44 protein-coding genes and 2 pseudogenes (1 of these 46 cut by a window edge) are annotated in these 57,671 nt (G+C 60.4%); 8 read left to right on the top strand and 38 right to left on the bottom strand.

Annotation, left to right across the window (positions count from 1 at the left end; all coding sequences use genetic code 11):
- Window positions 1-661, top strand: partial view of a maltose alpha-D-glucosyltransferase gene (gene treS, locus KW849_RS06000; protein ID WP_218428554.1) — the 3' portion only. The gene continues 2,681 nt to the left of window position 1, outside the view; only the last 661 of its 3,342 coding nucleotides appear in the window; its start codon lies beyond the left edge, outside the window; its stop codon occupies window positions 659-661.
- Between the two features lie 2 nt (window positions 662-663).
- Complete coding sequence (glgB, locus tag KW849_RS05995) at window positions 664-2,895, top strand: 1,4-alpha-glucan branching protein GlgB (RefSeq protein ID WP_218428553.1); 2,232 nt, start codon at window positions 664-666, stop codon at window positions 2,893-2,895.
- Between the two features lie 72 nt (window positions 2,896-2,967).
- Here glgB and KW849_RS05990 read toward each other — a convergent pair whose 3' ends face one another.
- The 10 genes and pseudogenes from KW849_RS05990 to glgA all read right to left on the bottom strand — a co-directional run bounded on the left by KW849_RS05990 (window position 2,968) and on the right by glgA (window position 18,982).
- Complete coding sequence (locus KW849_RS05990; protein WP_256357086.1) at window positions 2,968-5,841, bottom strand: RHS repeat domain-containing protein; 2,874 nt, start codon at window positions 5,839-5,841, stop codon at window positions 2,968-2,970.
- 88 nt (window positions 5,842-5,929) lie between these two features.
- Window positions 5,930-6,076: pseudogene (locus tag KW849_RS05985) on the bottom strand (autotransporter outer membrane beta-barrel domain-containing protein); the annotation flags it as partial.
- A gap of 96 nt (window positions 6,077-6,172) precedes the next feature.
- Complete coding sequence (locus tag KW849_RS05980) at window positions 6,173-6,973, bottom strand: endonuclease/exonuclease/phosphatase family protein (RefSeq protein WP_218428552.1); 801 nt, start codon at window positions 6,971-6,973, stop codon at window positions 6,173-6,175.
- 78 nt (window positions 6,974-7,051) lie between these two features.
- A complete protein-coding gene (locus KW849_RS05975) occupies window positions 7,052-7,810 on the bottom strand; it encodes a PIG-L deacetylase family protein (RefSeq protein ID WP_218428551.1) in 759 nt (252 codons plus the stop codon).
- 215 nt (window positions 7,811-8,025) lie between these two features.
- The gene (gene glgX, locus KW849_RS05970; RefSeq protein ID WP_218428550.1) at window positions 8,026-10,188 is read right to left on the bottom strand and encodes a glycogen debranching protein GlgX; all 2,163 of its coding nucleotides are present in this window, start codon (window positions 10,186-10,188) and stop codon (window positions 8,026-8,028) included.
- Between the two features lie 193 nt (window positions 10,189-10,381).
- Window positions 10,382-10,702: a DUF2934 domain-containing protein gene (locus KW849_RS05965; RefSeq protein WP_218428549.1), complete on the bottom strand. Its 321-nt coding sequence runs from the start codon at window positions 10,700-10,702 to the stop codon at window positions 10,382-10,384.
- A gap of 21 nt (window positions 10,703-10,723) precedes the next feature.
- Entirely contained in the window at window positions 10,724-13,519 is a 2,796-nt protein-coding gene (locus tag KW849_RS05960) for a malto-oligosyltrehalose synthase (RefSeq protein WP_218428548.1), read from the bottom strand.
- Entirely contained in the window at window positions 13,516-15,594 is a 2,079-nt protein-coding gene (gene malQ / locus KW849_RS05955; RefSeq protein WP_218428547.1) for a 4-alpha-glucanotransferase, read from the bottom strand. The genes KW849_RS05960 and malQ overlap by 4 nt, the downstream gene beginning before the upstream one ends.
- Window positions 15,587-17,386, bottom strand: coding sequence for a malto-oligosyltrehalose trehalohydrolase (treZ, locus tag KW849_RS05950; RefSeq protein ID WP_218428546.1), 1,800 nt, complete (start codon window positions 17,384-17,386; stop codon window positions 15,587-15,589). Before treZ ends, malQ begins: the two co-directional genes overlap by 8 nt.
- Window positions 17,387-17,398: 12 nt before the next feature.
- Entirely contained in the window at window positions 17,399-18,982 is a 1,584-nt protein-coding gene (gene glgA / locus KW849_RS05945; RefSeq protein WP_218428545.1) for a glycogen synthase GlgA, read from the bottom strand.
- Between the two features lie 559 nt (window positions 18,983-19,541).
- Between glgA and KW849_RS05940 the strand changes: the two genes are divergently transcribed.
- Together KW849_RS05940 and nudC are read left to right on the top strand one after the other, a co-directional pair.
- A complete protein-coding gene (locus KW849_RS05940; RefSeq protein WP_218428544.1) occupies window positions 19,542-20,354 on the top strand; it encodes a crotonase/enoyl-CoA hydratase family protein in 813 nt (270 codons plus the stop codon).
- Between the two features lie 6 nt (window positions 20,355-20,360).
- Window positions 20,361-21,191 carry an NAD(+) diphosphatase gene (gene nudC, locus KW849_RS05935; RefSeq protein WP_218428543.1) on the top strand — a complete coding sequence of 277 codons (831 nt, stop codon included), beginning with the start codon at window positions 20,361-20,363 and terminating at the stop codon, window positions 21,189-21,191.
- On the opposite strand, the gene KW849_RS05930 is transcribed toward nudC, so the two are convergent.
- The 3 genes from KW849_RS05930 to KW849_RS05920 form a co-directional block, all read right to left on the bottom strand.
- Window positions 21,159-21,938, bottom strand: coding sequence for a TSUP family transporter (locus KW849_RS05930; protein ID WP_218428542.1), 780 nt, complete (start codon window positions 21,936-21,938; stop codon window positions 21,159-21,161). The genes nudC and KW849_RS05930 overlap by 33 nt on opposite strands.
- Before the next feature lie 183 nt (window positions 21,939-22,121).
- Complete coding sequence (locus KW849_RS05925) at window positions 22,122-22,598, bottom strand: nuclear transport factor 2 family protein (RefSeq protein ID WP_218428541.1); 477 nt, start codon at window positions 22,596-22,598, stop codon at window positions 22,122-22,124.
- 56 nt (window positions 22,599-22,654) lie between these two features.
- Window positions 22,655-23,218, bottom strand: coding sequence for a TetR/AcrR family transcriptional regulator (locus tag KW849_RS05920; protein WP_218428540.1), 564 nt, complete (start codon window positions 23,216-23,218; stop codon window positions 22,655-22,657).
- Window positions 23,219-23,435: 217 nt separating this feature from the next.
- Here KW849_RS05920 and pssA point away from each other — a divergent pair, with 217 nt between their 5' ends.
- Window positions 23,436-24,779, top strand: a complete 1,344-nt coding sequence (gene pssA / locus KW849_RS05915) for a CDP-diacylglycerol--serine O-phosphatidyltransferase (protein WP_218428539.1) — start codon at window positions 23,436-23,438, stop codon at window positions 24,777-24,779.
- A gap of 641 nt (window positions 24,780-25,420) precedes the next feature.
- On the top strand, window positions 25,421-26,437 hold the full coding sequence (locus tag KW849_RS05910) for an AraC family transcriptional regulator (protein ID WP_218428741.1): 1,017 nt from the start codon (window positions 25,421-25,423) through the stop codon (window positions 26,435-26,437).
- 32 nt (window positions 26,438-26,469) lie between these two features.
- Here the strand turns inward: KW849_RS05910 and KW849_RS05905 are convergent, their stop codons facing one another.
- From KW849_RS05905 to arnB, 13 genes and pseudogenes are all read right to left on the bottom strand, one after another.
- Window positions 26,470-26,940 (bottom strand): LEA type 2 family protein, encoded by a 471-nt coding sequence (locus KW849_RS05905; protein ID WP_218428538.1) that lies wholly within the window; start codon window positions 26,938-26,940, stop codon window positions 26,470-26,472.
- A gap of 25 nt (window positions 26,941-26,965) precedes the next feature.
- Window positions 26,966-27,310 (bottom strand): annotated as a pseudogene (locus KW849_RS05900) (xanthine permease XanP); the annotation flags it as partial.
- A 14-nt stretch (window positions 27,311-27,324) separates the two neighbouring features.
- The gene (locus KW849_RS05895) at window positions 27,325-28,032 is read right to left on the bottom strand and encodes an HPP family protein (RefSeq protein WP_218428537.1); all 708 of its coding nucleotides are present in this window, start codon (window positions 28,030-28,032) and stop codon (window positions 27,325-27,327) included.
- A gap of 160 nt (window positions 28,033-28,192) precedes the next feature.
- Window positions 28,193-29,371, bottom strand: a complete 1,179-nt coding sequence (locus KW849_RS05890) for an MFS transporter (protein ID WP_218428536.1) — start codon at window positions 29,369-29,371, stop codon at window positions 28,193-28,195.
- 89 nt (window positions 29,372-29,460) lie between these two features.
- Window positions 29,461-31,044, bottom strand: coding sequence for a glycosyltransferase family 39 protein (locus KW849_RS05885; protein ID WP_256357084.1), 1,584 nt, complete (start codon window positions 31,042-31,044; stop codon window positions 29,461-29,463).
- Window positions 31,041-32,429 (bottom strand): UDP-glucose/GDP-mannose dehydrogenase family protein, encoded by a 1,389-nt coding sequence (locus tag KW849_RS05880; protein WP_218428534.1) that lies wholly within the window; start codon window positions 32,427-32,429, stop codon window positions 31,041-31,043. The genes KW849_RS05885 and KW849_RS05880 overlap by 4 nt, the downstream gene beginning before the upstream one ends.
- Window positions 32,426-32,827 carry a 4-amino-4-deoxy-L-arabinose-phosphoundecaprenol flippase subunit ArnF gene (arnF, locus tag KW849_RS05875; protein WP_218428533.1) on the bottom strand — a complete coding sequence of 134 codons (402 nt, stop codon included), beginning with the start codon at window positions 32,825-32,827 and terminating at the stop codon, window positions 32,426-32,428. The genes KW849_RS05880 and arnF overlap by 4 nt, the downstream gene beginning before the upstream one ends.
- The gene (gene arnE / locus KW849_RS05870; RefSeq protein WP_007983907.1) at window positions 32,824-33,168 is read right to left on the bottom strand and encodes a 4-amino-4-deoxy-L-arabinose-phosphoundecaprenol flippase subunit ArnE; all 345 of its coding nucleotides are present in this window, start codon (window positions 33,166-33,168) and stop codon (window positions 32,824-32,826) included. The genes arnF and arnE overlap by 4 nt, the downstream gene beginning before the upstream one ends.
- The gene (arnT, locus tag KW849_RS05865) at window positions 33,165-34,814 is read right to left on the bottom strand and encodes a lipid IV(A) 4-amino-4-deoxy-L-arabinosyltransferase (protein ID WP_218428532.1); all 1,650 of its coding nucleotides are present in this window, start codon (window positions 34,812-34,814) and stop codon (window positions 33,165-33,167) included. The genes arnE and arnT (KW849_RS05865) overlap by 4 nt, the downstream gene beginning before the upstream one ends.
- Entirely contained in the window at window positions 34,811-35,695 is an 885-nt protein-coding gene (gene arnD / locus KW849_RS05860; RefSeq protein ID WP_218428531.1) for a 4-deoxy-4-formamido-L-arabinose-phosphoundecaprenol deformylase, read from the bottom strand. The genes arnT (KW849_RS05865) and arnD overlap by 4 nt, the downstream gene beginning before the upstream one ends.
- A complete protein-coding gene (arnA, locus tag KW849_RS05855) occupies window positions 35,695-37,686 on the bottom strand; it encodes a bifunctional UDP-4-amino-4-deoxy-L-arabinose formyltransferase/UDP-glucuronic acid oxidase ArnA (protein ID WP_218428530.1) in 1,992 nt (663 codons plus the stop codon). Before arnA ends, arnD begins: the two co-directional genes overlap by 1 nt.
- Window positions 37,683-38,702: an undecaprenyl-phosphate 4-deoxy-4-formamido-L-arabinose transferase gene (gene arnC / locus KW849_RS05850; protein WP_218428529.1), complete on the bottom strand. Its 1,020-nt coding sequence runs from the start codon at window positions 38,700-38,702 to the stop codon at window positions 37,683-37,685. Before arnC ends, arnA begins: the two co-directional genes overlap by 4 nt.
- Window positions 38,699-39,847, bottom strand: a complete 1,149-nt coding sequence (gene arnB, locus KW849_RS05845) for a UDP-4-amino-4-deoxy-L-arabinose aminotransferase (RefSeq protein WP_218428528.1) — start codon at window positions 39,845-39,847, stop codon at window positions 38,699-38,701. Before arnB ends, arnC begins: the two co-directional genes overlap by 4 nt.
- A gap of 391 nt (window positions 39,848-40,238) precedes the next feature.
- Here arnB and xerC point away from each other — a divergent pair, with 391 nt between their 5' ends.
- A complete protein-coding gene (xerC, locus tag KW849_RS05840; protein WP_218428527.1) occupies window positions 40,239-41,177 on the top strand; it encodes a tyrosine recombinase XerC in 939 nt (312 codons plus the stop codon).
- 4 nt (window positions 41,178-41,181) lie between these two features.
- On the opposite strand, the gene KW849_RS05835 is transcribed toward xerC, so the two are convergent.
- The 9 genes from KW849_RS05835 to KW849_RS05795 form a co-directional block, all read right to left on the bottom strand.
- Window positions 41,182-42,252: an ABC transporter ATP-binding protein gene (locus tag KW849_RS05835; protein ID WP_218428526.1), complete on the bottom strand. Its 1,071-nt coding sequence runs from the start codon at window positions 42,250-42,252 to the stop codon at window positions 41,182-41,184.
- On the bottom strand, window positions 42,249-43,799 hold the full coding sequence (locus KW849_RS05830) for an iron ABC transporter permease (protein ID WP_256357083.1): 1,551 nt from the start codon (window positions 43,797-43,799) through the stop codon (window positions 42,249-42,251). Before KW849_RS05830 ends, KW849_RS05835 begins: the two co-directional genes overlap by 4 nt.
- Window positions 43,800-43,850: 51 nt before the next feature.
- A complete protein-coding gene (locus tag KW849_RS05825; RefSeq protein ID WP_218428525.1) occupies window positions 43,851-44,864 on the bottom strand; it encodes an iron ABC transporter substrate-binding protein in 1,014 nt (337 codons plus the stop codon).
- Between the two features lie 324 nt (window positions 44,865-45,188).
- Window positions 45,189-46,919 (bottom strand): lipid IV(A) 4-amino-4-deoxy-L-arabinosyltransferase, encoded by a 1,731-nt coding sequence (gene arnT, locus KW849_RS05820; protein ID WP_218428524.1) that lies wholly within the window; start codon window positions 46,917-46,919, stop codon window positions 45,189-45,191.
- Window positions 46,920-47,083: 164 nt separating this feature from the next.
- Window positions 47,084-47,740: a histidine phosphatase family protein gene (locus KW849_RS05815; RefSeq protein WP_218428523.1), complete on the bottom strand. Its 657-nt coding sequence runs from the start codon at window positions 47,738-47,740 to the stop codon at window positions 47,084-47,086.
- A 300-nt stretch (window positions 47,741-48,040) separates the two neighbouring features.
- The gene (locus KW849_RS05810) at window positions 48,041-48,598 is read right to left on the bottom strand and encodes a membrane integrity-associated transporter subunit PqiC (protein WP_218428522.1); all 558 of its coding nucleotides are present in this window, start codon (window positions 48,596-48,598) and stop codon (window positions 48,041-48,043) included.
- Between the two features lie 17 nt (window positions 48,599-48,615).
- Window positions 48,616-50,292 (bottom strand): intermembrane transport protein PqiB, encoded by a 1,677-nt coding sequence (locus KW849_RS05805; RefSeq protein ID WP_218428521.1) that lies wholly within the window; start codon window positions 50,290-50,292, stop codon window positions 48,616-48,618.
- The gene (locus KW849_RS05800; protein WP_218428520.1) at window positions 50,273-50,929 is read right to left on the bottom strand and encodes a paraquat-inducible protein A; all 657 of its coding nucleotides are present in this window, start codon (window positions 50,927-50,929) and stop codon (window positions 50,273-50,275) included. The genes KW849_RS05805 and KW849_RS05800 overlap by 20 nt, the downstream gene beginning before the upstream one ends.
- Entirely contained in the window at window positions 50,926-51,522 is a 597-nt protein-coding gene (locus tag KW849_RS05795) for a paraquat-inducible protein A (protein ID WP_218428519.1), read from the bottom strand. The genes KW849_RS05800 and KW849_RS05795 overlap by 4 nt, the downstream gene beginning before the upstream one ends.
- A 376-nt stretch (window positions 51,523-51,898) precedes the next feature.
- On the opposite strand from KW849_RS05795, the gene KW849_RS05790 reads away from it, so the two are divergent.
- A complete protein-coding gene (locus tag KW849_RS05790) occupies window positions 51,899-53,551 on the top strand; it encodes an arylsulfatase (protein WP_218428518.1) in 1,653 nt (550 codons plus the stop codon).
- Window positions 53,552-53,644: 93 nt separating this feature from the next.
- Here the strand turns inward: KW849_RS05790 and KW849_RS05785 are convergent, their stop codons facing one another.
- The 3 genes from KW849_RS05785 to KW849_RS05775 form a co-directional block, all read right to left on the bottom strand.
- Complete coding sequence (locus KW849_RS05785; protein WP_218428517.1) at window positions 53,645-54,946, bottom strand: FAD-binding oxidoreductase; 1,302 nt, start codon at window positions 54,944-54,946, stop codon at window positions 53,645-53,647.
- Entirely contained in the window at window positions 54,943-56,031 is a 1,089-nt protein-coding gene (locus tag KW849_RS05780; protein WP_218428516.1) for a polyamine ABC transporter substrate-binding protein, read from the bottom strand. Before KW849_RS05780 ends, KW849_RS05785 begins: the two co-directional genes overlap by 4 nt.
- A gap of 166 nt (window positions 56,032-56,197) precedes the next feature.
- On the bottom strand, window positions 56,198-57,556 hold the full coding sequence (locus KW849_RS05775; protein WP_218428515.1) for a glutamine synthetase family protein: 1,359 nt from the start codon (window positions 57,554-57,556) through the stop codon (window positions 56,198-56,200).
- Window positions 57,557-57,671: the final 115 nt, after the last annotated feature.

Here is a 57,671-nt window from a genome sequence, read left to right as displayed (position 1 = left end):
GGCTTCGGCCAGGGATGTCGCGGCGCAAATCGATCACGCGTTGAACTTGCTCAAGCAGCATAAAAATCAACTGAACCCGGCGGACCAGACCCTGGTCAGCCATTTGCTGGACAACAAAAAAGTCATCCTCGGCCATGTGCAAGCGTTAGGCAAAAAGACTGCGGGTGGCCTGCGCATTCGTGTGCACGGCGATCTGCATCTGGGGCAGGTACTGGTGATCAAGGGCGATGCCTACCTGATCGACTTCGAAGGTGAACCGGCGCGGCCATTGCATGAACGACGGGGCAAACACAGTCCGTACAAGGATGTCAGCGGTGTGCTGCGTTCCTTCGACTATGCGGCGGCGATGGCGATCAATGTGCAGAGCCTCGATAACACCGCGACAGCTGCTGCCGCGCGCTTGCGGGTCACCGATCGCTACTCGAGCGAAGCGCGGCAAGCATTTGTCGACGCTTATCGGCTGGCGGCAGCTAGTCTTGCCCATGCATGGCAAGATCCAGAAGGTGAGGATGCCGCGCTGGCGCTGTTCGGTCTGGAGAAGGCGGCGTATGAAGTGGCCTATGAGGCGGAAAATCGCCCCACCTGGTTGCCCGTGCCGTTGCACGGTTTATATGGATTATTGAGTGGGATCAAACCCTTTTCCGATCTTGGTGGAGAGTAGTCATGAGTGTCTCGAACAAGGAACAGGGTCATCACAAAGAAGCGCTGCTGCCCAGCGCACGGGATATCGATGCATTGGTGCGCGCCGAGCATATCGACCCTTTTGCGATTCTCGGCCCGCACGCCGATGGCATGGGCGGGCAGTTCATTCGCGCGTATCTGCCGGGCGCCCTGAGTGTAGAAGTGCTGGCCAGGGACTCGGGCGAAGCGCTTGGGAATCTTGAAGCCACAGCGACACCGGGGTTGTTCGTCGGGCATTTCCAGCGTGTGCAAGCATATCTGCTGCGCACCCATTGGGCCGGCGGCGAGCAAACGGCCGAAGACCCTTACAGCTTCGGCCCGTTGCTGGGCGAAATGGACTTGTACCTGTTCGCCGAAGGCAATCACCGCGACCTCAGTGCGTGCCTGGGCGCGCAACTCAAGACCGTGGACGACGTCGACGGCGTGCGTTTCGCCGTGTGGGCGCCGAATGCCCGGCGGGTGTCGGTGGTCGGTGATTTCAACGTCTGGGACGGGCGCCGGCATCCGATGCGCCTGCGTCATCCCACCGGTGTCTGGGAGTTGTTCATCCCGCGGCTGCAAGCCGGGGACACCTACAAATACGAGATTCTCGGCGCCCACGGCATTCTGCCGTTGAAGGCTGATCCCGTGGCACTGGCCACCAGCCTGCCACCGGACACCGCTTCGAAAGTCGCTTCACCCTTGAACGTCGACTGGCAGGATCAGGACTGGATGCTGACCCGGGGCGACCGCCACCGGGTGACTGCGCCCTTGTCGATCTACGAATTGCACGCCGGCTCATGGCAATGTGAGCTGGATGACCTGGGCGAAGTGGCCCGCCAGTACACCTGGCCCGAACTGAGCGAGCGACTGATTCCCTATGTAAAAGACCTGGGTTTTACCCACATCGAACTGATGCCGATCATGGAGCACCCGTTCGGCGGTTCGTGGGGCTATCAGTTGTTGTCGCAATTCGCGCCGAGTGCGCGGTATGGCACGCCGGACGAGTTCGCCGCCTTCGTCAACGCCTGCCATGTGGCCGGGCTCGGGGTGATCCTCGATTGGGTGCCGGCGCATTTCCCCACCGATATCCACGGCCTGGCCCAGTTCGATGGCACCGCGTTGTACGAGTACGGCAACCCGCAGGAAGGTTTCCATCAGGACTGGGACACGCTGATCTACAACCTGGGGCGCACCGAAGTGCACGGCTACATGCTGGCGTCGGCGCTGCACTGGCTCAAGCATTTCCACGTTGACGGCCTGCGGGTCGATGCGGTGGCCTCGATGCTGTACCGCGACTACTCGCGCAAGGCTGGCGAATGGGTGCCGAACCGCCATGGCGGGCGGGAGAACCTGGAAGCCATCGACTTCCTGCGCCACCTCAATGACGTGGTGGCCCTGGAAGCGCCCGGTGCGCTGGTCATCGCCGAAGAATCCACCGCCTGGCCGGGCGTCAGCCTGGGCACGCAACAGGGCGGCCTGGGCTTCGCCTACAAATGGAACATGGGCTGGATGCACGATTCGCTGCATTACATCCAGCAAGACCCGGTGTATCGCGCCCATCACCATAACGAGCTGAGTTTTGGCCTGGTGTATGCCTGGTCCGAACGCTTCATCCTGCCGATTTCCCATGATGAAGTGGTGCACGGCAAACACTCATTGATCGACAAGATGCCCGGCGACCGCTGGCAGAAATTCGCCAACCTGCGGGCCTACCTGAGCTTCATGTGGGCGCATCCGGGCAAGAAACTGCTGTTCATGGGCTGCGAATTCGGCCAGTGGCGAGAATGGAACCATGACCAGCAGCTGGACTGGTACCTGTTGCAATACCCCGAGCACAAGGGCGTGCAGAAACTGGTGTCTGACCTCAATCGCTTGTACCGCGAAGAGCCGGCGCTGCACGAGCAGGACGATGTGCCGCAGGGTTTCCAGTGGCTGATTGGCGATGACGCGATCAACAGCGTTTATGCGTGGCTGCGCTGGAGCAAGGACGGCCGGCCTGTGCTGGTAGTGGCCAACTTTACGCCGGTACCGAGAGAGGCTTATCGCGTCGGGGTGCCGTTTGCCGGGCAGTGGAGTGAGGTGCTCAACAGCGATTCGTCTATTTATGCCGGTTCCAACTACGGCAATAGTGGCGGGACGCTGGCCGAGGAGACGCCGAGCCATGGGCAGGCGTTGTCGTTGGTGCTGAATTTGCCGCCGTTGGCGGTGTTGATGTTGCGGCCGGAGGGGTAATTCAGACCTGAAGTAGACGCTCTGGAGTGAGCCTGCAACCCAGTGCCACACTCCAGCGCTACATTCAAAGTTTTAATATGGCATTGCGGTGCGAGTGCCAGTGTGTCCTCGTATTTCTTTAAGGTTAACAACGTATTGGTTCTGGTTGCTCTCGCGTTTTCCGATACTGGTAACTACAAAATCTGCATGCGGTGTAAATACTAAGTCTTTTTCACTTTGCACCGAGTATCGTGAAATTACATTTGAGGCGCTAAATCCATTTATCGTTATTAGGAGTGGCTTGGTTCCGTGCATGAATCCTTCAGCAACGCTCTTTTCCTTGGATACCGAAAGAAAACTCGTTGAATGAAAAACGGTTCCCTCTTCCTTTGCTGAGATAAGTTCATTTAGTCCTGTAGCTGATATGTCTTGGCCGCGATAGTAGGTGGTTAGTGTTGCGTTGGTTTGATAGTAAAGTTGGTGGCTGATTTGTTCTGTGTTGTGCAGGTTAAAACCGTTAGCGATAATTTCGATGAGCCTTGCTATTTCTTTACCTTCCTTTCCAGAAAATTCCTGGTCTCCAACTCGCTCTGTTAATTCACGTAGCACTTTTTTACCGTTAATGGAAATCTGGGTTCCCGTTCTCATGGCGCTATTGATTGCAGTTGAACCACGATTTGTGGAATAGATGGCTTTGAATTCTTTCATGTAGGCATATTCTTGCGAGGGTTTTCGAAGTTTTTTTTGGGGGGCGGTGATGGCGAGATTGCTCATTTGCTCGGCAATTCGCTCATCGAGTGCACTCATTTCTCTTCGAACTCTTTCTATTGCTTTCGAAACGATTTTCGGGTCATGTCCATTTTCGATATATGTTTCTAACATCGCTTTGAGCGCGAACTCAGAATTTTTGGCGTAAAACTTCTCAAAGCTTTTCGATGCCATTAATTCTCGTGCCATATCTCCATGTGGTGACAACCCGTCCGGGTCATGCAGCGCAACAGGATTATTCCTAACCATCCTGTAAAAGTTCAATCCATCAACCGCCCACGCCGGATCGGGATTGATCCACCGCTGCAACCATGGCGCGTAATACCGGAACCCATAGTAATAAAGCCCCGTCGCATCTCGTTCCTTGTCTGAATAACGCACGGTCTTGTACTTGGCTTCAGTGGCCGAGCGGGCCGCAAAACACGCCGTGCCGCCAAACGGGTAATACCATTCCTGGCTGATCAGGTCGGCGTTTTGGTCCAGTTCCAGTGCGCTGGATTGCAGGTGGTCGTTGAGGCTGTAGCGCACCTGGTCGTTGGCGATGTCATCCGGCTTTTGGGCTACCCAGTGCAGCATCTGCACGCTATTGCTGCCAGCGCTGGCGGTGATCACATGAAGGATTTCACCGGTGCCGCCGTGGCTGCGAATTTCCACGCCGGGCAGGTAACGCACTTCACTGATCAGCGTTAGGGCGTTGGTCTGGCTTGCACGCACCTTGCGCACCCGTTGGCCGCCGCCGTCGTAGATATAACGTTCGTAGTCGTCATGGCCGTCTTCGCGGACGACCGGGCGCACCGTGGACAGTTGATTGCGCAGGTCCCAGGCGAGCGATTGGCCCGCTTGCAACTCACGCAGGTTGCCATTGGCATCGAAACCGGCGGCCAGTTCGGCTTCGGTCGGAGGACGGTCGTTGCGTTCGGGCAGGCAACGGTTGCTGTATTGGGCGCGGGTCAAGGTGCGGCCATGGGCCTGAGCGCCGACATGCGTCAGGTCCAGCAGATTACCGCCCGCATCGTAGTGATAGGTCTGGGTGAACTGTGCAACTTGGTTGGGGTCGAGGGGCAAGGGTTGCAGGTCGGGCAGGGCAGGTCCGCCATGGCCGGTTTTGGCCTCCCATCCGGTGGCTTCGATCAATTGATCGAGGGTGTCGTAACAGTAGGTCTTGAGCGGTTCGATGCGCTGGTTGTTGAAGTAGCGGATCGGTTGGGCGGCATCTTCGAGGCTCAGCACATTGCCGGCGGCGTCGTAGCTGTATTTCAAGTCCTGCAGCGGCGTGCCGTTGGCTTTGTGGGCGCTCAGGCCGATGAGGCGGCCATCCGCCGGATCGTAGCGGTGGCGGGTGATGACGCCGTTGCCGGCGGTTTCCGACTCGATCTGGCCGGAGGCGTTGTAGCGAAGATCGCTGACCAGCGTCCGTTCTGTCTGGCCTGCACCGGCCAAGGTCAGTCGCGTGTCGTTCAGCTCGGCGGCGACGGTGTAGGTAAAGCGCTGACGGTTCCCGAGGGCATCGATTTGCCGGAGCAGTTCACCGCTGGCGGCATAGTGCAGCGCGGTGCTGGCGCCGTCAGCGGGTTCAAGCAATGCATCGCGGGCGGGCACGCTGTCGGGCCAGTTCACCGTATCGGTATCCAGCAGGAAATGCCGTGTTTGTTGCAGCACCGCGCCGCCGATGCCGAGATCATTCAAGTGCAGCGTCCCCGCTGGGTCGTCGTGGCGAATCAACTGACCGCACAGGTTGTGCAATGCCGCGCCGGCATCGACTCCCGCATAAGTAAAACGCTCAAGGACATGCTCGGCGACATCTTCACCACGTTCATGCACGGCCACCGGCCGCAGCAGTTCATCGAACTCAGTCAGGGAATGGCTGCCGCGCCCGTCCCAAGCCTCGACGCGCTGTCCGGCCCCGCCATGCAACGCCAGCCGCCAACCCGCGTCCACGCTGTCACTCGACAACGGTACGCTGGACAAACTGAACACCTGGCTAAGGTTGGCCGGCACCGACGCATCGTTCTGCGCCAAGGCAAACAAATACGGATCGCGACTGGCCACCGACCGCCCAGCGGCATCGAAGCGTTGATGCGTGACCCGCGCTTCAAGCGGATCGGCCGCCAGCCGCCGATGGTATTGAATGGTCCTGATCCCCAGGCCACGGGGATCTGAAACCGCTAGAACCGGTGTGCCGTGATGCGCATGGTCCATAAACATCCGTGACGGCCTCGATCAGGGTGACGTGCCCATCACAATGCATCACCGGCAGGGTCGCGGATACTGTAAGAAATACCAGTTTTTACCAGCGCATCCGCACACCCAGGCTGCCAATCAATCCGTTCAAATCATTGTCATCCACGTCGCTGCTGTAGTCGACGCTGATGTACAGGCTCACGGTCGGTATCACCCTGGCGACCAGGCCCAGCCCCAGTTCGACGGTCGAGGAACTTGTTTGTTCGAAGTATCGTTAAAAAACTTCGAATCAGAGCGGTTTCAACCCGCACGCCCCCAAAGGGTCCCCGTTGTCGGGTTTCGACCTGATTCAAAGATGCACTTCCACCGCCAACGGCAAATGGTCTGAAAGGTGCGTCCACGGCTTGTTCCCGAGTATTTGCGGCTCGTGGCTGCTGGCATTGCGCAGGTAGACGCGGTCCAGGCGCAACAAGGGAAACCGCGCGGGGTAGGTTTTGGCCGGGCGGCCATGGTGGCGTTCGAAGGCTTCGTGCAGATAATCGCGACGGGCCAGGGCGGCATTGCCCTGCATCAGCCAGTCATTGAAGTCGCCGGCAATGATTACCGGTGCCTGGTCAGGCAGGGATTCGAGGAGTTGGCAGAGCAACTGCAACTGCAGCTGACGATGACTTTCCAGCAGGCTGAGGTGCACGCAGATGGCATGCACTTCGTTATGCCCCGGCACATCCAGTACGCAGTGCAGCAAGCCGCGACGTTCCGGGCCGGTAATGGAAACATCGAGGTTTCGGTACTCGCGGATCGGGTATTTCGACAGCAGGGCATTGCCATGATGACCGTCGGGATAGACGGCGTTGCGCCCATAGGCGAAGTCGCCCCACATGCTGTCGGCGAGAAACTCATATTGTGAGGTTTGTGGCCAATCGTTGTAGCGGGAAGAGTGGCGGTCGTGCTCGCCGACGACTTCTTGCAGAAACACCAGGTCTGCCGACGTACTGCGCACCGCTTCACGCAACTCTGGGAGGATGAAGCGCCGGTTGAGTGCGGTAAACCCCTTATGGGTGTTGACCGTCAGCACGCGAAGCCGATGAATCGCCGGGGGTGTGTTCAATGGCGTTGATTGGGCTACCTGCCGTTTTGAATGACTGGCCACATCCACTCCTCTGATTCAGGGCTGCTTATGTATGCGACTGATACGTCGGCAGGCAGTTCAGTCTGATGGGTTGCGCTTTCAAATCAACACGATTTCATAAGGCAAGCGGATACGCTCGAGCAACGCCCGCGGCAGCAATGGCGCGAGGCCGATGGCCGGCTCGCCGTCGAGTTGGCTGGCGTAGGCGTGGATGGCGTGGCTCTTGCGGGCGACGGTCCAGGTATCGAGGCGCACCTTGCGCGCACGATGCCAGGGAATCAGCTCCCGGTCCCGAGCCGGCCAGTGCCAGGCCCAGAGCGGTACGTCGTTGTAGGATGCCCCTGCGTAGGCCGCGGCCCTGGCGCTTGCCCGGCCGACGGTGTCGTGGTCGACGTTGCCGTCCTCGCACCAGGTGCTGAACACCACATCACCGGGACGCAGGTAGCGCGCGATGAATTGGGCGATCTGTTCTTCGTGTTCCACCAGGGCATTGTCGGTAAACCCGCCGCGAATCCACTTCAGGCTATGCATCGGCAACCCGAGTCGGCGGATGGCTTCGACGCTTTCCTGGGGGCGAAATACACTGAGGCGCTTTTCCGACCACTGTCGAGAGCCCGGATGGCTGGCGCTGCCGTCGGTGATCGAGATCAATTGCAGCGGGTGGCCCAGGTTGCTGAGCAATTGCAGCAGGCCGCCGCAGGTCACGACTTCATCGCCGGGGTGCGGGGCAATGAGCACCGCGCGTGCGCCGATAGGCACCAGGGATTGGGTGCTGATGACCGGGATGCTGTCCAGTTGCGGGGCGCTGTTCCAGATGTGTGATGGCAGGCTGGCTTCGCTGACGGAAACTGATTTCATGGGGATTACGTCCTTGTTCTGCTGCGCCTTCAGTCGTGCGCGAGTCAAGCCCGGCCGACCCGTGAGGGCTGGTGGATAGCGTGGTGCGACAATCCCGACCCTGGATGGCCGCGAATCGAGTATTGCTCATGTAACGCTATTCGTCGCGTCGCGAGCTTATCCAGAATGATTTTTCCGCTCTGCGGCAGTGGCGCCGTGATTTTTCAACCTCCTCGTTACTCTTCTTCCTCATGCTGCAACTCGAACAGCAGCAACGAGCGGCCGGTAACCGAGTACTCGTGGCCAAACTCGAAGCGCTCCTGGCCGTGGACCGACGGCTGGTTGGTGTCGATCATGCAGGTCCAGAAACCGCCGTCAGGCACTTCCGGTAGCCGGAAATTGACGATGTCGTGATGCGCGTTGACCACCAGCATCAACGTTGCGTCGGCGCCTTTGCGGCGAATGCCGGTTTCCTGGGCGCGTCCATCGAGCAGCATGCCCAGGCAGCGATTGTGCGCATCGTGCCAATGCCGGGTGGTCATTTGCGTGCCGTCCGGCGCCAGCCAGGTCACGTCCTTGACGCCGATGTCCTCGTTGTAATTACCCACCAGGAAACGCCCGCGCCGCAGGATCGGGTAGGTCAGGCGCAACTTGATCAGGCGTTTGACGAACTTGAGCAGGGCCTTGCCGTCTTCGCTGAGGTCCCAGTTGACCCAGCCGATCTCGCTGTCCTGGCAGTACGCATTGTTGTTGCCGTCCTGGGTGCGGGCGAATTCGTCGCCGGCCACCAGCATCGGCGTGCCCTGGGCCAGCAGCAGGGTGGCGAAGAAATTGCGCATCTGCCGATGGCGCAATGCGTTGATGTCGGGATCGTCGGTGGGGCCTTCGACGCCGTGGTTCCACGACAGGTTGTTGTTGCTGCCGTCCTGATTGTCTTCGTCGTTGGCCTCGTTGTGCTTGTCGTTGTACGACACCAGATCGTTGAGGGTGAAGCCGTCATGGGCGGTGACGAAGTTTACCGATGAATAGGGGCGGCGGCCGCGCTGATTGAACATTTCGCCCGAAGCGGTCAGGCGGCTGGCGAAATCCGCCAGTTGCCCATCGTCGCCTTTCCAGAAGGCGCGCACGGTGTCGCGGAATTTGTCGTTCCACTCGACCCAGCCCGGCGGGAAATTGCCGACCTGATAACCGCCGGGGCCGCAGTCCCAGGGTTCGGCGATCAGTTTGACCTGGCGCAGCACCGGGTCCTGGCGGCAGGCCACGAGGAAACTGTGGCGTTCGTCGAAGCCGTCGTGGTAACGCCCAAGAATGGTCGCCAGGTCGAAGCGGAAACCGTCCACGTGCATTTCCGAGGCCCAGTAGCGCAAGGAGTCGGTGACCATTTGCAGTACGCATGGGTGGCTCAGGTCCAGGGTGTTGCCGGTGCCGGAATCGTTGATATAGAAGCGCTTGTCATCGGGCTTGAGGCGGTAGTAGGACGCGTTGTCGATGCCGCGCATGGACAGGGTCGGGCCTTGCTCGTTGCCCTCGGCGGTGTGGTTGTAGACCACGTCGAGGATCACCTCCAGATTGGCTTCGTGCAGGTGCGCGACCATTTCCTTGAATTCGGCAATCTTGCCACTGGCCAGGTAACGCGGATCGGGGGCGAAGAACGCAATGCTGTTGTAGCCCCAGTAATTGGTCATGCCCTTGTGCAGCAAATGCTGGTCGTTGACGAACGCATGGATCGGCAGCAGTTCCACGGACGACACGCCGAGCTTGCGGATGTGCTCCACCACGTCATCGACCATCAACCCGGCAAAGGTGCCGCGCAGGTTTTCGGGGACGGCAGGGTGACGCATGCTGAAGCCGCGCACGTGGGTTTCATAAATGATTGTCTTGTCCCACGGCACGCTGACGCGGTGGTCGTGGCCCCAGGTGTGCGCCGGGTCGATGACCTTGCATTTGGGCACGAAGGGCGCGCTGTCCCGTTTATCGAAGCTGAGGTCGGCGTCGGGGTGGCCGATGGTGTAGCCGAACAGCGCTTCGGACCATTTCAGCTTGCCTACCAGTTGTTTGGCGTAGGGGTCGATCAGAAGTTTATTGGGGTTGAAGCGATGGCCGTTGGCCGGGTCGTAGGGGCCGTAGACGCGGTAGCCGTAGATCAGCCCCGGATGGGCGTCGGGCAAGTAGCCGTGGTAGATCTCGTCGGTGTATTCGGGCAGTTCGATGCGTTCGAGTTCCACCTCGCCGGTGTCGTCGAACAGGCACAGTTCAACTTTGGTGGCATGGGCGGAAAACAGGGCGAAGTTGACGCCCAGTCCATCCCAGGTGGCGCCCAGCGGGAAGGGCAGGCCTTCGCGGATTCGCGTGGCTTCGGCACGCGGGGGAGGCGCTGCGGATTTCTTTGGGCTGGTCATAAGTGCTCCTGCAAACTCAAAACCTATGGCGACTGGTACGCCGCCATCGCGAGCAGGCTCGCTCCCACATTTATCAGGAACGGGCCGCAAACATTTGAACGACACCGATCCCATGTGGGAGCGAGCCTGCTCGCGATGAGGCCATAAGGCTCAATATTCATGGTGACTCTTCACAAGCCCTGTCAGGACAGCCTCAAACCGCTGGCGGTTTTCGCGCCGCCCGGGGCTTTTTCTCGGCGGTCTTTTCTCCCGGCGGGATTACTTTCGAGGCCGCTACAGGCTTGGCTTTGGTTTTGGGCGCAGCGACTTTGCTCTCACCAGCCTTGCCATTGGCCGTTTTGCTGACCGGGGTTTTGCTCGCCGCTGCCTTGGCTGGTTTTTTGGGTGCCAGGGCTTCGGCTTCTGCCAGTTTGCGCGCCATCTCCCAGTGGCGGGCTTCCTGGCCTTCGGGTTTTCCTTCGGATTCCCAGATCTGATAGGCGAATTCGCGGATGCGTTTATCGTCGGTACTCATCGCAATGCTCCTGAACTGAACTCAAGTGTGGGTAGTTTGAATAATGAGATTGACCGGGAAATCCCCCAGCGCGGCGCTGACCAGCAGCTCCCTGTGTTGTGTGACTGCGACGCCGGAAAAAAGTCCCTTCAGATTTTCGTCAGGGACGGTGAACGGCAATTTGACCCGGGTATCGCCCCACAGCGGCGCGTTGACCTGTGGCTCGGCACCGTTTTCCAGCAGCTCGGCACAACGTATCGGCACAATCACGATGGCGCGTTTTCCCTCCCGTTCACGGACAAAGCCCAGCACTCGATGGGCCTCGCTGCCCACCACTTCCAGGGCCTGGTAAGTGCCACGCCGAAACAGCTCGGCATGCTCGGCACGCAAACCCAGGGTGCGCGCAATCAAGGCCTGCTTGATGCGCCCGTCACGCCAGTTCAGCAACAAGTCCGGCAGGTCCAGCGTTTGCTGCAGTGCCTGCTGGCGGCTGGCGTAATCCACCGGGCGACGGTTGTCCGGATCGACCAGGCTGAAGTCCCAGAAGTCGTTGCCCTGATACAGATCCGGCACGCCGGGTACGGTCATGCGCAGCAAGGTTTGCGCCAAACCGTTGAGTGCACCGGGCACGGCAATCGAACGAGCAGCCTTGGCCAAGGCCGTACGCAACAGCTCACCTTCGGGGCTGAGCAACAGGCGCTGGATGAAGTCCTCGCTCGCCTGCTCACAAGTGTCATTGGGCGCGCTCCAGCTGCTTTGCAGTTTGGCTTCGCGCAGCGCCTTGCGTTGCCATTGCTTCAGGCGTTTTGCGTAGTCTTCGAGCGCCAGCGGATTATCGAAACGCAATTGCAGAGGCCAACTGCCGAGGATCGTCTGGTACAGAATCAACTCATCGCCCGCCGACGGCACTTGATCGTCACTGCGCAGTGGTCGGGCGAGGGTGCGCCACAGACCGATCTGGTCGGCGTACCAGTCGCTGCGCTCGCTCAATACCGCCAGCCGCGCCCGTGAGTCTTCCCCGCGCTTGTGGTCGTGGGTGGCGCTGGCCAGCAGATTGTCCGGGAAGGTGTCGAGGCGCTCGATGCAGGCTTGATGAAAGTCGGCAACCGGCGCACTGAACCGCTGGGTGTTGAACCCCACATCGTTGCGCGAGAGCAGGACTGCCGAGCGATAGAACGCGGTGTCCTCGACCGCTTTCGCCGCTGCCGGCGAAGTCAGTTGCTGGAAACGTACGCAGGCGTGCTTGAGGCGTTTGCGCTGGCGACCGGCCGGGCGCCGCCGCCAGGGTTCACCGCCGAGCCAGCCGGCCAGGCAGTCGAGCACCGGCCAGTCTGCCTCGCCCAGGGTTTGCCGGGCACCGGCCATGGCCTGCTGGAAAAACACCTCGTCCTGGGCTGACCGGCCAAGGGGGCTGATGTAGGTGCGGTACACCGGGAAATGCACGATCAATGCCTGCAAGGCCCGGCGAATGGCCCCGAGGGTCAGGTCACGGGTCATGAGATTGTCCCGGGCCACTTGCAGCAACGCCTGGGCGACGCTTTCGCAATCCCCGGCGAGGGAGCCATTGAGGATTTGCTGACGGGCCAGTTGTGCTTCCTGGGAGAAGTCGGCGGACCGCCCGCTGTGACGCTTCCAGCGCTCGGCCAGCGCCTGCGCACCCCTGGGGTCGGTTTGCAGCAGTGACAACTGGTTCATGAATTCGTAGCCAGTGGTGCCATCCACCGACCAGTCACGAGGCAGGCTTTCGCCTTCGCCGAGGATCTTCTCGACGTAGATGGGCAGGTGGCGTCCCGCGGACAGGCTGTCGAGCCGACGGCGCAGTTTTCGGCAGTAGCCCCGCGGGTCGGCAAGGCCGTCGATATGGTCGATGCGCAACCCGTCGATCAGCCCTTCAGCCACCAGTTGGAAGATCTTCGCGTGGGTGGCTTCGAACACGGCGGGACGCTCGACGCGTAGCCCACCGAGGTCATTGATATCAAAGAAGCGCCGCCAGTTGATGTCATCGGCGGCGGTGCGCCAACTGGCCAGGCGGTAGCTCTGGCGCTCCAGCAGGTTGTGCAGGCGCTGGAAGCCTTCGCCGGTCACTGAGTCGTAGTTTTTCAGGTGCTGGTCAATGGCCTGGGCAATGGCCGGATCGCCGACCAGGTCGCGTAGTTCTGCTTTCAGCGGTCGCGCCAGGCGGTGGGCATCGGTCTGGTAGCTCAGGGTGCTGAAGCGATCGGCCAGGGATTTGAGTTGTTCGGCCTGTTGCGTATCGAGCGGCGCATCGACCTTGAGCAGCTCGCCGTAATCCCAGGGGCAAATGGGAAAGCGGTGTTCGTAGTACTCGACATGAAAGCTTCCGTGCCAGGCATCGAAGCGCAGGGGCAGGGTGCCGTCCTGCAACGCGACGCCATAGTCGCTGCCCAGAAACGGCAGGAGCAACTGGCCCTCCATCAACGGGTCGGGCGAGTGCCACTGGATGTCGAAAAACTCGCCGTAGGGGCTCAGGCGCCCCCACTCCAGCAAATCCAGCCACCAGGGGTTATCACTGCCGCCGACCGCCATGTGGTTGGAGACGATATCGAGGATCAACCCCATGTCGTGCCCGTGCAGGGCATCGACCAGACTGCGCAGCGCCGCCTCACCGCCCAGCTCCGGATTGACCCTTGTCGGGTCCACCACGTCATAGCCGTGCATTGACCCGGCGCGCGCGCGTAACAGCGGGGAAGCGTAGATATGGCTGATGCCGAGACGGGCGAAATACGGCACCAGTGGCACCGCATCTTCCAGCGTAAAGCCTTTATGAAATTGCAGGCGCAACGTGGCGCGCAGTGGTCGGCTTGGCACTTGAGTCATCGATCACGCTCGGTCGCCTGAAGTCGCGCACAGGCGAGCAGTTCCAGACGCCGCGCGGCATCCGCTCCATCGAGCAGGGCCTCACTGTATCCGGGCAAGCGCCGCGACCAGTTCGGGTGAGTATCGATGGTGCCCGGCAGGTTGGCCTGTTGTTCCACGCCAAGGGCATCTTCCAGTGGCAGCAACACCAACGGCGACCGGGTATGGCCAAGGAAGCGCACGCTGGCATCGAGCACCTGGTCGGTTTCGTGGGACTCTTCGCGGAAGTTCTGCGGGTCCTGGCTCAACGCCCGACGCAGGCCCTCACGCTCGCGCTCGCGGTGCTGGCGCCATTCGATTTCAGTGCTGGCATCGATCATGCCGAGCCTGGCGTTCCAGTCGATATCGCGGCCATGCCACCAGCCGTTGAGGGTGGGCAGGTCATGGGTGCTGGTGGTCGCCAGGGCGTTGTCCGGCCAGTCGAGGATCGGCTTGAAGTGCGTGTTGTCCTGTTCGAACAGCAACACCCGCATGCCGAGTATCGAACGGGCGATGAGTTTTTCCCGCAGGCCATCCTGCACGGTGCCGAGGTCTTCACCGAGGACGATGGCCTGGTGACGATGGGATTCCAGGGTCAGCAAACGCAACAGGTCGTCCACCGGGTAATACAGGTAGGCGCCGTCGGCCGGCGGCGAGCCGTTGGGGATCACCCACAAACGCTGCAGCCCCATGACGTGATCAATGCGCAAGCCACCGCAATGGGCGAAATTGGCCCGCAGCATTTCGATGAAGGCACGGAAACCATTGCGTACCAGGCCTTCGGGGGAGAACGCGGAAATCCCCCAGCCCTGGCCGCTGCGGTTGAGAATGTCCGGCGGCGCCCCGACGGTGAGGGCGGCGAGCAGTTCGTCCTGACGGCTCCAGGCCTGGCTGCCGCCGCCATCGGCACCGACGGCCAGATCGGCAATCAGGCCGATGCTCATGCCGCTGGCGCGGGCGGCGGTTTGCGCGCGCTCCAGGCAGCGCGTGATCAGCCACTGGCAGAAGGCGAAGAAGCCGATGCGCCCGGCATTCTCTTCGGCGAATGCCGCCAGTTCGGCGCTACGCGGGTTGCGCCAGGGTTCGGGCCACAGCCGCCAGTCGAGGTGTTCACCGCGGGCGGCGCGCGCCTCCTGGATGGCTTCGAAGCGACAGTGGTTTTCCAGCGCTTCGCCCGCCGCGTGACGAAAACTGCTGAAGTCTTCGTGCAACGGGTGTTCCCCCTGGACGAAGCCTTCGTACAGCGACTGCAGCAGCCGATACTTGGCTTCGGCGGCGGCTGGCCAGTCTATCAGCGGGCGTTCTTCCAGCGCCTTGAGTTCAATGGCCAGGCCGGTTGCATCGATGGCGGTACGCAGGGCGCGTTCGCCGAGAATGGTGCCGGGGGCGCAGTAAAGGCTATTGAGAAACAAACGGCTGGACGGTGAATACGGGCTATAGCGTTGGGTGTCACTGGAAAACATCGCATGCAACGGGCTGATCGCCAGCGCCTCGGCGCCACGCTCGCCGGCCACCCGGGCGAGGTCTTCCAGCGCCTGGGTGTCACCAAACCCGCCATCGCCGGGGCGGCGCAATCCGTACAACTGCACGCTCAGGCCCCAGGCACGAGGAATGGGGTTATCCACGGCGTCGGCCACGCTGTAACAACGGGACGGGGCCACCGCCAGAGTGAAAGTTTGTCCATCGATACTGACCTGTTGATAGCCGACCGGTACCAGCCCCGGCAGCACCGCGCTGGCGTCCAGTTTCAGGTTGAGCCGCGAACCGTCTTCGAGGTGGATTTCGCAAGGGGTCTGGGGCTCGAAATAACGCGCCAGGTCCAGGCCCACCCCCACGTCGGCGGTGATCAATGGCGGCAAGTGATGGGTCTGTTGCGCCGTTTGCAATTCCAGCAGGCTGGCGTCGATTTCCTGGGCACTGCCGGCCGGGTGGCCAAGGCCGCTCAGCACGTTGCGCAACACTGAAGGCGCGACTTTTTGCGGGCGACCGTTGGCGTCGATCCAGTCGACCGCGAGGCCGGCACGGCTGGCCAGAATTTCCAGTTGCGCATCACTCATGGACGCTCTCCATAGGGGGTAGCAAAGGGGCTGCGGCGGCGAGGCTGACGAGCGCGCAATACGGGGCAAGGGTGCCTTGGTCCAGAAGGCCGGCGCTCTCTGGCGGGTATTCGAACAACCACGCGGCACCGGTCTGTGAGGTGTGGCCTACGGGCCTGTCGCTGAGGTTCAGGTCAATGCGCAGTTGGCTGCCATCGCCCAATCGCCAGGCTGCACTGACCGCGCCGTCGCCCAGCACGTCGGCGCCCAGTGCCTGGGTGCCCGGCAAGTGCGGGACGATGAGCCGGTGCCGGATCTGCAACAGTCGGCAGTACAGGTCGTGCATCTCGCTGTGGCCGATCGAGGGCAGGACAGGGCGGGACGCTGCAAATGTCTGCGGATCGTTCGGGTCCGGAATGTGTTCGCGTTGACGCGGGTCCGCAAACGCGCTGAACGCCGCGAACTCGTTGCGCCGGCCATCGCGTACCCGTTTTGCCAATTCACCGTGATGGCTGGTGAAAAACAGGAAGGGTTGTTCGACGGCAAACTCGTCACCCATGAACAGCAATGGAATCATCGGCGACAGCAGCAGCAACACCGTGGCGGCGCGCAGCGCTTGTGGGTGGGCGAGTTGATGCAGGCGCTCGCCGAACGCCCGATTGCCGATCTGGTCATGGTTCTGCAAAAACAGGATGAAGGCGTTGGGCGGCAAATGCCCGCTGGGCTCACCGCGCGCCACACCATGGCGGTTGAGATGGCCCTGGAACACGAAACCCTGGCTCAGGCAGCGCGCCAGTTGTTCGGTGGGGTTTTGCGCGTAGTCGGCGTAATAGGCGTCGGTTTCGCCGGTCAGCAATACGTGCAGGGCGTTGTGGCCGTCATCATTCCATTGCGCGTCGTAACCCTGTTCGAGCAGGCTGGCCTGGTTGTGTTCGTTCTCGACCATCAGCCAGACATGCCGCGCCGGTCCCGTCTGCTGGCGCACCCGTTGTGCCAGTTCCTGAAGAAAATCCGGGTCTTCGATGGCGTGCACCGCGTCCAGGCGCAATCCGTCGAAACGGTATTCCAGCAGCCACATCAAGGCGTTTTCGATGAAGAAGTCCCGTACTTCGCGACGGCGCAAGTCGATGGCCGCGCCCCAGGGCGTGTGTCGGTCTTCGCGAAAGAAAGCACTGGCATAACGATGCAGGTAATTGCCGTCCGGGCCGAAGTGGTTGTAGACCACGTCGAGAATCACCGCCAGACCGTGGCCGTGGGCGGTGTCGATCAAGTGCTTGAGCTGCTCGGGTGAGCCGTATGAAGCCTGGGGCGCGTAGGGCAGGACGCCGTCATAGCCCCAATTGCGCTCACCGGGAAACTGCGCGATGGGCATCAGTTCGATCGCGCTGACACCCAGTTCGACCAGGCGTCCCAGATGCTGCTCGACGGCAGTGAAGCCGCCGAGCGCACCGACGTGCAACTCATAAATCACCGCTTCGTTCCACGGTCGTCCCAGCCAGGTACTGTGTTGCCACGCATAGGCCAACGGATCGACCACCACGCTGGGCTGGTCAATGTCGCCGGCCTGAGCGCGGGAGGCAGGGTCGGGCACTTGCAGTTCGCCGTCGATGCTGTAGCGGTAACGCGTGCCTGCCGGGCATCGGGTGTTGCTCACGAACCAGCCGTCGGCCTGGGGCAGCAACGGCAAGGACTGTCCATTTTCCAGTTCGACACTGACGTAGAACGCATCTGGCGCCCACAACGCAAATTGCGTGTGCTCTGCGTCCAGCATGATTGCGCCGTGAGGCCAGGTCTCAAGGGTCCGTAACGGCATCTTGAAAGCCTCTTACTGTTTGTTCGATTTCCCCAACGCTTTCGCCACAAGCCGTTCATAGAGTTCGGCGTAGGGTTCGACCGCCTTGCACCAGTTGAACGGCGCGGCCATGGCCCGGCAGCGCATGGCGTGCAGCAGGTCGGGAAAGGCGAATACCTTGAATGCGCGACTCAGGGCTTCCTGATAGCTCTGCACCGTGGATTCATCGAACAGGAAACCGGTCACGCCGTTCTCGATGGTGTCGGCCAGGCCACCGGTATTGCGTGCCACCGGCAACGAGCCGAAACGCTGGGCGTACATCTGGCTCAGGCCGCACGGCTCGTAACGCGACGGCATCAGCAGGAAGTCGCTGCCGGCGAACATGCGCCGGGCGTCGGTTTCGTTGAAGCCAATGCGCACGCCGATCTGCCCGGGGAAACGCAGGGCCAGTTCACGCATGGCCTGTTCTTCTTCCGGCTCGCCGCGACCGATGATCGCGATCTGTCCGCCGTTTTTGACGATGTATTCGGAGACCGCCTCGGTGAGGTCCAGGCCTTTCTGATAAACCAGCCGCGAGACCACTGCAAACAGTGGGCCTTCGGAATGTTCCAGGCCGAACAGCTCGCGGACATGGGCGGCGTTCACGGCCTTGCCCTCCCAGTCGCCAATGCTGAACGGGCAGAACAGGTGCGGATCGGTCGCCGCATCCCAGCTTTCATCGATGCCGTTGGGAATCCCGCTGAGCAGGCCTTGCTGGGTCTTGGCGGCGAGAAAACCGTCGAGACCGCAGCCGAAATCCGGGGTGGTGATTTCCTGGGCATAGGTCGCGCTGACCGTGGTGATGTGGCTCGAATAGGCCATGCCGGCCTTGAGGAACGACATCTTGCCGTAGAACTCCATGCCTTCCTGCTGCAGCGCGTGATGGGGGATGCCCAATTCGGGGCACGAACCCAGGCTGGTCACGCCCTGGTACGCCAGGTTGTGGATGGTGAACAGGGTGGGCGTGCGCTGTCCACGCCAGTGCATATAAGCAGGGGCCAGACCGGCCGGCCAGTCATGGGCGTGCACCAGGTCCGGGCACCAGTGGATTTGCGCGAGGTTGGCGGCGATATCGGCCGCTGCCAGGCCCAGGCGGGCGAAACGGATATGGTTGTCCGGCCAGTCGCGGCCGTTGTTGGCGCCGTAGGGCGAACCTTCGCGCTCGTAGAGTTCGGGGCAGATCAGTACGTAAATGACCAAACCGTCGGGCATGTCCATGCGCCCGATCTTGCACGGTGGCAACGCAGCATGACCGCCAAGCTCACCGATGATATGGATGGGGTTCTCGCTGTGCAGCACCTGCGGGTAACCCGGGATCAACACCCGCACATCGTGCAGATGGGCCATGGCCCGCGGCAGCGCCGCGGAAACGTCGCCCAGGCCACCGGTTTTCACCAGGTCGGCGATTTCCGAGGTGACGAACAAGACTTTTTTACGGTTCGGATTCCGGTTGGCTACCGGGGTCAGCGTCCTGCTGCCAGGAACGCTGACGGGTTGGGTGTTTGCGGCAGTTACGGTGCTCGACTCACCGACCTGATGAGCACGCTCTCCCTGTATTTCCAATGCCGTACTGGTCATATGAATCTCCCGTGTTGTTGATCTAATTCTTAGGTCTGGCAAACGGTGTTCCATGGCCAATTTCCGTGGCCGGGCGCAAACGCGCTACGCATCAGTGAGCAAGCGCTGCCCAATGCGCTGAAGCAGAATGGGTGAATGAGCCACTGCAAGGATTGCACCAGTCGCAACGCACCGTCTTTTCAGAGGACCGATCGGTATTGGAAAAAGTTTCGACTATTTTTCCACTTTGTGACCAGCCGGTTTCGTCTCGAGAAAATGAGTCTAGGCCAGAACTTAGAGCGGTGAAGGCCGGATGGCAAAATTGTTCGACAATCGGTTTGTAGCGGTACGGACGTGCCTGATCGAGGTGCAAATGCCCCGACGAAGTGCATGTTTTTTTGCGTTTTTGCCGCAAAAAGTCACGGGGCAGTCACATAAATGTGCGCCACGTTTTGGTGGTGGTGCACTGTTAAGGTGCAGTCTGGCCAGTCCTGCATTTGGCCGAACCACTGCCTTACTGCCCACCTTGGTGCCTTGTTATAGTTCGGGCCTCATTTTTGCCCGCAAAAGGATCACTGGCATGTCTCGGTACAGCGCGTTCAACGTCGAACTGGTCGATAAAATCGCCCATGTGCAGATCAACCGCCCGGATAAGATCAACTCGATGAACGCTGCGTTCTGGAGCGAAATCGTCGAGATCTTCCAGTGGATCGACGACACCGATGAGGTGCGCGTGGTGGTTCTCAGCGGCGCAGGCAAGCATTTCTCCTCGGGTATCGACCTGATGATGCTGGCGGGCGTGGCCAATGAACTGGGCAAGGACGTCGGACGCAACGCACGCCTGCTGCGGCGCAAGATCCTCACCCTGCAAGCGTCGTTCAATGCCGTCGATAACTGCCGCAAACCGGTGCTTGCGGCGATTCAGGGTTACTGCCTGGGTGGCGCCATCGACCTGATTGCCGCGTGCGACATGCGTTATGCCGCCGAGGACGCACAGTTTTCGATCAAGGAAATCGACATCGGCATGGCCGCCGACGTCGGCACGTTGCAACGCTTGCCGCGGATCATCGGTGACGGCATGCTGCGCGAACTGGCTTACACTGGTCGCACGTTTGGCGCCGACGAGGCGCAGGGCATGGGCTTGGTCAATCGCGTCTACAGCGACAACGCCAGCCTGCTCGACGGCGTCATGGGCATTGCCCGCGAAATCGCCGGCAAGTCGCCGATCGCCGTCACCGGCACCAAAGAGATGATCAGCTACATGCGCGACCATCGCATCGATGACGGCCTCGAATACATCGCTACCTGGAACGCCGCCATGCTGCAATCCACCGATCTGCGCGTGGCCATGGCCGCCCATATGAGCAAACAGAAACCCGAATTTCTGGATTGATTAACCATGATTCCTCGCTGGACCACCGCAGTACTGGACACCGATCAACCCGGCGGCTGGGCTATCGCGCGCAGCCCCGAAGGCTTTCTGTTCGATGACAATGGCGCGCTGTTTGCGCGCGAATGGCTCAAGCGCCAGGATTTGCCGATTCTCGCCGAGCATGGCATCGGTCATCTCGATGGCGAGCCGGTCTATCTGCTGGAGCTGCGCAGTCAAAGCGAAGTGCCGGGCTGCAACTGGAAAGGCCTGCGGGCGTTCATGCTGGAGGGTGATCACACGCTCTACAAGGTGCTTGGTTACGCCGCGCAGATCGGCACCTGGGCCCGTGAACATCGCTTTTGCGGTAACTGCGGCCAGGCCATGATTCAGGTGCCGCGCGAACGGGCAATGTATTGCCAGCCGTGCGATCTGCGCAGCTATCCACGGATTTCACCGAGCATGATCGTGCTGGTGACCCGCGGCGACGAGATTCTGCTGGGGCGTTCGCCGCGCTTTGTGCCGGGTGTCTACAGCACCCTGGCCGGGTTTGCCGAGCCGGGCGAATCGGCCGAGGATTGCCTGATTCGCGAGGTTCGCGAAGAGGTGAGCATCGAGGTCAGGAACATCCAGTACATGGGCAGCCAGTGCTGGCCGTTCCCGCACTCGATGATGCTCGGCTTTCATGCCGAATACGCCGGCGGCGAGATCGTCTGTCAGGAAGACGAGATCGAGGACGCCCAGTGGTTCAACGTGCACGAGCTGCCGCCGTTGCCGGCGTCACGCTCGATTGCCCGTTACCTGATCGATCTCTATGTGGCGCGGCGTTTAGGCCACGCTGAACCAGTGCTGCCAGGCTAGGCGCACGGTCAGGCCCAGCACCACGGTGATGAACACCGGACGAATGAATTTCGCACCGCCGCTGATGGCGGTGCGGGCACCGAAGAACGCGCCGACCATCAACGACGAGCCCATGCACAGGCCAATGATCCAGTCCACCTGACCGGAAAAGATGAAGATCGACAGCGCTGCCGCGTTGCTGACGAAGTTCATGCTGCGCGCCACACCGCTGGCTTTCACCAGGTCGATGGGGTAGAGCAGCAGGCTGCTCACGGTCCAGAACGCACCCGTGCCGGGGCCGGCCACGCCGTCATAGAAGCCGAGGCTGAAGCCCTGGGTTGACTGCCACTTTTTCTTGACCGGTGCATCGCTGTCCGTTGGCGCTTTCGGCGTGCCGCCAAACAAAAGATAAACGCCACAGGCGAAGACGATCACCGGCAGCATTTTGTTCAGCCACTCCGCCGGCAGGTAATGCGCGACCACGGCACCGGTCAGCGCGCCGACCAGGGTACCGATGATGGCGTGCATCCATTGCGCGGGGTGGAACAGCTTGCGGCGGTAAAAGGTAAAACTGGCAACCGCCGAACCGAAGGTCGAGCTGAGCTTGTTGGTGCCCAGTACCAGGTGCGGCGGCAGGCCGGCAGTGAGCAAGGCCGGGGTGGTCAACAGGCCACCGCCACCGGCGATGGCGTCGATGAAACCGGCAACAAAAGCGACAAGGGCCAGGATGGCCAGGGTGGAGAGGTCAACGCTGAGTTCGAAAGGCATGGGTTCGGCTTATTCGGCGGGTGCAGGAAGGACTGCGGGGAAGGGCAGCATCTTAACCACCTGCACAACACAAAACCAATGTAGGAGCTGGCTTGCCAGCGAAGGCGGAGTGTCAGCCATCATTGATGCCAGTCCTGACGACACCTTCGCTGGCAAGCCAGCTCCTACAGGGATTGGTACGGTTTACAGGCCAAGATCTGACAGCCCCGGGTGATCGTCAGGACGACGTCCCAGCGGCCAGTGGAACTTGCGCTCGCTTTCCTTGATCGGCATGTCATTGATGCAGGCGAAGCGGCGGGCCATCAGGCCGTCCTCGTTGAACTCCCAGTTTTCGTTGCCGTAGGAGCGGAACCAGTTGCCCGAGTCGTCATGCCATTCATAGGCATAACGCACGGCGATGCGGTTGTCGGTAAAGGCCCAGAGTTCCTTGATCAGCCGATAATCCAGTTCCCTGGCCCATTTGCGGGTCAGGAAAGCTTTGGCCTCTTCGCGGTTGTGGGCGAACTCGGCACGATTGCGCCATTGAGTGTCCAGGGTGTAGGCCAGGGACACGCGCTCGGGGTCGCGGGAGTTCCAGCCGTCTTCAGCCAGGCGAATTTTTTCGATGGCCGATTCACGGGTGAAAGGGGGTAATGGCGGACGAACTTCGGCATTAGACATTTCAAGTCTCCGTATCAAGTTAAAGTTCAAACATTGGGTCGAGCTTGGTCAAGTTGCTACAGGTCCAACAACTTTCGCGCCATGCATTGCGCATTATCGGCGGCACTGTGATCACCCATTACAAGCGCCACTGCAATGGCACCATCGATCAGGATCAGCAGTTGTCTGGCCAGCAGCTGCGGATCCTCGGCGCCGTATTCGGTACACAGCTCGCACACGTAGTCGAGCAGCTTCTGTTTATGCTCTTTGGCGACCAGGCGCACCGGGTCTTGCGGATCGCCGGTTTCGCCACTGGTGTTGATGAAGGCGCAGCCGCGGAAGCCATCGGAAGCGAACCACGATTTGAGTACGGTAAACAGGTTGAGCAGCCGCTCGGCCGGGGTTTGTGCCTGGCCGACTTCGCCTCTGTACCAGCGCATCCAGCGCTGGTCGCGGCGTTGCAGGGCGGCCACAACCAGATCGTCCTTGTTGGCGAAGTAGTGGTAAATGCTCTTTCTGGAGACGCCGGCGGTTTTCACCAGAAGATCCATGCCAGTGGCGGCAATGCCACTTTTGTAGATCAGCTTTTCGGTGACATCCAGAATGATGTTGCGTGTGTCATTGCTCGTGATTTCGTTCATGTCGCTGACAGTAGAACGATCGTTCTCCTTGGTCAATAATTATTTTGCGCGACCTTGAAATTGCCATCGCTGGCAAGCCAGCTCCTACAGGGGGAACGCGGTTAATCTGTAGGAGCTGGCTTGCCAGCGATGGCGTCTTTACAGACAGTAACAAGACCCGAACCTTTGCATGGTGTAAGCTCTGGGGCTCTTCGGATTCGACCCAATTGCGAGCCCTATGCCGTTGCTTTTCAAACGTTCCCTGCTGCCCAAACTGCGCAGTTTTCCGCTGACGGCCGACGCCGTCGGCATCCTCTCTGGTGCTGCCGAATTCCGTCGTTGCCTGCTGGAGAAAATCGCCGGCGCGACCCGGCGCATCTACATCGTTGCGCTGTACCTGCAACAGGATGAAGCCGGCCAGGAAATTCTCGATGCCTTGCACGCGGCCAAGCTGGCGCGTCCGGAACTGGACGTAGTGGTGGTCGTCGACTGGCTGCGAGCACAGCGCGGCCTGATCGGTGCCGGCAAGCAACCGGGCAACTGCGCCTGGTATCAGGAAATGACCCGCACCCATGCCAGCGAAGTGCCGATCTACGGTGTCCCGGTGCAGACCCGCGAACTGTTCGGCGTGTTGCACCTCAAAGGCTTCGTGATCGATGACTGCGTGATCTACAGCGGCGCGAGCCTGAACAACGTCTATCTGCACAAGTTCGACAAGTACCGCTACGACCGCTATCACCTGCTGCACAATCGTGATCTGGCCGATTCGATGCAGCACCTGGTGCAGCACGGCCTGGTGGCTTCCAAGGCGGTGCACCGCCTTGACCTGCCGAACCTGCCGACCACCCGCAGCCTGCGCCATGACATCGGCGACCTGCGCAGCCGCCTCAAGCACGCGGCGTACGACACTTCGCGGGGCACCACCGACAGGAGCGGTTTGTCTGTCAGCCCGTTGCTTGGCGTCGGCAAGAACAATTCGCTGAACCGGGTGATCTGCGAACTGATTGCCAGCGCCCAGCAGCAACTGATCATTTGCACACCGTACTTCAACCTGCCGCTGGCGATCATCCGCGAGATCAACCGTGCGCTGGCCCGTGGGGTGAAGATCGACATTGTGGTCGGCGACAAGACGGCCAACGACTTCTACATTCCGCCGAGCGAACCGTTCCGGGTCATTTCGACGCTGCCGTACCTGTACGAAATCAGCTTGCGCCGATTTGCCAAGCGCCATCAGCGCAACATCGACAGCGGCCAGTTGAACCTGCACCTGTGGCGTGATGGCGACAACACCTATCACCTCAAGGGCATGTGGATCGACCGGCGCTATACCTTGCTGACCGGCAACAACCTCAACCCGCGGGCGTTTCGACTCGATCTGGAAAACGCCTTGTTGATCGATGATCCCCATGGCGAACTGCTGGAGCCGCGTCGCCATGAGCTGACAGAGATCTTCCGGCACACCTCGCGTATCGAGCATTTCCAGAACCTGGAAACCCTCGCCGAGTACCCGGCGGGCGTAGCCAGGTTCCTCAAGCGCGTGAGTCGTGTGCGCATCGAGCGATTGCTCTATCGCATCCTCTGAAAAAGATCGCAGCCTCGTTGCACTCGACAGCTCCTACGGGGAAGTGCGCACGCCTGAAGAACCAGGCCTGCCAGCAGACCGGATTTTGCGGATGTATCACTGTGTAGGAGCTGCCGAAGGCTGCGATCTTTTGATCTTGTATGTCAGTAATAAAGCCAAAAGATCGCAGCCTCGTTGCATTCGACAGCTCCTACGGGGAACTGCGTACGCATGAAGCCAGGCCGGCCGGTAGGCCGCCTCGCTTTGGCTTTTGCGGTTCACGCCCCCTCGTGAGGCTGAGCGCAGGTTCTGCGCAGTGGGCAACCCGGCATGGATGCCGGGTTAGCCGCGTACGGCCATGGATGGCCGATCGCGGCGGGCCCACGGAGCAGGACCGGAGCGAGGGCATGCCGAGCCACAGCGAGGCACCGAATGTCAGGGGCAAGAGCCCTTGGTTACTTGGGGCTTTTCCAAGTGACCCGCCGTCAGGGCGGAACCCTAAGTGGCCATTACCGCAGCAACGGATATGTACACCCACAAAATACTCATCGCCTGACACAAAGCCATCGCGAACAGGCTCGCTCCCACAGGGATCAGCGCCAGGCGGGTGGTTTCGGCTAATATGCCCCCCACTCGAACAAGAACAGGGCTTGCCGCGATCCATGTCGGAAAAAGACACCATCTCCATCCAACTGGTGCGTGAAGCACTGTTGCAAAGCTGCGCGCCGGGAATTGCCACGGACGAGGTGTTGATCAAGGTTGGCATCGACCCGCTGCTATTGGGCAACACCGGCGCCCGCGTTCCGGCCACGGCTTATGCGCGCCTGTGGCGGCTGCTGGCACGGCGCGGGGACGATGAGTTTTTTGGCATGGACCCTCGCAAACTGAAATCCGGCAGCTTTGCGTTTCTGTGTCGCAGCGCCATGCTCCAGCCCAACGTGGCGGCGGGACTGTCCAGCGGCCTGGCGTTTCTGTCGTTGATCCTCGAGCACCTGCCGGCGCAGTTGGTGCGCCAACAAAGCCTGGCGGAAATCGTCCTGCTGGAGGACGACAAGGAACCGCGCCGGGCCTTCACCTATTTCACCTATTGGATGATCGTGCACGGCGTTGCCTGCTGGCTGGCAGGGCGGCGGATTCCAATCCTGGCCATCGAACTGCGCTGTTCGAAACCGGATTTCTGCGATGACTACCAGGTGATGTTTTCCGAGAACCTGCGTTTCGACCGTCCGCGCACGCGGATGATTTTCTCCGCCGATTGCCTGGACTTGCCGATCAAGCGCAGCCCTGAAGAACTCAAGCGATTCCTGGCCCATGCGCCGGCGAACATTCTGGTCAAGTACCGCGATCCGCAGAGCCTGGCCAGTCGCATCAAACACGATCTACGCCATCTGCCGGCCGAACACTGGCCGGAAACCGAAGTCCTGGCGCAACGCCTGTGCATGTCGGCATCAACCCTGCGCCGCCGACTGGCCGAAGAAGGGCAAACCTATCAAGGCCTCAAGGACGGCGTGCGCAAGGAACTGGCGATTGTCTGGCTGGCCGAGCCCGCGATCAGCTTCAGCGAGATCGCCACGCGGCTGGGGTTCGCGGATGTCAGTTCGTTCTACAAAGCGTTTCGCAAGTGGTCGGGGTCCAATCCTGGGCATTACCGTAGCCTGATTCTGAATGACGCCGAATGAATTCAGCGGCGCAACGGTCATTTCTTCGCAGGCTAACGGCTGCCAGTGGTCGATCCCGGCAGTTTGAGTGTGCCACTGTCCACGAAACGCATTGTGTTGAACACCCCACCCGAGAGCTTGCCGTGCAGGATGTAGGGCATGTTGTTAAGCGTTTTCATCCGGCTGATGCCATAGGTCTGGCGGATCACCGAAAGTGCCGAAACGCTGACCGGCACGCTCACGACGGTGTCGGAAAAACGCCCGATCGAGCCACTCTCATCGGTGACGCCAGAGGCGAAGGGTTGGCCGTTGATGTCCAGGTCCAGCGCAACGCCGCTGTAGACGAGGGTGGTGTCATTGGGGTTCTGCACGCGGATTTTCACGGTAAAGCGCACTTCCATGCCCTCGCCTTGCAGGGGCTCGATGCCCACGACGTTGACTTTCAACGGGTCTCGATTGGGCAGTGAGGAACAGGCGCTCAGGCAGAGCAGGAGGGAAATCAGGACCGCGTGAACGCTGCGCATGGTCGTGCTCTCATCTGAAAAAGGGCTAGCGGGTTGACTGTGCGACCACCGTAGCCTTTGCGGGTTCATCCCTGGCGGTCACATCGGGGTTCTGCATCACTTGAAGCACTGAGGCCTGCGGATCGAATTCGTCCTCTTCCAGTTCGATGAATTCCTCGGGCAGGAAGATATTAAGAACGATAGCGCACAGCGCGCCGACGGTGATGGGCGATTGGAAAATGTTGTGCAGGGCCTTGGGCAGTTCACGCAAGACTTCCGGCACCGCCGCCACCCCCAGGCCCATGGCGAGGGAAATCGCCACGATCAGCATGTTGCGCCGATGCAGGCCGGCCTCGGCGAGAATCCTGATTCCGGCCACGGCAAAAGAGCCGCCAAGTCAGTGGCTTACAGTCGTGGAGCGAACACCTCGCCCACGCTGCGGCGTTTGGCGTGCAGCTGGCTGGCCTGGATCAGTTGTTCGAGGTCTTCGGGCGTGACGTCATAGAACGCCTCCATGTCAGCCAGCGCCAGTTTCAGGTCTTCGGCGGTGATGGCCTGACTGTCGACTGGCGGGTGATCGGCAGGGATCCTGGCCACCGGTTCGCTGGCACTCTTGGGGTAACGAACGCGGGTCAGGTTGTTGTAGGCCAGGGCGCAGAGCAGCATCGTCGCCCCGCTGAGCATCACCGGTTCAATGGCTCTCCAGTCCATGGCAATGGTTGCCGGATCGGCCAGCACCAGGGTCAAGGCCAATGCACCGGCCGGTGGGTGCAGGCACCGCAGCCAGCACATCAGGATCAACGCCATGCCCGCGGCCAGGCAAGCGCTGCCGAGGGTTCGGCCCAACACATGGGCTACCAGCAAGGCAATCACCCCAGCGCTCAAGTAGCCGCCGAGAATCGACCAGGGTTGCGCGAGCGCGCCCGAAGATACGGCAAACAACAGCACCGCCGACGCCCCCAGCGGGCCAATCAGGTGCTGGGCCACCTCAATGCCGAACACCTGGCTACAGAGCCACACGCTCATCAGTGTCCCCAAGGCCATGCCGATGGCGGCGCGGCTCCATTCGGTGGGGCGGGTGTTGATGGCGGCGGGCAACCAGCGAGCAAGCATTCCGAGAAAAACTCCGGCAGAAAAATCGAGGCAAAAAAAAGGGCTTGGCTGGGAAGCCCAGAAAGCCCTTGAAGGTGTTCCAACTGTTGGGGGAGGAACGCGCACAGTGTGCCGTTCAATCCAGCTACTGACAAATTCATATTAATGAGCTTTCAGTGCATTAATTTTGCTGTAAAGGCACTCGACGGCCGCTCATGAAACACAGTAGTCCGCCCAATGCCGCAAGAGCGCTCAAGGCATAGAACATCGTCGGTGCGGGCGTGTGCATCAGCAGAAAGCCGCTGATCGCAGGACTCAGGGCGCCACCGAGCGCGGCCAGGTTTTGCGCGCCGTAATAACTGCCGCGCAGTTCTTCCGGGGCCAGGGTGTCGACGAACAGGAACTCGGCCGGGTAAATGATCATTTCGCCGAGGGTGAAAATGAACATCGCCACGCACCAGCTCATCAGGCTATCGGCCAGGCTGAAACCGATCAGGCCCAGGATGAACAGGCCCGTGCCGGCCACAATCCACTGACGCAGTTGCTCGCGCTTGAGAAAGCGCCCGATCTGATATTGCAGGAGAATCACGCTGAGCGCGTTGCAGGCCAGCAGGGCGGCCATGACGTCCATGGTGTTTTTCGAATCGCTGGTCACCAGCAAGTACTGCGACAGATAAAACGTGAAGCGCCCGTGCACCACGGTGCTGAGCAGGCAACCGGCGGTGAACATGATCAGCGTGCGGTCGTTTTTCAGGGTGATCAGGGTCTTGAGGAAGCTCTGCGCCTGACCGGTGACAGACGAACGCACCGGGTCCTTCGCGATCCCGGTCATCAGGAAAATACTGAAAAAGGCGATGGCCGCTGCTATCAGGAACGGCGCACTGGTATACAGGCCGGCAATCACCACGCCGAGCATCGGGCCGATGGCGTAGCCAATGTTGGTCAGGGTATAGCTCAAGGAAAACGCCTTGGCGCGCTGACCCACAGGCAGGTTATCACTGAGAATCGCTTTCGAGCCGATCAGAAACAGCGCCGACGCGGTTTCGGTGACGATCAGGGTCATCGTGGTCAGGTAAAGGTTTTCGGCGAATGTCAGCAGCACCAGGCCGATGGCGCTGGAAAGCATGGCGAGGATCAGCAGCCGGCGTTTTTCGAAGCGATCGATGATGTAGCCGCCGTACAGGGAGAGCAGGGTGGCGACGAACACCGCAATGCCGAGCAGCAAGCCAACGTCCTGTTGGTTGAGGCCAAGTTTGTCGCTGACGAACAGTGTGAGCAGAGGGCTGGTGATGGCGCGGCTGACGACGATGGTCAAAGAGCAGATCAACAGGCGGCGGATGAGGGGGGAGTAGGTGGTCACAGCGTGAATGTCCTTATTCAATCAGGCCGGCATCAGCCCGGTCGTGGGCGCTACTCTAGCAGTCGGACACTCGGTCGTTGCTACGGGACTTACTGGAGGTGCAGCAGCACGAAATCATTCTTGTCGAACCGCCCGCTCAGCACTGGCGGCAATGCGCCAACGGCCGTGCCTTGCAATGTCTTGTACAGGTTCAGGTCCATCATCAGCCACGCCGGGTCCTTGAGGTTTTCCAGTTCCTGAGGCGACTCGGTGAAAACCGGGTGCAGGTCCTGCGGGATGTTGACCATGAATTTGATGGCCTTGGCGTCTTTGCCCATCCCGTGCATGACCAGCGGTGCCGGGTCGTTTTGCACGAGTTCAAACGCCTCGCGGCTGAAGGCCTGGGTATCGTAAAGCTGTCGTTGGACCGGCTCGAACTGCAAGATGTAGAACGACCAAAGTGCCAGGACCGCACAAAAAGCCAGTGCCTGTGCTCGCCAGCGGGACTGCTTGAGCGCTGCCAGGGCGACCACTTGCAGCACACAGAGAAGGATGAACAGGGAAGTGAGGTGGGCCACGACCTCGGGGAATTTTCGCCGTACCACCAGCAATGCCACGATCAGCAGGCCTGGGATCAGCAGCCACAGCCCCTGCATCAACCCCCGCAGCCAACCCAGCAATCGACCCTGTGTGGCGTAGAACGGATACGCCGCCACGATGGCCGCCATGGGCAGCATCGGCAGCAGGTAACGGGCCTTTTTCGCCTGCGGGACGGAAAGGCCGATCATCACGATCAGTCCGGCCGCTACGCAGCACTGCATCAGGCGCAGTGCCGGCCCGGCTTCCTTTGGGCCTGTCAGCGCAACAGCCCCAAGCGCTAGCAACGCCAACGGCCACGCCAGTGCATAGTTGCCCATCGAGCTGGTGAAGTAATACAACACACCGTTGCTGCCTTCACTGCCGTCCATGCGTCCCATGAACTGCATGCGAATCACGTCCTGCAGGAAGGCCGGGCCACCGCTGATGTCCGCCAGCCACAACAACAGACCGATGCACACCGCCAGCAGCAACGCTGCCAGCAATCCGAAGACGATCAGCCGTCGCCATTGGCGATTGACCAGGAAATAACTGCATAGCATCCCCGCAGGAATCACGAGGCCGATTGGCCCGCGAATCCAGAAGCCCAGCATCAACAAGGCAAAGATCAGAACCCGGCGGCGCGGCGCCGCAAAGTGATCGGCGGCGTAGCCCAGGTAGAACACGCTGAACGCGACAGCCGCCAGAATCAGGTCGAGGGAAACCGCGCGGGTTTGCGTGATGAAGGTGTTGGTCAACAGCATCAGGGCGATGCTCAGCAGCGCCCAGCGCGTGGAATAGGGTGCCAGCAGGCGGTACATCAAGGTGACGATGACCGCTGCGGCGATGGCGCTCGGCAGCCAGGCGGTCAGGCTGGTGACCTGGCCGAACGGCAGTGAAAGCAGCCAGATGAATAGCGTTGAAAGTCCCGAATAGTCTGCGTAGGGCTGGCCATAGGTCGTCGGAAAAAAGGACGGCCCATTGCGCAGCATCTCCTGGGCGAACAGCACGAAGCGTGAATCGAAACCGATGGCCGCTTGCTGATACATCCCTGCGCAGAACAACAACAGCGCCAACAGACCCAGCGCGAGGGACTGTTGGCGGATGTGAGGGATCATGAGGTACAGGCGACCACGGATTCGGTTGACCATTGCTGGTGAGGCATCGGCAATTTGCGCGATTCGCCACGGCCGATCGGGAAGTAGGTGAAACCGATGCGTGCCAGACGGTCTGCGTCGTACAGGTTGCGACCGTCGAAGATCACCGGTGCGTTGAGCCGTTGCTGGATCAGCTCGAAGTCCGGCGCCTTGAACTGTTGCCATTCGGTGCAGATGATCAGTGCATCGGCACCGGACAGGACCGACTCTGGCGTACCCATGAGCATCAGTTTCGATTCGTCGGGATACAGCTTCTGGGTTTCCTGCATGGCTTCCGGATCGAACGCACGGACATTCGCCCCGGCAGCCCACAGCGACTCCAGCAACACCCGGCTCGGTGCATCGCGCATGTCGTCAGTGTTTGGCTTGAACGCCAGGCCCCATAAAGCAAAGGTCCTGCCACGCAAGTCGCCCCTGTAGAACGCATTGATGCGTTCGAACAGCTTGTGTTTCTGCCGTTCATTGATGGCTTCCACCGCTTGCAACAGGTCGCTGGAGCAATGGGCCTCTTCGGCGCTGTGGATCAGGGCACGCATGTCCTTGGGGAAACATGAGCCACCGTAGCCGCAACCGGGGTAGATGAAGTGGTAGCCGATGCGCGAGTCGGCGCCGATGCCAAGGCGTACCGACTCGATGTCGGCACCCAGGTGTTCGGCCAGCTCGGCGATCTGGTTGATGAAGCTGATCTTGGTCGCCAGCATGCAGTTGGCGGCGTACTTGGTCAGCTCGGCGCTGCGCAGGTCCATGAACATGATGCGTTCATGGTTGCGGTTGAAGGGCGAGTACAGGTCACGCATCACTTCGCGTACTTCGTCACGTTCACAACCGACGATGATACGGTCCGGGCGGCGGCAGTCGGCGACGGCCGAACCTTCTTTCAAAAACTCCGGGTTGGAGACGATATCGAACTGTAAAACACGCCCGGCGTTGAGCAGGCATTTGTCGATGTGTGCACGCAAGGCGTCGCCGGTGCCGACCGGAACGGTGGATTTCTCCACCAGGATCGCTGGCTGTTCGCGATGCTGTGCTACCACTTCGCCCACCGACATCACGTAGCGCAAGTCCGCCGAGCCATCGTCCCGGGACGGTGTGCCGACCGCAATAAACAGCACCTCCCCGTGCTGTACCGCGAATTTTTCGTCGGTAGTGAACTGCAGCCGTTTGGCGTCAAGGCTTTCGCGAACCAGGCTGGCGAGCCCGGGTTCGAAAATACTCACGTGGCCCTGCTTGAGCAGTTCGACCTTTTTTTCGTCAACGTCCATGCAGACCACGTCGTGGCCGACTTCGGCCAGAACCGCTGCCTGCACCAGGCCAACATAACCGCTACCAAATACACTGATTTTCATGGGGCACTCCTTGATTCGGGCGCGCGAGCAGGTCGAGAATTGATGGTAATGACGCCGAGGATGACCAATGCCACGCCAAGGCTTTTTGTAAGGCTGAACGTTTCGTTGAACAACGGCAGGCTGGCGGCCAGCAGGTACACCAGCGCGTAGCTGATGCTCAGCAACGAGTAGGCCCGGCCCAGCGGCAGGTCCCGCAGGGCGGCGAGCCAGCAGAGCATCGACAAGGCATAGGCGAAGATGGCCACGAGCACCACGGCAACGGCGGTCAGGTCGATGTGAGCGCTGAGCCATTGTTCGGGCTGTGGCAGGTGACTCATGCTCCAGCGCATGCCCAATTGGGCGGCGCTGACCAGCAACACGCTGCCCAGTGCGAAGGCAATACCGCGACTCAGGTTCATGCGTGCTGCCCCAGCAGAGCCACGCCGCCGATCACCAGCGCCACACCCAGCCAGTGGCGGCGGTCGATGGTTTCGTGGAACACGAAACGCGCGACCAGGGTGATCAGCACAAAGTTCAGGCTCAGCATCGGGTAGGCAATCCCGACTTCCAGGCGTTGCAGCACCAGCAGCCACACCAGCAGGCCCAGGCCCAAAGAGGCCAGGGCCAGCCAAAGCCAGGGCGAACGCAGTTTGTCCATCCACCCGGAAGGTTTGCCGCGCCAGCTTTCCACCGCATATTTCTGGGCGATTTGGCCCAGGCAGGTCAGCAGGCAAGCGACCAGTAGCAATAGCAGGCTCATGGCGCCGCCTGAGGAATGATCAAAATCACCAGATTGCCTTGTTCATACCGCTTGCCCTCTTTGGGCAATTGTTCGAGTTCGCGCAACTCTTCCTCGCCTTTGACCCGCATGACCACACCGACCGAACCTAGCTGGCGAGCGTCGTGCATCCACTGTTGCACCTGATCGGAGTCGACGCGCTGCTTAAGCGAGTCAGGATAGGCAAGACCATATTTCAATTCGCCTATCGTGTTGAAAAAAGCCACTTCAGGCCGTTTCGCCCGCCAGGACAACGCTGACGCGGCACCCAGGTCGTTGCTCAGCAATTTGGCACTCTGGCCAAGTTCCTGGGCGTGATCGAGGATAAATTGGTCAGGGGTTTTATTGGCGACGACGGAGTTGGGCAGTCCGGCGGGCAGCACGGCGGCGAGCAACAGGCTGCCAAACGCGGGTGCCGCCCAGCACTGCAACGGACGGAAAGCCTGCAGCAGGTTGGCCATGATCCAGCCGATCAAGCCGATGAACACCAACACCAGGTTGTGCAGTTCATGATTGTAAATCGGCTTTTTCAGTTGCAGATAAACCAGGGCCAGCAGGGTGACCACACCCACCACCAGGTTCAGCAGGCCGTTGATGCCCAGGGCGCGACCTCGCTCCAGCTTCAATCGGTCAGCCAGTGCATGGCCGAGCAACAATGCCAGAGGCAACAGGCACGGCAGGATGTAGGCTGGCAACTTGCCTTTGCTCAGACTGAAGAAGAACAACGGCATCCATAGCCACAGCAGCAGGAACCCGATATTGGACTGGCGTCGGGTCTGCCAGGCATGCTTCAGCGCTGGCGGCAGCAAGGCGATCCACGGCATGCTGAAAGCCACCAGCAACGGCAGGTAATACCACCATGGCGCATTGTGCTGGGCATCGTCCCCGGCAAAACGGCGGATGTGTTCGTGCCAGAAAAAAAACCGCCAGTAGTCAGGCTCCTGGGCGTGCACTGCCAGCGCCCATGGCAGGCTGACGGCGATGGCTACCACGACCGCCACCGGGCCGTAGACCAGCAGTTCACGCCAGCGTTTTTGCCAGATCATCCAGGGCAGGGCGATCAACACTGGCAACAACCAGGCCAGGAAACCCTTGGTCATGAAGCCCATGCCGCAGGCCAGGCCCAGCATCGCCCACGCGATCAGGCGTTGCCCGCGGCTCGTGCTGTCGAGCGCGAACCATAACGCCACCAGGCTCAGGTTGACCCAGAAGGTGAATTGCGGATCGAGGTTGGCATACCCCGCCGAAGCGGCAATTACCGTGAAGCTCATGTACAGCAGCGCGCAGGCGAAACTCTTGCGCGGTTCGTTCCACATCCGGCGGGCGACCAGGTAGCACAGCAGCACGCTCAAACCGGTGCTCAGAGCCGAAGCGAAGCGCACTCCGAAAAGGTTTTGGCCGAACAGCGCCTGACCGATGGCAATCATCCAGTAGCCGGCCGCGGGTTTTTCGAAATAGCGCACGTCCATGAAATGCGGCGACACCCAGTTGCCGCTCAGGAGCATGCCCTGGCTGATCTGGGCGTAGCGGGTTTCGTCAGGAATCCATAAGCCATGACTGCCCAGTGGCAACAGGTATGCCAGCGCCATCATGGCCAGCAATAACGGCAAAGCCCAGCGTCTGCTCATGCGTCTTGCACTCCCAGCCAGCCTTCGCGACCTTCGAGTGCACCGCGTACCACGCGGCCGATCGGCAAACTGTCAGGGGCCTGGGGCAACAAGTCGCCCAAGGGTTGAAAACGGATATCTCGCTGATGTGCATCGCTCAGCAGTTGACGGAAATCGTTGGACATCAGAATCCCTTCTACTTCGGCATGGATCGTGTAGACATTGAGTTTTTCCGGCGTGAACCGGTCCAGGATGAACCTGTTGAAATCCTTGGCGGCGACGGTCGGCCCGACCACTTCGTCGAAGGTCGGCAGGTCCACCGGGATTTGCGGTGCACCCAGGCGACCATCGGCCAATCGCGGCTGGAATAGGCTCAGGCCGCGACAATCGCTGTTATAGCGAAAGCCGAAACCCTGCTTGGCTTCGATCACACGCTCGTCGGCACGCCACCCGGCGGACGCCGAGCAGGTGATCTTTTCCCCGAGAATGTCGCCGAGGGTGTCCACGCCACGGCGTATCTGTTCGACCAGTTGTGCGTCGCTCCAGCGCCCGGCGTTGGCTTGCCAGCCGTGGTGATCCCAGGCGTGCAGGCCAACCTCATGCCCGGCATCCCGGGCCTGGCGCATCAAGTGCCCCAGGTCGCGGCCGATCGGTTTTCCAGGCCATGCGGTGCCGGCCAGCAGAATGTCCCAGCCATACAGGCCAGCTGCGTTGGAACGGAGCATTTTCCAGAGAAACTGTGGACGGATGAGGCGCCACAAGTGGCGCCCCATGTTGTCCGGCCCGACACTGAAGAAGAACGTCGCCTTGATCTGTGCTTCATCAAGGATTTCCAGCAACCGAGGCACTCCCTCTCGGGTGCCCCGGTACGTGTCGACATCGATCCGCAGTCCCGCCTGCATCAGCGCTTGTCCGCGATTTCGAGCATGGCCTCGCGCAAGAAGAAGTCCAGGGTGTTGCCGATGGTTTCGCTCATCTCCACGGTTGGCGTCCAGTCCAGCAGGCGCTTGGCGTTGGCGATGCTCGGCTTGCGGTGCGACACGTCCTGATAACCGGTGCCGTAGAACGCCTTGCTCTCGATGTCGCGGAAACCGGCGAACGGAGGGAAGTTGGCGCGCAGTGGGTGAGCTTCGAACTGACGCAGCAGCTCTTCGCCCAACTGGCGGATGCTGGCTTCGTTTTCCGGGTTGCCGATGTTGATGATCTGGCCATTGCAGACATCGTTGTCGTTGTCGATGATTCGCGCCAGTGCTTCCACACCATCGGCGATGTCGGTGAAGCAGCGTTTTTGCTCGCCACCGTCGAACAGGCGAATCGGCGTACCTTCCACCAGGTTCAGGATCAACTGGGTAATCGCGCGGGAGCTGCCGATACGGGCCGAATCCAGACGGTCCAGGCGTGGACCCATCCAGTTGAACGGACGGAACAGGGTGAAGTTCAGGCCCTTCTGGCCATAAGCCCAGATCACGCGGTCCAGCAGTTGCTTGGAGACCGAGTAGATCCAGCGTTGCTTGTTGATCGGGCCGACCACCAGGTTGGAGTTGTCTTCGTCGAAGTTGTTGTCCTGGCACATGCCATAGACTTCCGAGGTCGACGGGAAGATCACGCGCTTGTTGTACTTGACGCAGTAGCGAACCAGTTTCAGGTTCTCTTCGAAGTCCAGTTCGAACACGCGCAGCGGGTTACGGGTGTATTCGATTGGCGTGGCGATCGCCACCAGCGGCAGTACCACGTCGCACTTCTTGATGTGGTACTCGATCCACTCGGAGTGGATGCTGATGTCGCCTTCGACGAAGTGGAAGTTCGGGTGGCTGCGCAGGCGCTCGATGGCGTCCGAACCGATGTCCAGGCCGTAGACCTCGTAGCGGTCGTCACGCAACAAACGCTCGGACAAGTGGTTGCCGATGAAGCCGTTGACGCCGAGGATCAGCACGCGGGTGCGACGTGGGGCACGGCCGGATTCGGCACCGCGCAGCACGGAACCGTCCACCAGGCCCAGTTCGTTGGCCAGTTGCGGACCGCTCAGGTACAGACCGTTGTCGTTGCGCTGGCCGGCGTTGATGATCAGCGAGTCTTGACCGCAGGCGATGCGCAGCGGGTCGACGCTGATGACGCGGCCCGGCGCCAGGCCTTCGTTGCCCTTGGCGACTTCGGCGCTCCAGACAATCAGCTTGTGCTCGCCTACCGCGCAGAAGGCACCCGGGTATGGCTGGGTCACGGCGCGGACGAGGTTGAACAGTTCTTCGGCCGGCCTGGCCCAGACCAGTTTGCCGTCAGCCGGAGTGCGACGGCCGAACACAGTAGCCTTGGATTCGTCTTGCGGAGTTTCGCTGACCTTGCCTTGCAGCAGCGCCGGCAGGGTGTCGCGCAGCAGTTCAGCGGCGGCGGTGCGCAGCTTGCCGTGCAGGCTCAGCGCGGTGTCGCTGCGCTCGATTGCGACCTTTCGCTGGGCGACGATGGCGCCCGCATCGGCACGCTTGACCATGCGGTGCAGGGTCACGCCGGTTTCCGTTTCGCCGTTGACCAGCACCCAGTTGGCCGGAGCGCGGCCGCGGTAGCGTGGCAGCAGGGAACCGTGCAGGTTGAACGCGCCTTTGCGCGCCGTCGCCAGCAGTGCTTCGCTCAGCAGGTTGCGGTAGTAGAAGGAGAAAATGTAGTCGGGATTGAGCTTGGCGATACGCTCGATCCACAACGGATGGTTGGCGTCTTCCGGTGCATGCACGGCAATGCCGTGGCGGGCGCACAGCTGTGCGACGGAACCGTAGAACGCGTTTTCCTTCGGATCGTCGGCGTGAGTGAACACCGCAGCGATCTCAAACCCGGAGCAGAGCAGGGATTCGATGCCGGCGCAGCCAATATCGTGATAGGCGAAGACAACAGCTTTTGCACTCATGAAGGAACCTGATCTGAAGAAGTGGAAGTAAGGCCGTCGACGGTAACAACGGAAGCGGGGGATTCGGGCTGGCTACGCAGCACCTTTTCAATGAAGAAGCGCGGACGTGCGCGCACGTCGCTGTACATGCGGCCCAGGTATTCACCCAACAGGCCCATGCCGATGAATTGACCACCGGTGAAGACGAACAGCACGGCGAACAGTACGAAGGTACCGCCACCGGCCCAGCCGGCACCGAACACCAGGCGTAACAGGATCAGCGTGATGGCGAACAGCACACCCAGGGCCGCCATGCCGACGCCGACGATGCTCAGCAGTCGCAGCGGCGTGGTGGTCATGCAGGTGACCAGGTCGAACATCAGGTTGATCAGGCGCATGGGGCTGTACTTGGAATCGCCGTGTTCACGCTCGGCGTGGGTCACGGGGATTTCCGTGGTGTGGCGGGCAAAGCTGTTGGCCAGGATCGGAATGAAGGTGCTGCGTTCACGGCAGGCGAGCATGGCGTCGACGATGGTGCGTCGGTAGGCGCGGAGCATGCAGCCGTAGTCGCTCATGGCTACGCCGGTGGAACGCTTCACGGCCAGGTTGATCAGCTTCGATGGCCAGCGGCGCAAGGCCGAATCCTGACGGTTGTTGCGCACCGTCGCGACGACGTCATAGCCAAGTTCGGCCTGGGCCACCAGCCGCGGGATTTCTTCGGGCGGGTTTTGCAGGTCGGCATCGAGAGTGATGACGACATCGCCCTTGCACTGTTCGAAACCGGCCATGATCGCTGCGTGCTGGCCGTAGTTGCGGTTGAGGATCACCGCCACCACCGGGCTGCCTTCGCGGGAGGCGGCGTCTTCCAGGATCTGTGCGGAGTCATCACGGCTGCCATCGTCGACCAGCACGATTTCATAGGCCTGGTGTAACTGCTGGCAAGCCGCTTCGGTGCGCCGGAGCAACTCAGGCAGGCTTTCCTGTTCGTTGTAGACCGGAATGACGATCGAAACGAAATTGATTGGGTAAGGTCTCAAAGGCTTCTGTCCATGCAGTTTTCAATGGCACCGACGACGCGCTCGACATCATCGGTGGTCATGTCGGGGAACAACGGGATCGAACACAGCCGCGCCGAATTCCATTCGGTGTTGGGCAGGTGCAGAGTAGGGTAACGCTGGCGGTAGTAGGTGTGCAGGTGTGTGGCGATGAAGTGAATGCCGGTGCCGACATTCTGTTCCTGGAGCGCTTTCATGAACGCTTCGCGATCCAGCCCGCATCGCTCGGCATCGATGCGCAGGATGAACAGGTGCCAGGCGTGCTTTTGCGAATAGGTGGGGACGGCCAGCGGTTGCACCGGCAAGCCTTCCAGGCGCTGCAAGTAGGTCTGGGCCAGTTGAGTGCGCCTGGCGTTGATCTCGTCCAGGCGTTCCAGTTGCACCAGTGCGATGGCCGCGTTGATGTCTGCCAGGTTGTACTTGAAGCCGGGTTCGATCACTTGGGCCTGGGGCTTGCGGCCGTGGGTCAGGCGGTCGTAGGCATCAACCCCCAGCCCGTGAAACTTGAGCATGCGTACCCGCGAGGCCAGGGCTTCATCGTCGCTGACGAACATGGCGCCTTCGGCGCAGGTCATGTTCTTGATCGCGTGGAACGAGAAGATCGCCGTGCCTTTGGAACCGACGTGGCGACCATTATAGAAAGTGCCTGCCGCGTGGGCGGCGTCTTCGATCACGGCAATGCCGTGTTTGTCGGCCAGGGCGTAGAGCGGATCGAGGTCGAATGCTGCGCCGGCGTAATGCACCGGGATAATGGCTTTGGTGCGCGAAGTGATCGCCGCTTCGATAGCGGCCACGTCGGTCATCAGCGTGTCGCGGTCGATATCGACGAACACCGGCGTGGCACCCAGCAGGGTGATCATGTTGGCGGTGGAAACCCAGGTCTGCGAGGGTGTAATGACTTCATCGCCGGGACCGACACCCAATGCCAGCAGGGTGATATGCATCCCGCCGGTGGCCGAGGAAAGTGCCACGGCATGCCGGCAACCGACGTAGTTGGCGAAGTGTTCTTCCAGTGCCTGGTTCTTCGGTCCGGTAGTGATCCACCCGGAGCGCAATACTTGCTCTACGGCCGCGATTTCTTCGTCGCCGATGCTGGGACGGGAGAAAGGGATAAACGCCTGACTCATGGGCACCTCTGGGGCTGAAAACGTAAATAGCCTTTGAGGCTAAAAGGGATCCAAAAATCAGCCTAGACGCTAAATCAGAACCTGCATCAAATCAACCAGTTACTGGATGGAGGTAAAAAATTGCATCAGTTGACTTTTTTCGCCATGGCCGGCAGGTTGGACGTCCATCTGGGCTGCGCCGACTGTATAGAAGGTTATGCCCGATTTTGTGAAAGGAACATGAAAAAACGGTTGGGGAATCGTTTATCTGAAAGCTATTAAGCCGCTGTTCAGACTTCCCGCATGTATGGCGGTTCTTGGGAAAAGTCCTACAGCTGTAATGTCTTTTACATCATCGTTATTTCACTTCTTAGTTGCTTCATTGAACTGTTTTCATTCAAGGCCGTTTCGTTTGATTGACTTACCTGTTACTGACTCAAGTTTACCCCTCACCAATCCGCTGACCCTGTATCTGGCGCGACTGGCGCCGTCCAGCCAACTGACCATGCGTTATGTGCTGCAGGATGCCGCCGACCGCCTGGGCTTCGAAGATCACGATATCGAGGAGATACCCTGGCACAACTTACAGCCCGAAGACGTGATCGCGCTGGTGGCCACTCTGCGTTCGGATGGCTATGCACCGAACACCTCCTCGCTGTATGTCAACGCGGTGCGCGGGGTGATGAACGAAGCGTGGCGCATGAGCCTGATCTCTCAGGACCATCTGTTGAAGATGCGTACGGTGAAGGGCATGGCCGGTACACGGCTGTCCCAGGGGCGCAATCTCAGGCGCACGCTGATTCAGGAATTGATGGCGGTCTGCGCCGCCGATCCGCGGCCACAGGGCCTGCGGGATGCCGCGATCATCGGGATTCTGTACGGTTCGGGAATGCGCAAATCCGAATCGGTGAACCTGGAGCTGAACCAGGTCGATTTTACCGAGCGCAGCCTGCGAGTGACGGCCAAGGGCAACAAGCAATTGATCAAGTACGCCCCGGCCTGGGCCTTCGCCAAGCTTGAAGCCTGGCTCGAGCTGCGCCGTTCGTTGCTCAAGGACGGCGAGTCGGACGACCCGTTTCTGTTCAACCGCATCCGCCGGGGCAGCCATATCACCCGTGAGCGCATCACCAAACATGCGATCTATTACATCGCCCGGCAGCGGGGCGCGCAGGTCGGGGTGAAAATCATGCCCCACGACTTCCGGCGTTCATTCATAACCCGGGTGATCGAAGAGCATGATTTGTCGATTGCGCAGAAACTGGCACATCACAGCAACATCCAGACCACGGCCAACTACGATGTGCGCGATGACAACGAGCGGCGTCGGGCGGTGGATCGATTCGATCTGTGAACGATCACAACTCGCTCAGCACATGGGCATGGCCGATGGTCGAGACCTGAACCGAGCTGCCGGCGGGTGGTGCATACATGCCTGAGCTGCGCACCAGCAGTGATCGGCCCGGTTGCTCGCTACTGGTCAACGGCTGGAGTTCCACCGTCAGCGTGCAGGTGTTGCCGCTGAAGTCCCGGTCGGTGACCACGGCCCGGCAACCGCTGTCTTGCGGGTCACTGGGCAGGATGCTGGCCAGTTGCAGCTGTTCGGGGCGCAGCATGATCTGCGCCGAGCGGTTGTTGCGGTGGTTGTTGACCGGGATCCGCCCCAGGTCGCAATGGGCCCAACCCGCCTCGATGCGCGCGGGCATGACCACGGCATCCCCCAGAAACAGCGCGGTCTGTTCGTCTTCGGGATAGCGGTAAAGGTCCAGCGGGTGCCCTGACTGGACCAATCGGCCATGGCGCATCACTGCCAACTGGTCGGCGAACGACAGGGCTTCACTCTGGTCATGGGTGACCAGAATGGTGGTGACGCCCGCGTCTTCCAGCAGCCGCGCAACCATCTTGCGCATCGCCGCGCGCAATCCGGTATCGAGCGCCGAGAACGGCTCGTCCAGCAGCATCAGCCGTGGTTGTTGCGCCAACGCCCGGGCCAGGGCCACTCGCTGTTGCTGGCCACCGGACAATTCGTGAGGCCAGCGCTCGGCCATCTTCGCGTCCAGCGCCACACTGTCCATCAGTTCGGCGATTCGCTGTTGTTTTTCAGTGCCCTTGGTCGCCAGGCCGAAGCCGATGTTCGCGGCCACGGTCATGTGTGGAAAGAGTGCGCCATCCTGTGGCACATAGCCGATCAGACGTTGATGGGCCGGCACTTCGTGGGTGCCGTCGACCAGGGTCTGACCATTGAACGAAAGACGCCCGGCGTCGGGGAATTCGAAGCCGGCAATCATGCGCAGTAACGTTGTTTTACCGGAGCCGGAAGGACCGACGATCACCGTGCGACTGCCGCTGGGCACCGACAGGCTGACGTTGTCCAGGGCGCAATGGGCGCCATAGGACTTGTAGAGGGCATTCAATTCAAGAGTGTTCATCGGCCAGCCGTTTTTTTCGATTGGTGATAAAGAAGTCCGGTCAACGGAAGCGACAGCACAACCATCAATAAGGCGTAAGGCGCAGCGGCCGCGTAATCGATTTCGCTGGTCATGGCCCAGAATCCGGTCGCCAGGGTGCGCGTGCCATTCGGGGACAGCAGCAGGGTGGCGGTCAATTCGTTGGTGATCGCCAGGAACACCAGCGCCGCGCCGGCGGCAGCCCCCGGCGCGGCCAGGCGCAAGGTGATCAGCCACAGTGCCCGGGCCGGCGAGCGGCCCAGGCTGCGGGCAATGTTTTCCAGTTCCACCGGGGCCTGGGCAATGCCTGCGCGCAGGCTCACCAGGGCGCGGGGCAAGAACATCAGCAGGTACGCCAGCAGCACGGTGAAGGTGGTCTGGTAAATCGGCCGGGCAAAATGGATCGTGATGGTCACCAGTGCCAGCGCCACGATAATTCCCGGCAGGGAACTGGTGATGTAGTTGCAGCTTTCCAGCACTCGTTGCAGTCGGCCGGGGTAGCGGATCGACAGCCAGGCGATCGGGATCGCCGCGCAAGTGGTCAGCGCCGCGCCAGCGACACCGAGCAGCAGGGTTTGCTCCAGCGCGGGCAGCAATTCGGCCATGTCCCAGACTTCCACGCCCCCGGCGATCAGCCATTTACCCAAGGTGATCAAGGGCACGCCCAGGGCCAGGGCGCAGGTCATGATTTGCAGCGTCAGTGAGAGCAGGGTGGATACCGGTTTCAGGCACACGACCCGTTGCTCCCGGGCGCTTCCCGAACCGACGCGAGCGTAACGCGCCGAACCCCGGGCGGCGGATTCGGCTGTCAACATCGCCAGGCAACACAACGCGAGCACGCTGGCCAGCATATGCGCCGCTGCGCCGTTGAAGGTCGATTTGAACTGATCGAAGATCGCGGTGGTAAAGGTGTCGAATCGGATCATCGCGTACAGGCCATATTCGGCCAGCAGATGCAGACCGACCAGCAAGGCGCCACCGCAGATCGCTAAGCGCAATTGCGGCAGTACCACGCGGAAAAACACGTTCCAGGGTTTTAGACCCATGGATTCGGCGACGTCTTCAATGGCCGGGTCGAGACGGCGCAAGGTGGCCGCCACCGGCAAATACAGGAACGGGAAGTAGGCGATGACCGAGACCAGGACACCGGCAAACAAGCCGTGAATGGGTGGCACCAGGCTTACCCAGGCGTAGCTGTGAACGAACGCGGGCACCGCCAGCGGTGCGGTGGCCAACAACGACCACCAGCGCCGTCCGGGCAAATTCGTGCGTTCTGTGAGCCACGCCAGCGTCACCCCCAGCGCAACGCACAACGGAATCGTCAGCAGTACCAGCAATACGGTATTGATCAGCAGTTCGCCAACCCGGGGGCGGAACACCAGGGTCACGACGGTTGACCAGCCTGTCTGCAGGGACACGCCAACAACGTAAGCGATCGGTAGCAGCGCCAGTAATGAAACCAGCACCGATAAACCGATCACCCATACACCGCCACGTCCCGCAAAGACTCCGCGGGATCGTCGGCGCAAATGTGCGGGTGTCGCCTCAACGACCCCCGCAGGCAGGGTTTCAGGTATCAATTAGAGCAGTCCGGCCTGTGTCATCAGCTCCACGGCTTTTTTGCTGTCGAGTTTAGAAGCATCGACAGTCGGCGCATCGAGTTGCTGCAGAGGCACTAATTTAGGGTTGGATTCAGCGTTCTTGCCCACGGCGTACTCAAACGACTTGCCGTTCTTCAGGACAGCCTGGCCATCCTTGCCGGTAATGTATTTGAGAAACGCCTGGGCTTGTTCTTTGTGTTGGCTGGACGCGAGGACGCCGCCGCCGGAGATGCTAACAAAAGCGCCCGGATCTTTGTGCTTGAAATAGTGCAGGGCGGTGTTTTTGCTGTTTTCGCCGGTCTTGGACTGATCCACCAGGCTGTAATAGTGGTAGATCACGCCGCTGTCGATCTGCCCGGCATTCACCGCTTTGAGTACCGAGCTGTTGCCACGGTAGTTGGCGTAGTTGGTTTTCATCGCTTTAAGCCAATCCAGCGTGGCGGTTTCACCCTTTTGTTCCAGGATGGCAGCGACGATGGCCTGGAAGTCGGCACCGCCTGGCGATGCACCCCAGCGACCCTTCCAGCTCGGCGAAGCCAGGTCCATGATCGATTTCGGCAGGTCGGCTTCCGGCAGTTTGCTTGGGTTGTAGACGAACACTGTGGAGCGCGCGGCAATCCCGACCCATTTGCCGTGGGCCGGGCGGTAGGCGGAGTCAACCTGCTCCAGCGTGGCTTTATCGACCGGCGCAAACAGCCCGGCGTTGTCGACCAGTACCATGGCCGGGGAGTTTTCGGTCAGGAATACGTCCGCCGGAGAAGCCGCGCCTTCCTGCACGATCTGGTTGCCCATCTCGGTGTCATCGCCGTTACGCAGGGTGACGGGAATACCGGTCTCCTGGGTAAAACCCTCGACCCAGGCCTTGGTCAGACCTTCGTGTTGCGCGTTGTACACCACGATGCCGACGGAGTCGGCTGCATAGACCTGGCCAGCGCTCAGCAAAGCGGTGGCCAGCAGGGCCTTTTTCAAGAACGAGGGGATGTTGGGAATCATTCTGCGGGCTGCTCCTGGTGCATTTTTTTTGAAAGTCATACGCATTGAAACGCTTGTAAACCAATGCGAATCATTTGCATGTTTTGAATTGCAGGGAATGTAGAGATCCAAATGAGAAAATAACGTAAAAAAAACCGTAAATACATGTAATTTTCATTCAGATTAGCAGCGCTGTGCCCACTGTGGTTCGACTCGTCGATCAAACGATGTCGTCGATCAGAATATGGCACTGCCCTCGACTGCCTTTTGTCGTGCCTTTGGGTTTCACCTGCAACAAAAACCGAGAGGCCGGTTCGACCTCTCGGTTTTTTTGCGTCTTGCCTGTCAGGGCTGGATTTGCGGGAAGATCAGGACCTGCAGGTTGCCGCGCTGATAGCGTTTTCCGTCGGTGGGCAGCGCTTCGACTTCCTGGACTTCATCGACGCGGTTGACCCTCATCACCACCCCGACCGAGCCCTTTTTTCGCGCCTCGGTCATCCAGTGTCCGACCTCCTGCAGGGTTACTTTGCGCGAGGCGGAGGCGGGATCCTGCAGGCCGTATTTCATTTCACCAACGACATTGTAGAGCGCTACTTCCGGTCGCCTGGTCAGCCACGACAAGGCCGAGGCCGCCCCCAGGTCGTTGCTCAGCAGCGAGGTGGTCTGGTTCAAACTGTCCAGGTGTTCGGCGATAAACCGGTCGGGCATCTTGCTGTCGACGATCTGGCCCGGCATGGCGGCGGGCAGCAGCGCCACCAGCAGCCAGATGCCGAGGGCCGGCATCGCCCATAACGTCAATGGCCGCAGGATTTGCAGGGCGTTAACGATGATCCAGCCCAGCAGCACGATGAACGCCAGGGACAGGCTGAACATCTCGGTATTCTCGAAAATCTCTTTGCTCAGTTGCAGGTACAGCAAAGCGATCAAGGCCACCGTGGCGATGACCACGTTGAACCAGCCGTTGACGCGAATCGTCCGTTCCCGTGCCTGTTCCAGCAGGCCGGTCAGCGCGTGGCCCATCAGCAGCGCCAGCGGTAACAGGCACGGCATGATGTAGGTCGGCAGCTTGCCGCTGCTCATGCTGAAAATCGCCAATGGCAACAACAACCAAAGCAGGAGAAATCCACCGACGGGCTGACGCTTGTTGTTCCAGGCCTGGATGAACGTTGTCGGCAACAACACAGTCCAGGGCAGGGCGGAGACGACCAGCATCGGCAGGTAGAACCACCACGGACGGGCGTGTTGCGCATTGTCGGCGGCGAAGCGGCGTACGTGCTCGTTCCAGAAGAAGAAATTCCAGAAGTCCGGTTCCTGATGATGAATGACCAATGCCCAGGGCAGGCAGACGGCCGCGGCAACCACAACAGCCAGTGGCCCGTAGCGCAACAGTTCGCCCATGCGACGCTGCCAGAGCATGTAGGGCAGGGCGATCACCGCCGGCAGCAGCCAGGCCAGAAAGCCCTTGGTCATGAAGCCCATGCCGCAGGCGATGCCCAGCACCGCCCAGAATCCCAGGCGGGCGCGAGAGCTGCGACTGTCGATGGCAAACCACAGGGAAACCAGGCTCAGGTTGACCCACAGGGTGAACTGCGGATCGAGGTTGGCGTACCCGGCCTGACCGGCAATCAGCCCGAAGCTCATGTAGAGCAGCGCGCAGGCGCAGCTTTTGCGAGGATCGCCCCAGAACCGGCGGGCAATCAGGTAGGTCAGCCACACGCTCAGCCCGGTACTCAACGCTGACGCGATGCGGACCCCGAACAGATTGTCACCAAACACCGCCTGGCCGATGGCAATCATCCAGTACCCGGCAATCGGTTTTTCGAAATAACGCAGGCCCATGAAATGCGGCGAGACCCAGTTCCCGCCCTGCAGCATTTCCTGGCTGATCTGGGCATAACGGGTTTCATCGGGAATCCACAGGCCGTGACTCATCAGGGGCAGCAAGTAGAACACGATGAACGCCAGTAACAACGCCAATAGCATCCAGCGCTCGCTACGCTCGTTGGTCGGCGCGGGTGGGACGTGCAGGCGGGAAGAATGGCCAGCAAAATCCGGCAGTGGCTGAATTGACGTCATGTCTCGACCTTGGCGCTGAGATGGCAGGTTGAAGCTAGTGAGAGATAAAACCGGAATGATATCGAACAGCGAGAAGTTCAATCACACCTCTCGCTGTTGTGTTCAGGTTCCATTCAGTCCGGCTTGAAACAACTTTGTGCCAAAGTTTTCGGTCGGTAATGATTTCAGTTCTTTTCTTGTAATAGAGTGTTCCAGTCTTCGGCATTCACAATGCCGAGTACTTGCAGTTGCCCATGACCATCGATGTGCACAAACAGTGCGCTGGTGTACTCGGCGTCCTTCGCCGAATGCTTGAAGCCGGTCTGCTTTTCAAAATCAGCGATGCAACCGCTGTGGGTCATCAGCACCAGGTTGCGGTGCGCCACCTTGTGCGCAACGACGTCGTTACGCAGGGTCGTGCCGCAGGTCGCCAGCCACTCCTGGGTCCGTGGGTCGCTGTTGAACATGTAATGTGCGGTCTGCACGGTGCGCGTCACCGGGCTGGTGAGGATGTCGGTTTGCGTCAAACCCAGGCGTGCCAGGCCTTGCCCGACAACGGCGGCCGCCTCACTGCCGACACGGGTAATGCCGTCGGCCGGGCCCAGGCAGGGATTACTGGAACGGTCGCACCGCTCGGCATGACGAACCAGCACCGCGATCTCGCCGGCACTCCATTGTTGCAGCAATTGGGCCCGGGCTTGTGCGCCCTCATGGACCAGGTTGGCCGGTGATTTCGGCCACAGGACAAAACAGGTGGCAAGCACGGCGAGGGTCAGTACACCAATGGTCACGACCGATTTAGACCGGCGCGAAGACGGTTTACGCGAGACGGAGTTGACCAAGTTTGTCCACCGATTGGAGCGCCAGGGAAGTGCTGTTAAACAACACTTGAAACAGCGCGAAAAATGACCGCCGAGACTAAGTCAGCGAATTAATTGCAGTCCACGTTAAATCAGCGCAGGTGTCGGAGCGGTGAAAGGAATGTGAAAAAATTGCAGAGGGGGGTTGCGGTGGGTAATTAATCTGTTACGGGATTTTTTCTCTTGTACTCCAGCGGGAAATGACAGCGGGAAACAGAAGGGACATAAGGAATGGGATTAACGACGAACTTGCCGCCGTTAATCCACAGAGAGGAAACCCGTTCAGGGCGAAGGGCAGTCAGCCTGTGGTCTGGCGGCAGCCTGGCTGATCAGCGCGGCCAGGCGTTTGACGTTGTTTTGCTGGGCAAGCACCAGGTCATCGATGTTCGCACCTGACGGCGTTTGCAAGGTGCTGCGGCAAATCACCCGTGCCGTATCGCCGATGCCGGCACTGCGCAGGCGCCATTCCACGTCCATCAACGCGTATTGACCGGGGACCGAGTCAAAACGCTGCACATCGACCCGCACCGAATATTTGCCTTGTGCAGGACTGTTACTCAATTGATCGGCCAGCGCGCTGCGCAATTCGTCCACGAGAGTCGCGGCCCACCATTGGGATTCCAGGATCGCCAGGCCACTGTTGCCCTCGCGAATGACGATCTGCGCACGATCGACCTGGGGCGGCACGCTGATCGTCTCGATCTGAATCGCCCCGACGCTGGTCCTTGAGTGATCGCCCACCTGGGCCGGGGTCAGGGTGTGGAAGTGAATCGGGTCACTGCGGCAAGCGGCGAGCAGCAACATCGCGGTGACCAGTGTGAGCTTCAGCGGAAAAGCCATGGGTGTTGCTCCTGTGTTCAATTGCGCGGTGGCCCTTGCAGATCCACGGGTGCGGCATTGTTCGGACGGCCGCGAAGCAGCGACTCCGGATGCCGCCCCAGGTAATCCGAAAGGTCACGCAAGGATCTCGACGTGCGTCCAAGTTCATCCAGGGTTTGCCCCAGTTTTTCCCGTTGCGGTGAGTCCTCGGCCAAGGTCGAACTGGCGGATTGCAGGGTCGAATTGGCGGTTTCCAGGGTCTTGCTGAGGTCCGCCAAGGTGGTCTGCACGCCAGGCAAGATCTTGCCGTTGAATTGCATCATGCCTTTGCGTAATTCGACGAGATTGCCGTCGAGATTGCCGGCGATTCGCTCGATCGGCAGTTTGTTGATCTTGTCGACCATGGATTCGAGCTTTTCCTGCAATTGCTCGAGGCTGCCGGGAAGGGTCGGAATCATGACCGGGCGGGCCGCTGTATCGAAGGCGACTTTGTCGGCCTTGGGGTAGAAGTCCAGGGAGATGTACAACTGACCGGTCAGGAAATTGCCAGTACGGGCCTGGGCACGCAGGCCGTTTTCGATAAAGGTGCCGATCAGACGCACACTCCCGGCTTCGTCATTGGGATCATGACTGAGCGCCTTGAGCATTTTGATGTGGGCCTGGCCCAGGCGTTGCGGGTAAATCACGATGCCGACGTTGACCGGAAAGGAGCGTTTTTTCTCGTCGTAATCCAGATTGACCGCCACCACCTTGCCGATTTCCACGCCGAGGAATTCCACCGGTGCATCGACCTTGAGCCCGCGCATTGCCTGGTCGAAACGCATGGCCAGGTACTGCGGCTTGCCGTTTGGTGGGGCGAGGGCGGTTTGCTGGTCTTCGAACAGTTCGTAGGCGTACTCGGCAGCCGCAGGTTTATCGTCAGGACTGTAGTCGGGCGCGCGGAAGGCAATACCGCCCACCAGCAAGGAAGACAACGATTCGGTCTTGACCGCAAAACCGTTGGCGCCGACGCTCACGTCAATGCCGCTGGCGTTCCAGAAACGGGTGTTTTCGGTGACGTACTTGTCATTGGGTGCATGGATGAACAGCTCGATGTTCACGCCTTTGCCATCCGGGTCCAGCGCGTAGGCCACCACCTGACCCACCGGGATCTTGCGGTAGTAGACCGGAGAGCCGATATCCAGCGACCCCAGGTCCTGTGTGAACAGGGTGAAACGCTTGCCCGGCTCGCCGTAGGTGATGGGCGGCGGATTCTCCAGCCCCTTGAAGTTTTTTGCCCGGCCGTTGGCCTGGCCGATATCGGCACCGATGTAATCGCCCGACAGCAGCGTATCGATGCCGGACACACCGCCAGCGCCAATGCGCGGCCGCACGACCCAGAACTGCGAATCTTCACGGGTAAAGCTTTCGGCCTGCTTTTCCAGTTTGATGGTGGCGTTGACGCTCTTCTGGTCAGCGCTCAGTTCCACATCGGAGACATGACCAATCACGACATTGCGGTACTTGACCTCGGTTTTATTCGCGGTCAGGCCGTCCCCGGTCTTGAACGTGACAACGATGGTCGGGCCTTGCTGCAGAATGCTGTGAACCACCAGCGAAATACCCACCAGCACCGCGACTATCGGCACGATCCAGACCAGCGAGACGCTGAAACGGCTGGTCTTGATCGGCGCCAGCCCGGGGGCTTGCGGCCCGTCAGTGGCTTGTGACTTCATCCGTGACCTCCTCATCGTGTGGGTTTTCCCGTTCTTTATCCCAGATCATGCGTGGATCGAAACTCATGGCCGACAGCATGGTGAACACCACCACCAGACCAAAAAACAGAATGCCCGGGCGTGGTTCGATGTCGGCCAGGGCCTGGAATTTCACCAGCGAGGCCACCAGAGCGACCACGATCACATCGAGCATCGACCAGTAACCGATGACCTCGACGAAGCGATACAGCGTCGACCGCTCTTTACGTGCCCACTCGCTGTCGCGTTGCACGGTGACCAGCAGCAGCGTGATGGCGACGAACTTGATGCCCGGCACCGCGATACTGGCAATGAAAATGATCAGGGCAATGTCCCAGGCACCCGCTTCCCAGAACTCCAGCACGCCGCTCATGATCGTGCTGTCGGCGCCATGGCCGACCATTTTGGTGTTCATTACCGGCAGCAAATTGGCGGGGATGTAAAACACCAGGGCGGCGATCATGTAGGCCCAGGTCCGGGTCAAGGCATTGGTCTTGCGTCGATGCAAAGGCGCACCGCAGCGTTCGCATTCGTGAGGTTCGCCAGTCATGTCGCAGGCCAGCCCGCAGGTGTGACACAGGCACAGGTTGAGCTCGTCGGCGTACGGAGGCGTGCTCATACGATGTCCCATAGTTCGCGGATATCGCGCCCGGCGATACGGATCATCATCAGGCTCAGCGCCGCCAGCGCGAACAGCCCTATGCCGGGTAGCACATCGAGCAGACCGGCGAGCTTGATCACCGCGACCATGGCGCCCAGCAGGCAGACTTCGAGCATGCTCCAGGGCCTCAGGGTTTCCAGCCAGCGCATGCAGAATTTGAATCCGGGCGAGCGTTGCCGGGCGAGGGCGAAGCCCAGCACCCAAATCAGCAGCAACAGCTGGAAAACCGGCGCGATGACCATGGCGATTGCCGCCACCATGGCGATGAACGTGATAGGTCCCAGGCTCAGGGCCAGCACCGAGTCCCAGAGCGTTGCGCTGTTCTTCACGCCTTTGAGGCTGATGCTCATCACCGGATAGAAATTGGCGAATATCCAGAGCATCAACGCTGTGAAGGTCAACGCAAGACGCTGCTCCACCGTGAGGCCGTTATAGCGTTGAAGTACGCCGCCGCAGCGCGTACACAGGGTTTTCTGATGTTTGGCGAGCGTGACTTTCTGGTAAACGCTGTCGCAGTGCTCGCAGATGATCAGTTGATCAGTAGATGCCATGGGGCAAGCTCGACAGAAGGCAGGAAGTTCAGAGCACCCCCTCAATATAGAAGTGACTTGCGATTGAGCAAATAGAAAGTCGCAACCTTAACACTATCCGCCGCCCGGGGACGCCTCGACCCAAGGTATTTCATGGGGAAACCAGTGACGAACGATTATGAATTCTTCTGCCTCTGCAATGCGCGTTTTGATAATAACCGTACTAGGCTGACTCGGGTGCCTTGAGTAGCAACAGGCTTTTCATTTTTTTTGGCAGTTGAACGCTTGGAACTAATCAGAGGGCATGGTTTGGGGGTAACTCACCAGGGTCCGGTCTCGGATTACTTGAAAACAAGTAGCCGGCCACAAGGATCCGTCCCGATAAAGGAAGGTCGCCATGAAAAGACTCTCGCATCGCTCAAGGTTCTACATAGCAGGTTCATTACTGATAGCGCTTAACGGCATGGCTCAGGCTGCACAAACAGAAAAACCCAATATCCTGTTCATCGTGTCCGACGACACCGGTTACGGTGATCTGGGGCCCTATGGCGGCGGTGTCGGCCGCGGCATGCCGACACCCAGCATCGACGAACTGGCCGCTGAAGGCACAACCTTTTATTCGTTCTACGCGCAACCGAGCTGCACGCCAGGCAGAGCCGCCATGCAGACCGGGCGCATCCCCAATCGCAGCGGCATGACCACCGTGGCCTTCCAGGGCCAGGGCGGCGGTTTGCCAGCCGCCGAGTGGACGCTGGCCTCGGTGCTCAAGACCGGCGGTTACGAGACCTACTTCACCGGCAAGTGGCACCTGGGTGAAGCCGACTATGCGATGCCCAATGCCCAAGGCTATGACGTGATGAAGTACGTCGGCCTCTATCACCTCAATGCCTACACCTACGCCGACCCGACCTGGTTCCCCGACATGGACCCGGAAACCCGGGCGATGTTTGCCCAGGTGACCAAGGGCGCACTCTCGGGAAAGGCCGGAGAGAAGCCGGTCGAAGAGTTCAAGATCAACGGCCAGTATGTTGATACGCCGGTCATCGACGGCAAACCCGGTGTAGTCGGAATTCCCTACTTCGACGGTTATGTGGAAAAGGCTGCACTGGAATTCCTCGACACCGCCGCCAAATCGGACAAGCCGTTTTTCATCAACGTCAACTTCATGAAAGTGCACCAGCCGAACCTGCCGGCACCGGAGTTCGTTCACAAGTCGATCTCCAAGTCCAAGTACGCCGACTCGGTAGTCGAACTTGATACGCGTATCGGCCACATCATGGACAAGCTCAAGGCGCTGGGCCTGGATAAGAACACGCTGGTGGTTTACACCACCGACAACGGCGCCTGGCAGGACGTTTACCCGGATGCCGGCTACACGCCTTTCCGCGGCACCAAGGGCACCGTGCGCGAGGGTGGTAACCGGGTTCCTGCGATCATGGCCTGGCCCGGAAAAATCAAACCGAACGCCAAGAACCACGACATTCTAGGCGGCCTCGATCTGATGGCGACCTTCGCCTCGGTGGCCGGTATCAAGTTGCCGGAAAAGGACCGCGAAGGTCAGCCGATCTTTTTCGACAGCTATGACATGACCCCGGTGATAACCGGCACTGGCCCCGACCCACGTAAAGAGTGGTTCTACTTCACCGAAAACGAGTTGTCGCCAGGGGCGGCCCGTGTGGGCAACTACAAAGCCGTGTTCAACCTGCGCGGCGACGATGGTGCTCAAACCGGTGGCTTGGCTGTGGACACCAACCTGGGCTGGAAAGGTGCCACCAAGTACGTGGCGACGGTGCCTCAGGTCTTCGATTTGTATCAAGACCCACAGGAGCGCTATGACATCTTCATGAGTAACGTCACCGAGCGTACCTGGACCATGGTGCCGATCAGTCAGGCGATCAACAAACTCATGCAGACCTACATCAAGTATCCGCCACGCAAGCTGCAAAGCATGGGCTATGACGGGCCGATCGAGTTGTCCAAGTATCAGAAGTTCCAGTCGGTTCGGGATGATTTGAAGAAGGAAGGCATTAGCATTCCGATGCCTCAATAGGTGCGCCGCGGCGATCTCTTGAAGTCGCCGCAGCCCCGCCTGACCTGCCGGGACGCGTGAAACGAGGGACAACCCGTCTCAGGCGCCCGGTGGTCAACCCAGCACTTGCCGCATCCGATACCAGAACATGCCAAGGGCCAGCAACGGTGAACGCAGGGCGCGTCCGCCGGGGAAGGTCATGTGCGGCACGGCACTGAACACGTCAAAGCCTTTACTGTGGCCGGCATGGATCGCTTCGCCCAACAACTTCGCGCACCAGTGGGTCACGTTCAGGCCATGGCCGGAGTAGCCCTGGGCGTAGAACACGTTCGGGTGCTGGCTCAAGCGTCCGACCTGGGGGAAACGGTTGGCCGAGATGCCGATCTTGCCGCCCCACTGAAAGTCGATGCGCGCCTTGGCCAGTTGCGGGAACACCTTGAGCATCTGCGGGCGCATGTAGGCGCTGATGTCCGCAGGATCGCGGCCGGAGTAATGGCACGCGCCACCGAACAGCAAACGCCGGTCAGCCGAGAGCCGGTAGTAATCCAGTCCGACCTTCTGGTCGCACAGCGCGAGGTTGTGCGGGATCAGTTTTGCGGCGGCCTCTTCCGACAACGGCTCGGTGGCGATGATGTAGCTGCCCGCCGGGAGCACCTTGCCGCTGAGCTTCGGTTCAAGCTCTTCGAGATGCGCGTTACAAGCCAGCACCAACGTGCCGGCGCGCACCGTGCCAGCGGCGCAACGGACCTGCACCGTGCTGCCGTGGATCAACTCCAGCACCGGACTCTGCTCGAAGATCCGCACGCCAAGGGACTCGGCGACCTTCGCTTCACCGAGCGTCAGGTTCAGCGGATGCAAATGTCCCGAGCCCATATCGACCAAGCCACCGGCATACACGCCGGAATTCACCACCTGTTCACGGATTTGCTCCGGCGCGACCAGCCGGGTTTCAAAGGCATAGCCGGACTCGATCAGCTCTGCCTGCTCGGCCTTGAGCGCCTTGAACTGGGTCGGTGTGTTGGCCAGTTCACAGAAGCCCCAGCGCAGGTCGCAATCGATGCCGTGTTCGCGGACGCGATTGGCCACGACCTGCACCGATTCGGTCCCGGCCTGTTCCAGGTATTGCACGCCATCGGCGCCGATGTGCCTGGCGAAACCGCTGACGTCATGACCGATGCCACGAATCAACTGGCCGCCGTTGCGCCCGCTGGCGCCCCAGCCAACCCGCCGGGCCTCCAGCAGGACCACCGAGAGCCCGCGCTGGGCCAGTTCGATGGCGGTGTTGATGCCGGTGAAGCCCGCGCCGACCACGCAGACATCGGCCTCAAGGTCCGAGGCCAGCGCGGGACGCTGCCGCATGCCCCTGGCGGACGCCGCGTAATAGGAGAGGGTGTGTTCCTTGGTGTACTGATTCATTTGTTGGACTTCACTTTGCTCCACGAGCGGGTCATCAGGCGCATGATCGACTGCGGCGGCGTGGTGGAGATGTAGAGTTTGTCGAGGACTTCCTGGGACGGATAAACCTCGGGATTGCCGACCAGCTCAGGGTCCATGTACTGCTTGGCGGCCGGATTCGGGTTGGCATAACCGACCGAAGCGCTGACCTTGGCAATCACTTGCGGGTCCAGCAGGTAGTTGATGAAGGCGTAGGCTTCTTTCGGATTGCTGGCGTCGGCGGGGGTGGCCAGCAAGTCGAACCACAGGTTGGCGCCTTCCTTGGGAATGGCGTAGGCGATGTTCACGCCGTTCTTGGCTTCCTTGGCGCGGTTGGCGGCCTGGAACACGTCACCCGAGTAACCGAAGGCCACGCAGATATCGCCGTTGGCCAGGTCCGAGACGTACTTGGAGGAGTGGAAGTAGGTGATGTAGGGGCGGATCTGCAGCAGCTTGGCTTCGGCCTTTTTGAAGTCCTCGGGGTTTTCGCTGCGCGGGTCCATGCCCATGTAGTTGAGCATCGCGGGAAACACTTCGTCCGCCGAGTCCATCATCGACACGCCGCAGGCGCTCAGTTTCTTGATGTTTTCCGGTTCGAACAGCACGGCCCAGGAGTCGATCTTGTCGATGCCCAACACAGCCTTGACCTTGTCGACGTTATAACCGATGCCGTTGGTACCCCACAGATACGGCACCGAGTGCTCGTTGCCCGGATCGTTTTTCTCCAGCAGCGCCAGCAGTTTCGGGTCGAGATTCTTGAAGTTCGGCAGCTGCTCGCGATCGAGCTTGAGGAACGCACCGGCCTTCACCTGGCGGGCGAGGAAGTGGTTGGACGGCACCACCACGTCATACCCGGTGCGACCGGCAAGCAGCTTGCCTTCCAGGGTTTCGTTGGAATCGAATACGTCGTAGATCACCTTGATCCCGGTCTTGGCCTGGAAGTCGGCGAGGGTGGTTTCGCCGATGTAATCGGTCCAGTTATAGACACTGACCTGGGGCTGGGCCTGGGCAACGGCGCTGAACAGGACCGCCAGCGCGGCCGGGACCACGGATTTCAATAGACGCATGTCGATACCTCTTGGAATTATTGGATTCTTCAGGTGGTTTTTTAGTGTTCTGGCGGCCGCCATCGCGAGCAGGCTCGCTCCTACAGTTGGAATGCATTCCCCTGTAGGAGCGACGGTGCGGCGACCCGACCTGCTCGCGATGAGGTCGTCACGGACAACGAAGATCTCAGACGCTGAGCATCAGGAACTCACGCTCCCACGAACTGATCACCCGTTTGAAGTTCTCGTGCTCTGCGCGCTTGACCGCAACGTAACCGCGCACGAATTTGTCGCCCAGATAACGGCCAATGGTGTCGGACTCTTCCATCTGGGTCAGGGCGTCCTCGATGGTGATCGGCAGGCGCAGGTTGCGACGCTCATAGGCTCGGCCCTGTACCGCGGCGCTCGGCTCGATACGCTCGACCATGCCCAGGTAACCGCACAGCAGGCTGGCGGCGATGGCCAGGTACGGGTTGGCGTCAGCGCCCGGCAGACGGTTCTCGACGCGCATGGCATCCGGGCTTGAGGTCGGCACGCGCAGGCCGACGGTGCGGTTTTCTTCGCCCCATTCGACGTTGACCGGTGCCGAGGTGTCCGGCAGGAAGCGGCGGAAGGAGTTGACGTTCGGCGCGAACATCGGCAGCACTTTCGGGATGTACTTCTGCAAGCCACCGATGTGATGCAGGAACAGTTCGCTCATGTTGCCATCGGCATCGGCAAAGATTGGCTGGCCGGTGGCAATGTCCACCACGCTCTGGTGAAGGTGCATGGCGCTGCCCGGCTCATCGCCGACCGGCTTGGCCATGAAGGTTGCCGCCACGTTGTGCTTGAGCGCCGCCTCACGCATGGTGCGTTTGAACACGGTGATCTGGTCGGCCAGGTCCAGTGCGTTGCCGTGACGGAAGTTGATTTCCATCTGCGCCGGGCCGTCTTCGTGGATCAGCGTGTCGAGGTCCAGACCTTGCAGTTCGCACCAGTCGTAGACGTCTTCGAACAGCGGATCGAATTCGTTGGCCGCGTCGATGGAGAACGACTGCCGACCGCTTTCGGCGCGACCCGAACGGCCCATCGGCGCCTTGAGCGGCAAGTCCGGGTCTTCGCAGCGCTGGGTCAGGTAGAACTCCATTTCCGGCGCCACGATCGGCCGCCAGCCTTTGTCGGTGTACAACTGCAGGACTTTCTTCAGCACATTGCGCGGCGACAGTTCGATCGGGTTGCCGAACTTGTCGAAGGTGTCGTGGATCACGATGGCGGTCGGCTCGATGGCCCACGGCACCACGTAAACGGCGTCGGCATCCGGCTTGCAGACCATGTCGATGTCGGCCGGGTCGAGCAGGTCGTAGTAGATGTCGTCGTCGACAAAGTCCCCGGTTACCGTTTGCAACAGCACACTTTCCGGCAGGCGCATGCCTCGCTCATGCAGGAACTTGTTGGTGGGTGCGATTTTGCCGCGTGCAATGCCGGTCAGGTCGCTGACGACGCACTCGACTTCGGTAATCTTGTGATCTTTCAGCCAAGTGAACAGCTGATCGAAAGGGACATTCATAAAGACCTCGTTATTGGTTTTATTAACGCCAGGGGAGGCCGGTTTCATCCGCCGGACACTTCCCCTGTAGCGCGTTGACGTCTATCTTGGGCGAGCCTTGCGGTTCCATCTATCC

Origin of the sequence: Pseudomonas sp. PDM26 (assembly GCF_019219185.1) — a bacterium.
Lineage (GTDB): Bacteria > Pseudomonadota > Gammaproteobacteria > Pseudomonadales > Pseudomonadaceae > Aquipseudomonas.
The sequence above is the reverse complement of the archived record's forward strand: the minus strand, read 5'-3'. Positions and strand labels throughout refer to the sequence as shown.

Excerpts from the sequence above, each read along its gene's own strand:
- glgB (WP_218428553.1), top strand. The coding sequence starts at position 664 with ATGAGTGTCTCGAACAAGGAACAGGGTCATCACAAAGAAGCGCTGCTG.
- KW849_RS05990 (WP_256357086.1), bottom strand. The coding sequence starts at position 5,841 with ATGGACCATGCGCATCACGGCACACCGGTTCTAGCGGTTTCAGATCCC.
- KW849_RS05975 (WP_218428551.1), bottom strand. The coding sequence starts at position 7,810 with ATGAAATCAGTTTCCGTCAGCGAAGCCAGCCTGCCATCACACATCTGG.
- glgX (WP_218428550.1), bottom strand. The coding sequence starts at position 10,188 with ATGACCAGCCCAAAGAAATCCGCAGCGCCTCCCCCGCGTGCCGAAGCC.
- KW849_RS05965 (WP_218428549.1), bottom strand. The coding sequence starts at position 10,702 with ATGAGTACCGACGATAAACGCATCCGCGAATTCGCCTATCAGATCTGG.
- KW849_RS05960 (WP_218428548.1), bottom strand. The coding sequence starts at position 13,519 with ATGACTCAAGTGCCAAGCCGACCACTGCGCGCCACGTTGCGCCTGCAA.
- malQ (WP_218428547.1), bottom strand. The coding sequence starts at position 15,594 with ATGAGTGATGCGCAACTGGAAATTCTGGCCAGCCGTGCCGGCCTCGCG.
- treZ (WP_218428546.1), bottom strand. The coding sequence starts at position 17,386 with ATGCCGTTACGGACCCTTGAGACCTGGCCTCACGGCGCAATCATGCTG.
- glgA (WP_218428545.1), bottom strand. The coding sequence starts at position 18,982 with ATGACCAGTACGGCATTGGAAATACAGGGAGAGCGTGCTCATCAGGTC.
- KW849_RS05940 (WP_218428544.1), top strand. The coding sequence starts at position 19,542 with ATGTCTCGGTACAGCGCGTTCAACGTCGAACTGGTCGATAAAATCGCC.
- nudC (WP_218428543.1), top strand. The coding sequence starts at position 20,361 with ATGATTCCTCGCTGGACCACCGCAGTACTGGACACCGATCAACCCGGC.
- KW849_RS05930 (WP_218428542.1), bottom strand. The coding sequence starts at position 21,938 with ATGCCTTTCGAACTCAGCGTTGACCTCTCCACCCTGGCCATCCTGGCC.
- KW849_RS05925 (WP_218428541.1), bottom strand. The coding sequence starts at position 22,598 with ATGTCTAATGCCGAAGTTCGTCCGCCATTACCCCCTTTCACCCGTGAA.
- KW849_RS05920 (WP_218428540.1), bottom strand. The coding sequence starts at position 23,218 with ATGAACGAAATCACGAGCAATGACACACGCAACATCATTCTGGATGTC.
- pssA (WP_218428539.1), top strand. The coding sequence starts at position 23,436 with ATGCCGTTGCTTTTCAAACGTTCCCTGCTGCCCAAACTGCGCAGTTTT.
- KW849_RS05910 (WP_218428741.1), top strand. The coding sequence starts at position 25,421 with ATGTCGGAAAAAGACACCATCTCCATCCAACTGGTGCGTGAAGCACTG.
- KW849_RS05905 (WP_218428538.1), bottom strand. The coding sequence starts at position 26,940 with ATGCGCAGCGTTCACGCGGTCCTGATTTCCCTCCTGCTCTGCCTGAGC.
- KW849_RS05895 (WP_218428537.1), bottom strand. The coding sequence starts at position 28,032 with ATGCTTGCTCGCTGGTTGCCCGCCGCCATCAACACCCGCCCCACCGAA.
- KW849_RS05885 (WP_256357084.1), bottom strand. The coding sequence starts at position 31,044 with ATGATCCCTCACATCCGCCAACAGTCCCTCGCGCTGGGTCTGTTGGCG.
- KW849_RS05880 (WP_218428534.1), bottom strand. The coding sequence starts at position 32,429 with ATGAAAATCAGTGTATTTGGTAGCGGTTATGTTGGCCTGGTGCAGGCA.
- arnF (WP_218428533.1), bottom strand. The coding sequence starts at position 32,827 with ATGAACCTGAGTCGCGGTATTGCCTTCGCACTGGGCAGCGTGTTGCTG.
- arnE (WP_007983907.1), bottom strand. The coding sequence starts at position 33,168 with ATGAGCCTGCTATTGCTACTGGTCGCTTGCCTGCTGACCTGCCTGGGC.
- arnT (WP_218428532.1), bottom strand. The coding sequence starts at position 34,814 with ATGAGCAGACGCTGGGCTTTGCCGTTATTGCTGGCCATGATGGCGCTG.
- arnD (WP_218428531.1), bottom strand. The coding sequence starts at position 35,695 with ATGCAGGCGGGACTGCGGATCGATGTCGACACGTACCGGGGCACCCGA.
- arnA (WP_218428530.1), bottom strand. The coding sequence starts at position 37,686 with ATGAGTGCAAAAGCTGTTGTCTTCGCCTATCACGATATTGGCTGCGCC.
- arnB (WP_218428528.1), bottom strand. The coding sequence starts at position 39,847 with ATGAGTCAGGCGTTTATCCCTTTCTCCCGTCCCAGCATCGGCGACGAA.
- KW849_RS05835 (WP_218428526.1), bottom strand. The coding sequence starts at position 42,252 with ATGAACACTCTTGAATTGAATGCCCTCTACAAGTCCTATGGCGCCCAT.
- KW849_RS05825 (WP_218428525.1), bottom strand. The coding sequence starts at position 44,864 with ATGATTCCCAACATCCCCTCGTTCTTGAAAAAGGCCCTGCTGGCCACC.
- arnT (WP_218428524.1), bottom strand. The coding sequence starts at position 46,919 with ATGACGTCAATTCAGCCACTGCCGGATTTTGCTGGCCATTCTTCCCGC.
- KW849_RS05810 (WP_218428522.1), bottom strand. The coding sequence starts at position 48,598 with ATGGCTTTTCCGCTGAAGCTCACACTGGTCACCGCGATGTTGCTGCTC.
- KW849_RS05805 (WP_218428521.1), bottom strand. The coding sequence starts at position 50,292 with ATGAAGTCACAAGCCACTGACGGGCCGCAAGCCCCCGGGCTGGCGCCG.
- KW849_RS05800 (WP_218428520.1), bottom strand. The coding sequence starts at position 50,929 with ATGAGCACGCCTCCGTACGCCGACGAGCTCAACCTGTGCCTGTGTCAC.
- KW849_RS05795 (WP_218428519.1), bottom strand. The coding sequence starts at position 51,522 with ATGGCATCTACTGATCAACTGATCATCTGCGAGCACTGCGACAGCGTT.
- KW849_RS05790 (WP_218428518.1), top strand. The coding sequence starts at position 51,899 with ATGAAAAGACTCTCGCATCGCTCAAGGTTCTACATAGCAGGTTCATTA.
- KW849_RS05785 (WP_218428517.1), bottom strand. The coding sequence starts at position 54,946 with ATGAATCAGTACACCAAGGAACACACCCTCTCCTATTACGCGGCGTCC.
- KW849_RS05780 (WP_218428516.1), bottom strand. The coding sequence starts at position 56,031 with ATGCGTCTATTGAAATCCGTGGTCCCGGCCGCGCTGGCGGTCCTGTTC.
- KW849_RS05775 (WP_218428515.1), bottom strand. The coding sequence starts at position 57,556 with ATGAATGTCCCTTTCGATCAGCTGTTCACTTGGCTGAAAGATCACAAG.